At 70.7% G+C, this 55,495-nt stretch carries 52 protein-coding genes, 3 pseudogenes and 1 riboswitch (2 of these 56 only partly in view); of the genes and pseudogenes, 24 read left to right on the top strand and 31 right to left on the bottom strand.

The annotated features are described in order from the left end of the window. The 4 genes from ACFU5O_RS01515 to ACFU5O_RS01500 form a co-directional block, all read right to left on the bottom strand. On the bottom strand, positions 1 to 191 hold the beginning of the coding sequence (locus ACFU5O_RS01515; protein WP_384234967.1) for a DoxX family protein. Its footprint begins 277 nt before the window's first position; 191 of the gene's 468 nt are visible here — the first part of the coding sequence; its start codon is at positions 189 to 191; its stop codon lies off the left edge, out of view. 57 nt (positions 192 to 248) lie between these two features. Then, on the bottom strand, positions 249 to 2,375 hold the full coding sequence (locus ACFU5O_RS01510) for an FAD/NAD(P)-binding protein (protein ID WP_384236355.1): 2,127 nt from the start codon (positions 2,373 to 2,375) through the stop codon (positions 249 to 251). Between the two features lie 105 nt (positions 2,376 to 2,480). Beyond that, positions 2,481 to 4,154 carry an alkaline phosphatase D family protein gene (locus ACFU5O_RS01505; RefSeq protein WP_384234966.1) on the bottom strand — a complete coding sequence of 558 codons (1,674 nt, stop codon included), beginning with the start codon at positions 4,152 to 4,154 and terminating at the stop codon, positions 2,481 to 2,483. Between the two features lie 75 nt (positions 4,155 to 4,229). Then, the gene (locus tag ACFU5O_RS01500) at positions 4,230 to 4,883 is read right to left on the bottom strand and encodes an HNH endonuclease family protein (protein WP_384234964.1); all 654 of its coding nucleotides are present in this window, start codon (positions 4,881 to 4,883) and stop codon (positions 4,230 to 4,232) included. A 179-nt stretch (positions 4,884 to 5,062) separates the two neighbouring features. On the opposite strand from ACFU5O_RS01500, the gene ACFU5O_RS01495 reads away from it, so the two are divergent. Next, a complete protein-coding gene (locus tag ACFU5O_RS01495) occupies positions 5,063 to 5,812 on the top strand; it encodes an ABC transporter permease (protein ID WP_384234961.1) in 750 nt (249 codons plus the stop codon). Between the two features lie 353 nt (positions 5,813 to 6,165). Beyond that, positions 6,166 to 6,750 (top strand): TMEM165/GDT1 family protein, encoded by a 585-nt coding sequence (locus tag ACFU5O_RS01490; RefSeq protein ID WP_384234958.1) that lies wholly within the window; start codon positions 6,166 to 6,168, stop codon positions 6,748 to 6,750. Positions 6,751 to 6,991: 241 nt separating this feature from the next. Here the strand turns inward: ACFU5O_RS01490 and ACFU5O_RS01485 are convergent, their stop codons facing one another. Continuing rightward, on the bottom strand, positions 6,992 to 7,660 hold the full coding sequence (locus ACFU5O_RS01485) for an HAD-IA family hydrolase (protein ID WP_384234956.1): 669 nt from the start codon (positions 7,658 to 7,660) through the stop codon (positions 6,992 to 6,994). Between the two features lie 150 nt (positions 7,661 to 7,810). Next, positions 7,811 to 8,686: a peptidoglycan-binding protein gene (locus ACFU5O_RS01480; RefSeq protein WP_384234954.1), complete on the bottom strand. Its 876-nt coding sequence runs from the start codon at positions 8,684 to 8,686 to the stop codon at positions 7,811 to 7,813. A gap of 283 nt (positions 8,687 to 8,969) precedes the next feature. Here ACFU5O_RS01480 and ACFU5O_RS01475 point away from each other — a divergent pair, with 283 nt between their 5' ends. Beyond that, entirely contained in the window at positions 8,970 to 11,051 is a 2,082-nt protein-coding gene (locus ACFU5O_RS01475; protein WP_384234951.1) for a DHA2 family efflux MFS transporter permease subunit, read from the top strand. 9 nt (positions 11,052 to 11,060) lie between these two features. Here ACFU5O_RS01475 and ACFU5O_RS01470 read toward each other — a convergent pair whose 3' ends face one another. From ACFU5O_RS01470 to ACFU5O_RS01460, 3 genes are all read right to left on the bottom strand, one after another. Continuing rightward, complete coding sequence (locus ACFU5O_RS01470; protein WP_384234949.1) at positions 11,061 to 11,540, bottom strand: GNAT family N-acetyltransferase; 480 nt, start codon at positions 11,538 to 11,540, stop codon at positions 11,061 to 11,063. A 77-nt stretch (positions 11,541 to 11,617) separates the two neighbouring features. Further along, on the bottom strand, positions 11,618 to 12,244 hold the full coding sequence (locus ACFU5O_RS01465; protein ID WP_384234948.1) for a DUF4328 domain-containing protein: 627 nt from the start codon (positions 12,242 to 12,244) through the stop codon (positions 11,618 to 11,620). Between the two features lie 329 nt (positions 12,245 to 12,573). Continuing rightward, entirely contained in the window at positions 12,574 to 12,912 is a 339-nt protein-coding gene (locus ACFU5O_RS01460) for an antibiotic biosynthesis monooxygenase family protein (RefSeq protein ID WP_384234946.1), read from the bottom strand. Positions 12,913 to 12,974: 62 nt separating this feature from the next. Here ACFU5O_RS01460 and ACFU5O_RS01455 point away from each other — a divergent pair, with 62 nt between their 5' ends. Continuing rightward, positions 12,975 to 14,192: a serpin family protein gene (locus ACFU5O_RS01455; RefSeq protein ID WP_384234944.1), complete on the top strand. Its 1,218-nt coding sequence runs from the start codon at positions 12,975 to 12,977 to the stop codon at positions 14,190 to 14,192. On the opposite strand, the gene ACFU5O_RS01450 is transcribed toward ACFU5O_RS01455, so the two are convergent. The 4 genes from ACFU5O_RS01450 to ACFU5O_RS01435 all read right to left on the bottom strand — a co-directional run bounded on the left by ACFU5O_RS01450 (position 14,119) and on the right by ACFU5O_RS01435 (position 18,758). Then, complete coding sequence (locus tag ACFU5O_RS01450) at positions 14,119 to 14,787, bottom strand: O-methyltransferase (protein ID WP_384234942.1); 669 nt, start codon at positions 14,785 to 14,787, stop codon at positions 14,119 to 14,121. The two genes, ACFU5O_RS01455 and ACFU5O_RS01450, sit on opposite strands and share 74 nt — an antisense overlap. Positions 14,788 to 15,285: 498 nt before the next feature. Beyond that, positions 15,286 to 16,158, bottom strand: coding sequence for a GNAT family N-acetyltransferase (locus ACFU5O_RS01445; protein WP_384234940.1), 873 nt, complete (start codon positions 16,156 to 16,158; stop codon positions 15,286 to 15,288). An 84-nt stretch (positions 16,159 to 16,242) separates the two neighbouring features. Further along, positions 16,243 to 17,292: an aldo/keto reductase gene (locus ACFU5O_RS01440; protein WP_384236352.1), complete on the bottom strand. Its 1,050-nt coding sequence runs from the start codon at positions 17,290 to 17,292 to the stop codon at positions 16,243 to 16,245. Positions 17,293 to 17,507: 215 nt separating this feature from the next. Further along, on the bottom strand, positions 17,508 to 18,758 hold the full coding sequence (locus ACFU5O_RS01435) for a cytochrome P450 (protein ID WP_384234938.1): 1,251 nt from the start codon (positions 18,756 to 18,758) through the stop codon (positions 17,508 to 17,510). A 232-nt stretch (positions 18,759 to 18,990) separates the two neighbouring features. On the opposite strand from ACFU5O_RS01435, the gene ACFU5O_RS01430 reads away from it, so the two are divergent. Beyond that, the gene (locus ACFU5O_RS01430; protein ID WP_384234935.1) at positions 18,991 to 20,160 is read left to right on the top strand and encodes a steroid 3-ketoacyl-CoA thiolase; all 1,170 of its coding nucleotides are present in this window, start codon (positions 18,991 to 18,993) and stop codon (positions 20,158 to 20,160) included. Between the two features lie 115 nt (positions 20,161 to 20,275). Here ACFU5O_RS01430 and ACFU5O_RS01425 read toward each other — a convergent pair whose 3' ends face one another. The 8 genes from ACFU5O_RS01425 to ACFU5O_RS01390 form a co-directional block, all read right to left on the bottom strand. Further along, positions 20,276 to 20,683, bottom strand: a complete 408-nt coding sequence (locus tag ACFU5O_RS01425; protein WP_384234933.1) for a transglycosylase SLT domain-containing protein — start codon at positions 20,681 to 20,683, stop codon at positions 20,276 to 20,278. Positions 20,684 to 20,985: 302 nt separating this feature from the next. Further along, positions 20,986 to 21,795 (bottom strand): ECF transporter S component, encoded by an 810-nt coding sequence (locus ACFU5O_RS01420; protein ID WP_384236349.1) that lies wholly within the window; start codon positions 21,793 to 21,795, stop codon positions 20,986 to 20,988. 101 nt (positions 21,796 to 21,896) lie between these two features. Then, positions 21,897 to 24,188 carry an ATP-binding cassette domain-containing protein gene (locus ACFU5O_RS01415; RefSeq protein WP_384234931.1) on the bottom strand — a complete coding sequence of 764 codons (2,292 nt, stop codon included), beginning with the start codon at positions 24,186 to 24,188 and terminating at the stop codon, positions 21,897 to 21,899. Beyond that, positions 24,185 to 25,357: an energy-coupling factor transporter transmembrane component T gene (locus ACFU5O_RS01410; protein WP_384234929.1), complete on the bottom strand. Its 1,173-nt coding sequence runs from the start codon at positions 25,355 to 25,357 to the stop codon at positions 24,185 to 24,187. The genes ACFU5O_RS01415 and ACFU5O_RS01410 overlap by 4 nt, the downstream gene beginning before the upstream one ends. Next, entirely contained in the window at positions 25,354 to 26,031 is a 678-nt protein-coding gene (locus ACFU5O_RS01405) for an SCO2322 family protein (protein WP_384236347.1), read from the bottom strand. The genes ACFU5O_RS01410 and ACFU5O_RS01405 overlap by 4 nt, the downstream gene beginning before the upstream one ends. Positions 26,032 to 26,090: 59 nt before the next feature. Continuing rightward, on the bottom strand, positions 26,091 to 27,344 hold the full coding sequence (locus tag ACFU5O_RS01400; protein ID WP_384234928.1) for a prenyltransferase/squalene oxidase repeat-containing protein: 1,254 nt from the start codon (positions 27,342 to 27,344) through the stop codon (positions 26,091 to 26,093). A gap of 110 nt (positions 27,345 to 27,454) precedes the next feature. Beyond that, a riboswitch (cobalamin riboswitch) is annotated at positions 27,455 to 27,589 on the bottom strand. Positions 27,590 to 27,703: 114 nt separating this feature from the next. After that, positions 27,704 to 28,741 (bottom strand): MBL fold metallo-hydrolase, encoded by a 1,038-nt coding sequence (locus ACFU5O_RS01395; RefSeq protein WP_384234926.1) that lies wholly within the window; start codon positions 28,739 to 28,741, stop codon positions 27,704 to 27,706. 132 nt (positions 28,742 to 28,873) lie between these two features. Then, entirely contained in the window at positions 28,874 to 29,353 is a 480-nt protein-coding gene (locus tag ACFU5O_RS01390) for a hypothetical protein (RefSeq protein WP_384234924.1), read from the bottom strand. A 206-nt stretch (positions 29,354 to 29,559) separates the two neighbouring features. Here ACFU5O_RS01390 and ACFU5O_RS01385 point away from each other — a divergent pair, with 206 nt between their 5' ends. Further along, on the top strand, positions 29,560 to 31,041 hold the full coding sequence (locus ACFU5O_RS01385) for an aldehyde dehydrogenase (RefSeq protein WP_384234922.1): 1,482 nt from the start codon (positions 29,560 to 29,562) through the stop codon (positions 31,039 to 31,041). Further along, complete coding sequence (locus tag ACFU5O_RS01380) at positions 31,041 to 31,274, top strand: ferredoxin (RefSeq protein WP_384234921.1); 234 nt, start codon at positions 31,041 to 31,043, stop codon at positions 31,272 to 31,274. The genes ACFU5O_RS01385 and ACFU5O_RS01380 overlap by 1 nt, the downstream gene beginning before the upstream one ends. An 88-nt stretch (positions 31,275 to 31,362) precedes the next feature. Here the strand turns inward: ACFU5O_RS01380 and ACFU5O_RS01375 are convergent, their stop codons facing one another. Both ACFU5O_RS01375 and ACFU5O_RS01370 read right to left on the bottom strand, forming a co-directional pair. Next, entirely contained in the window at positions 31,363 to 32,055 is a 693-nt protein-coding gene (locus ACFU5O_RS01375; protein ID WP_384234919.1) for a thioredoxin domain-containing protein, read from the bottom strand. Positions 32,056 to 32,199: 144 nt separating this feature from the next. Continuing rightward, entirely contained in the window at positions 32,200 to 32,835 is a 636-nt protein-coding gene (locus ACFU5O_RS01370) for a TetR family transcriptional regulator (protein ID WP_384234917.1), read from the bottom strand. A 208-nt stretch (positions 32,836 to 33,043) separates the two neighbouring features. On the opposite strand from ACFU5O_RS01370, the gene ACFU5O_RS01365 reads away from it, so the two are divergent. The 3 genes from ACFU5O_RS01365 (at position 33,044) to ACFU5O_RS01355 (ending at position 36,373) form a co-directional block, all read left to right on the top strand. After that, on the top strand, positions 33,044 to 34,357 hold the full coding sequence (locus ACFU5O_RS01365; RefSeq protein WP_384234915.1) for a glycosyltransferase family 4 protein: 1,314 nt from the start codon (positions 33,044 to 33,046) through the stop codon (positions 34,355 to 34,357). A gap of 187 nt (positions 34,358 to 34,544) precedes the next feature. Beyond that, entirely contained in the window at positions 34,545 to 35,282 is a 738-nt protein-coding gene (locus ACFU5O_RS01360; protein WP_384234913.1) for a methyltransferase domain-containing protein, read from the top strand. Next, the gene (locus ACFU5O_RS01355) at positions 35,279 to 36,373 is read left to right on the top strand and encodes a prenyltransferase (protein ID WP_384234911.1); all 1,095 of its coding nucleotides are present in this window, start codon (positions 35,279 to 35,281) and stop codon (positions 36,371 to 36,373) included. Before ACFU5O_RS01360 ends, ACFU5O_RS01355 begins: the two co-directional genes overlap by 4 nt. A 13-nt stretch (positions 36,374 to 36,386) precedes the next feature. Here the strand turns inward: ACFU5O_RS01355 and ACFU5O_RS01350 are convergent, their stop codons facing one another. Beyond that, complete coding sequence (locus ACFU5O_RS01350) at positions 36,387 to 36,680, bottom strand: hypothetical protein (protein WP_384234910.1); 294 nt, start codon at positions 36,678 to 36,680, stop codon at positions 36,387 to 36,389. A gap of 125 nt (positions 36,681 to 36,805) precedes the next feature. On the opposite strand from ACFU5O_RS01350, the gene ACFU5O_RS01345 reads away from it, so the two are divergent. Beyond that, positions 36,806 to 37,354, top strand: a complete 549-nt coding sequence (locus ACFU5O_RS01345) for a hypothetical protein (RefSeq protein ID WP_384236344.1) — start codon at positions 36,806 to 36,808, stop codon at positions 37,352 to 37,354. A gap of 79 nt (positions 37,355 to 37,433) precedes the next feature. Here ACFU5O_RS01345 and ACFU5O_RS01340 read toward each other — a convergent pair whose 3' ends face one another. Beyond that, a complete protein-coding gene (locus tag ACFU5O_RS01340; RefSeq protein ID WP_384234908.1) occupies positions 37,434 to 38,366 on the bottom strand; it encodes an FG-GAP repeat domain-containing protein in 933 nt (310 codons plus the stop codon). 296 nt (positions 38,367 to 38,662) lie between these two features. Here ACFU5O_RS01340 and ACFU5O_RS01335 point away from each other — a divergent pair, with 296 nt between their 5' ends. The 5 genes and pseudogenes from ACFU5O_RS01335 to ACFU5O_RS01315 all read left to right on the top strand — a co-directional run. Beyond that, positions 38,663 to 39,112 carry a hypothetical protein gene (locus ACFU5O_RS01335; protein WP_384234906.1) on the top strand — a complete coding sequence of 150 codons (450 nt, stop codon included), beginning with the start codon at positions 38,663 to 38,665 and terminating at the stop codon, positions 39,110 to 39,112. Positions 39,113 to 39,307: 195 nt separating this feature from the next. Beyond that, positions 39,308 to 39,658: pseudogene (locus ACFU5O_RS01330) on the top strand (NUDIX hydrolase); the annotation flags it as partial. A 460-nt stretch (positions 39,659 to 40,118) separates the two neighbouring features. Then, positions 40,119 to 40,499 carry a hypothetical protein gene (locus tag ACFU5O_RS01325; RefSeq protein ID WP_384234904.1) on the top strand — a complete coding sequence of 127 codons (381 nt, stop codon included), beginning with the start codon at positions 40,119 to 40,121 and terminating at the stop codon, positions 40,497 to 40,499. A 140-nt stretch (positions 40,500 to 40,639) separates the two neighbouring features. Continuing rightward, positions 40,640 to 40,786, top strand: coding sequence for a hypothetical protein (locus ACFU5O_RS01320; protein WP_384234902.1), 147 nt, complete (start codon positions 40,640 to 40,642; stop codon positions 40,784 to 40,786). Between the two features lie 45 nt (positions 40,787 to 40,831). Further along, a pseudogene (locus tag ACFU5O_RS01315) lies at positions 40,832 to 40,987 on the top strand (transposase); the annotation flags it as partial. A 271-nt stretch (positions 40,988 to 41,258) separates the two neighbouring features. Here the strand turns inward: ACFU5O_RS01315 and ACFU5O_RS01310 are convergent. The 6 genes and pseudogenes from ACFU5O_RS01310 to ACFU5O_RS01285 form a co-directional block, all read right to left on the bottom strand. Continuing rightward, complete coding sequence (locus tag ACFU5O_RS01310; protein ID WP_384236342.1) at positions 41,259 to 42,269, bottom strand: LLM class F420-dependent oxidoreductase; 1,011 nt, start codon at positions 42,267 to 42,269, stop codon at positions 41,259 to 41,261. Positions 42,270 to 42,365: 96 nt separating this feature from the next. Next, a pseudogene (locus ACFU5O_RS01305) lies at positions 42,366 to 44,055 on the bottom strand (IS1182 family transposase); the annotation flags it as partial. Between the two features lie 135 nt (positions 44,056 to 44,190). After that, positions 44,191 to 45,000, bottom strand: coding sequence for a hypothetical protein (locus ACFU5O_RS01300; protein WP_384234900.1), 810 nt, complete (start codon positions 44,998 to 45,000; stop codon positions 44,191 to 44,193). 117 nt (positions 45,001 to 45,117) lie between these two features. Further along, a complete protein-coding gene (locus tag ACFU5O_RS01295; RefSeq protein WP_384236340.1) occupies positions 45,118 to 45,999 on the bottom strand; it encodes an N-acetylmuramoyl-L-alanine amidase in 882 nt (293 codons plus the stop codon). Between the two features lie 47 nt (positions 46,000 to 46,046). Continuing rightward, the gene (locus ACFU5O_RS01290) at positions 46,047 to 46,700 is read right to left on the bottom strand and encodes a class I SAM-dependent methyltransferase (RefSeq protein WP_384234899.1); all 654 of its coding nucleotides are present in this window, start codon (positions 46,698 to 46,700) and stop codon (positions 46,047 to 46,049) included. An 80-nt stretch (positions 46,701 to 46,780) separates the two neighbouring features. Next, entirely contained in the window at positions 46,781 to 47,200 is a 420-nt protein-coding gene (locus tag ACFU5O_RS01285; RefSeq protein WP_384234897.1) for an ATP-binding protein, read from the bottom strand. A 91-nt stretch (positions 47,201 to 47,291) separates the two neighbouring features. Between ACFU5O_RS01285 and ACFU5O_RS01280 the strand changes: the two genes are divergently transcribed. The 8 genes from ACFU5O_RS01280 to ACFU5O_RS01245 all read left to right on the top strand — a co-directional run. Further along, positions 47,292 to 48,140: a Scr1 family TA system antitoxin-like transcriptional regulator gene (locus ACFU5O_RS01280; protein ID WP_384234896.1), complete on the top strand. Its 849-nt coding sequence runs from the start codon at positions 47,292 to 47,294 to the stop codon at positions 48,138 to 48,140. Next, positions 48,100 to 48,375 (top strand): DUF397 domain-containing protein, encoded by a 276-nt coding sequence (locus ACFU5O_RS01275; RefSeq protein ID WP_384234893.1) that lies wholly within the window; start codon positions 48,100 to 48,102, stop codon positions 48,373 to 48,375. The genes ACFU5O_RS01280 and ACFU5O_RS01275 overlap by 41 nt, the downstream gene beginning before the upstream one ends. A 103-nt stretch (positions 48,376 to 48,478) precedes the next feature. Continuing rightward, entirely contained in the window at positions 48,479 to 49,618 is a 1,140-nt protein-coding gene (locus tag ACFU5O_RS01270; RefSeq protein WP_384236337.1) for a permease, read from the top strand. A gap of 159 nt (positions 49,619 to 49,777) precedes the next feature. Further along, a complete protein-coding gene (locus ACFU5O_RS01265; RefSeq protein ID WP_384234890.1) occupies positions 49,778 to 50,059 on the top strand; it encodes a hypothetical protein in 282 nt (93 codons plus the stop codon). A 414-nt stretch (positions 50,060 to 50,473) separates the two neighbouring features. Continuing rightward, the gene (locus ACFU5O_RS01260; protein ID WP_384234887.1) at positions 50,474 to 51,112 is read left to right on the top strand and encodes a hypothetical protein; all 639 of its coding nucleotides are present in this window, start codon (positions 50,474 to 50,476) and stop codon (positions 51,110 to 51,112) included. A gap of 9 nt (positions 51,113 to 51,121) precedes the next feature. Next, positions 51,122 to 51,763, top strand: a complete 642-nt coding sequence (locus ACFU5O_RS01255; protein ID WP_384234885.1) for a hypothetical protein — start codon at positions 51,122 to 51,124, stop codon at positions 51,761 to 51,763. A gap of 795 nt (positions 51,764 to 52,558) precedes the next feature. Then, positions 52,559 to 53,413 carry an immunity 49 family protein gene (locus tag ACFU5O_RS01250; RefSeq protein WP_384234882.1) on the top strand — a complete coding sequence of 285 codons (855 nt, stop codon included), beginning with the start codon at positions 52,559 to 52,561 and terminating at the stop codon, positions 53,411 to 53,413. 59 nt (positions 53,414 to 53,472) lie between these two features. Continuing rightward, positions 53,473 to 55,495, top strand: the 5' portion of a protein-coding gene (locus tag ACFU5O_RS01245) for an acyl-CoA dehydrogenase (RefSeq protein ID WP_384234879.1). Its footprint extends 155 nt past the window's final position; only the first 2,023 of its 2,178 coding nucleotides appear in the window; it begins with the start codon at positions 53,473 to 53,475; its stop codon lies beyond the right edge, outside the window.

Below are 55,495 nucleotides of genomic sequence, written 5' to 3'. Positions count from 1 at the left end.
AGTTCGATCACGGCCGCGTACCAGCCCGGCCAGGTGCCGGCCGGCACGGTGCCGCCGTGCACTCCGCCGAGGGCGCCGAAGAGCGAGTCGGCGCCATGGCTGGTGAAGAGGACGCCGACGACGATCCGGAAGAGGCCGAGCGCATACGGCTGGGCCTGGTCCAGTCGTGAGGAAAGCGCACGAGTGGCCATGAGAAGGACTCCTTCGGTCTGGGGACGTGGAACCGGCGAGCCTCAAGTTAGGGGCACCTAATCAATACTTGCAAGTTCAACATTCAGCCAGTCGTCGTTCCTCACGCGAAGTCCACGACAGGCTGTCGTGGCCTCGAGCGCCGCCCGGGCCACCGCGTCCGCGTCCGAAAGCGTCACCGAGTCCACACCCGGCCGTGCCCCGGCCGCGGTGACCCAGTGCACCCCCTCGGTGGGCACGCCGATCGCGAACCGCCTTGGATGCGCACGGCCTTGACGGTCGATCAGACGATACGGCCGCTCTGTTACATCCAGGCCGCCCGTCTCGTAACCGCCGACCGCATGCGGCCTGCACTCTCCCTTACGCAGCAACTGCGCAAGCAGTTCATCCCGGCTGCGCCGCAGATCGGGCTCCGGCAGCCGCGCCTCGATCAGGGTCGTCGCAGACACCGCAGAGCCCGGGACGTCGGGGGACTCGGCCGTGAAGCGCCCGTCCTCGGCCCGTACGGTCATCCGCGGGCCGACCACCTCCAGCACCCCGGCCTCCACCAGCGCGGCCATCTCCTCGATGCGGCGGCGCGGCGGGCCGATGGAGAGGAACGCGTTCAACGGCGTGTACCAGCGGTCGAGATGGTCGCGTCGCGAAGCCCCGGACAGTCCGGCGTGGTCCACGATCTGCCGCAGTTCGTTGCGCACGTCGCGCAGGACGTCAAGCGCCGCCTTGACCGGGCCCGCCACATTGCCGAGCGCCGCGTGCCGGGCGTCCCGCCGCAGATGGCGGAGGAGCCAGTCACGGAACGAGTCGGGGCCGTCGAAGGTCTCGCCCTTGTGCGGGTACGAGATGCGCTCCCAGGACCAGCGGTCGGCCTCCGCGCAGCCGTACGCGTCCAGGACCGCCGACTCCTGCGGGCTGCCGTGGGCGGCGTCCAGGAAGCGCGTCCGGAAACCGGGTCCCGGGGACAGCAGCGCCTCGTAGTGGACCGTCTCCACCTCCTTGGCGACCAATGGCCATATCTCGCCCAGGAAGTCCGGCGGATCGCCCGCGTCCGCGCGCTTGCGGAAGACCGCGATCACATCAGGCGTGAGCAACAGCGGGTGGTGGCGGCCAGAGGCACCCTTGGCGTTGTCCCCGCGCGCCTGGTAGGGGACTCCGCGTCGGGAGCCCGCGTACAGCCGCGGCTCGCGCCCCGACGGCCGGTACGCCAAACGCTCTCCCTCGCGCACGAACGCGCCGCCGCGGCCCGTCGTCAGCAGTGCCATGTGGTCGAAGAAGTTGAGCCCGAGGCCGCGCAACAGGACCGGTTCTCCGGAGGAGATCGTGGACAGGTCGAGATCCGCCGGGTTGGCGGGGGCGAAGTGGCGCAGTCCGTGCCGGGCCGCGTACTCGCCCAGTGCGGCGGGCACGGTCGCGGGGGTGACGGGCAGATGTCCCTGCGCGAGGACCACCGCGCTCAGGCCGGCGAGGACCGTCCCGTCGTCCAGCGCCACGGTCTGCAGGCCGTCCTCGGCGTCGTCGAGCCGTATCGCACGCGCCCGGTGCACCTGCACGCGGACCGAGGCCGGGGCCCGCTCGACGATCCGTCGGAAAGCCCACTGCAGATAGCGGCCGTAGCAGGCCCGCGTCGGATAGTCGTCCGGCCCGAGCGTCCCGTCTCGGGGTCCCTCGAGGTCCGGGGGCGGCGCCTTGCCGGGTCCAGGGCCGTTCTCATATGCCCTGGCGCCATGTGTCCCGGGCTCATGTGTCCCGGGCTCATGTGGCCGGTCCCCATGTGCCCCGGCCTCGTACGCCCCGCCCCCATGTGTCCCGGCCTCGTGCACCCCGCCCCCACGCGCCCCGGCTCCACGCGCCCCGTCCCCGTGCACCTCCTCGCCGCGCTGCGCCGCGGCCCACTCGTACAGGCTCGGCCCGGGCCGGACCGGCCCCTCGCAGTCGACGCTCTCGTCGGTGAAGAGGGTCACCTGCGACGCGACCGTGTTCATCAGCAGCGCGGCGGGCTGGTCGGTGCGCCATACCTGGCCGGGGCCGGCGGGCGCCGGGTCGACGACATGCACGGTGAGCGGGATGTCCGGGACCAGTTCGGGCACGGAGGCGCAGAGTCTCTCGAGGACCGAGGTGCCGCGGGGACCCGCGCCGACCAGGGCTATGGCATGCCGGGCTGCGGACAAAACGGTGACTCCCGTGGCGATGTGGTGCGTTGCGGGTGCGCGAGGTGGAGCGTCCGCATCATCATGCCGTCGCGTTGTGGGGAGCCGGAGGGGCGGAGGTGAGGATCATCCACCGCTGTGTGAAGTTCAGGGACCATGGGTGAGGCTTCGCTCGTCCGCGGTGACGAGCCGTGTGTCCCTGTGATCCGGCCGTTCGTCCTCGCCCTGTGCCTGCTCGAGCCGGAGTCTCGCAGAACGGCCGTGCAGCACGAGCGTCATCAGCTGGTTCCCGAACCACGGACCGCCCGTCCGCCGCCATTCGATGACCGGCCGTCCGGTCCGCCCCTGCCGGGCCAGCGCATGCCCGAGCCGCCGCCCCGCACGGCTCCAGCCGAAGCGGAAGCCGCGCCGTATCGACGACTGGATCGCGTTGTGTACGGGGGAGCAGGTCAGCTGGAAGACCCGCGCGTCCGGGGCGCCGTCCGGCCACTCGGGTTCCGCCACGTAGGCGTGATGGACGTCCCCGGACAGCACGCACACCGTCGCCGGCGCCTGCGGCCCGCTCCCCGCCTCCGCGATCAGCCGGGCGAGCTTCTCGAACGATGCCGGAAACGCCGCCCAGTGCTCCAGATCCGCCAATCTGCGCACGCGTTCGCCGATGCGCGCCCAGCGCGGCCCCCGTACGCCCCGGCACAGCGCCGCGTTCCAGCTCTCCAGGTCGTGGACGAGGGGCGGCAGCAGCCAGGGCAGCGAGGTCCCGATGAGGAGGTGGTCGAACGTGCCCGGCGCGTCGAGCGCCTGGTCGCGCAGCCAGCGCGCCTCGTCCTCGTCGAGCATCGCCCGCCTGTCCTCCTGCAGCACCCGGCCGGCCCGGGTGTCCACCATCAGCAGCCGGGTCCTGCCGAAGTCGCGCCGGTAGCTCCAGCGGACGGCCGCCGGGTCGGCGTCGGCGTCCGCCGCGAAGCGCCGCAGCACATCGGTCCCGTCGGGGGCGGCCCGTACGGCCGCGTAGAGCGGGTCGGCCTCCAGCTCGGCAGGGGAGAGATTGCCCAGGTGCTGGTAGACCCAGTACGACATCAGGCCGCTGACCACCCGCTCCTGCCACCAACCGGTGGCCCGCATCTCCGCGCGCCACGACTCGCTGGTGTTCCAGTCGTCGATCACGTCGTGGTCGTCGAAGATCATGCAGCTGGGGACGGTGGAGAGCAGCCAGCGGACGTCGGGGTCCCGCCAGGACTCGTCGTACAGCCGGGTGTACTCCTCGTAGTCCGCGACCTCCGCGCCCGGCGGCTCACTCAGATCACGGCGGGCGGCGAGCCAGCGTCGGGTCTCCTTGGACGTCTCGTCCGCGTACACCTGGTCGCCGAGCAGGAGCAGTACGTCCGGGCGCTCGGCCGCCGGGTCGGCGGACAGCCGGGCGCCGACGGCGTCCAGCGCGTCGGGGCCGACCGGATCGTGCTCGTAGGCCGGCGCCGCGGCCCAGCGGCAGGAGCCGAAGGTGATCCGCACCCCGTCGGCCGGAACCGCCGGGGTGCGGATGGTGCTCTCCGGGAACGGGGAATCCTCGAGCGGCCACACGCGGCGGCCGTCCAGCAGCACCTCGTACGCCGTCGAGGTGCCTGGGGTCAGGCCGGTCACCGGAATCAAGGCGTAGTGATGGCCCTCGATCTGGAACGTACGGGTCGAGCCGCCCGCCCCGGCCGTTCCGCAGCGCACCTCGGCCGTGCAGGGACGGTCGGCCTCGACCCACACGGTCGCGCGGTCGCCGTTCTCCCAGTCGATGTGTCGCAGTAGTGGTCCCAGGCGCAGCCCGGCTGCCATGTGCCCTCCTCCGTCGCCCTCGTACGGTACGGAACGACGGGGGAGGGTAGCGCGGTTCCTCGCCGAAGGAACAGGTCAGCAGCCGTTGAGGATCGACTGCAGAGCGGACTTCTCGGCGGAGTCCACGGAGAGGTTCCAGTAGTACTTCACGTGTACCCACATACGGGCGTAGGTGCAGTTGTACGAGGAGAGCGGCGGCAGCCACGTCGCCGGGTCCTTGTCGCCCTTGGCCTGGTTCACGTTGTCGGTGACGGCTATGAGCTGGGGACGGGTGAGGTCGTTGGCGAAGGCCTGGCGCGAGGAGGTGGTCCAGGAGCTGGCGCCGGAACGCCAGGCCTCTGCGAGCGGGACGACGTGGTCGATGTCCACGTCGGCGGCGGCGCTCCAGGTGGCGCCGTCGTACGTGGAGTACCAACTGCCGCTGACCGCCGCGCAGCTGGAGTCCTGCACGACGCCCGAGCCGTCGCGCTTGAGGACGACCTCGCGCGTGTTGCAGGCGCCCGACTGGGTGATCCAGTGGGGGAACTTGTCGCGGCTGTAACCGGTGGAGGAACCTTCCGCCTTGACCGTGAGCTGGCCGAGATACGAACGGGCGGTGGCGGCGCTGACCGGGGTGGGCGGGGCGGCATTGGCGGCCGGGGCGGTGAGGAGCGTGGTGGCGCAGGCGAGTGCGGCTGACGCGGCGAGCACGGCGGCGCGGGGTGCTCGACGCGCGTAGATACCTGACATGCGAACTCCCGTGAGGGTGGGGGGCGTTGGCCAACGGGCCCTGCGGCAGGGCCCGGGTCATCCTGTCGGCGCCAGGTTTCACTCAGGTGGGCGCCAGGTAACAGAGTGGCGACATGGACACGTCACATCAAGTGTTCCGACGCTCCGACATGTCGAGCCGTCCGGCCTAGGGTTGACCTGTGCTGCTGCCGGTGAATGTCACCTTCGGGGTCGTCCTTGCCGTACTGCTGGCCGTCGCGGCCACCGTCGCGGCCGTCGCCCACCTGGGCGGACACCGCTCCCGTGAGATCGTCGTCGCGGGAGTGCGGGCCGCGGTCCAGCTCGCCGCGGTGTCGTTCGTCATCGGCTGGGTGGTGCGTGCCGTACCGCTGCTGCTCGCCTTCCTGCTGCTGATGTTCGGCGTCGCGGTACGCACCGCGGGGCGCCGCATCACCGCCGACCGCACCTGGTGGCGCACGGCACTTCCGATCGGTGCGGGCGTCGTGCCGGTCGTCGCCGTGCTGCTGCTGACCGGGCTCGTGCCGCTCAAGGGGATCGCTCTCGTCCCGGTCACCGGGATCCTCATCGGCGGGGCGCTCACCGCGACGGTTCTCGGCGGGCGGCGCGCGCTCGACGAGCTGACGACGCGGCACGGCGAGGTGGAGGCGGGGATGGCGATCGGGCTGTCCGTCCGTGACGCCCGGATGGAGGTGGCGCGGGACGCGGCGGCGGAGGCGCTGCTGCCCGGACTCGACCAGACGAGGACCGTGGGCCTCGTCACGCTTCCGGGAGCTTTCGTGGGCATGCTGCTGGGCGGTGCGTCACCGCTGCAGGCGGGGGCGGTGCAGCTGTTCGTGCTGGTGGCGCTCATGGCGGTGCAGGCGGTGGCCGTGGCGCTGGTGCTCGAGCTGGTGGCGCGGGGGCTGCTGCACCGGGACGGGAGCCCCTGACCGGACCCTGGTCCGGGGCGGACGCTGTGCCCGGGCGGTCCTCGTCCCGGGCCGCGTGTCCGGGCGGTCCTGCGTTCCGGACGGCGCTGTGGCCCAAGGTCCCTCCCCGGGCGGCGAAGGTGTCCCGTACCCTGTACGAAGCAGAAGGGGAGTAGCTCTTCGCCGGAACGTCGACATACTGCCGAGCTCGTCTCGGCCGGCGCCCGGAGGCGGTCGCCCAGTGCGGTCCGCCAGCGAGACCTTCGGCCAGCAGTGATCCATGACCGTTCATGGCGCTGCCGTGCCGAAGCGACCCCTGAAACGCTCAAGGTCTCTCGGTGCGGCGGAGCCCGACCGATAGAGGAACCACACCCGTGCTCAGCTTCACGATCCTGGCGATCACCTTCGGCGTCGTGTTTCTCGCCGAACTCCCCGACAAGACGGCCCTGGCCGGGCTGATGCTCGGCACGCGCTACCGGGCCTCGTACGTCTTCGTCGGTGTCGCGGCGGCCTTCACCGTGCATGTCGCGCTCGCGATCGCCGCGGGCAGCGTGCTGACGCTGCTTCCGCAGCGGCTGGTGCAGGCGGTCGTCGGTGTCCTCTTCCTCGCGGGCGCGGTGACGCTGCTGCTGAAGAAGGACGACGGCGACGACGAGAAGATCAAGGACCCGGCCGACCAGTCCTTCTGGAAGGTGTCGGGCGCGGGATTCATGCTGATCCTGGTCGCGGAGTTCGGTGATCTGACGCAGATCATGACCGCGAACCTGGCCGCCCGCTACGACAACCCGCTCTCCGTCGGACTGGGCGCGGTGCTGGCGCTGTGGGCCGTGGCGGGGATGGGCATCGTCGGCGGCAGGACGCTGATGAAGTACGTACCGCTGCGGCTGATCACGAAGGTGGCGGCGGCGCTGATGGCGGCACTGGCGGGCTTCAGCCTGTACGAGGCGATCACGGGCTGAAGCGCCCTGCCGGGTGCAGCGGATTCCCCCGGCCCCGGGCCGGCGGGCTCCTGGGCCTCAGGCTCGGGGCGTGCGATGCGTCGGTGTGTCGTCGCGGGGATGTGAGCATGCCCCGGGCGTGGGCGTGGGCGTGGCCGTGGCCGTGGCCGTGGGCGCGTGGGCCGCTGCGGGTGGTGAGGGTGTGGGTCGCGCCACCAGGGCGCCGGACGTGGCTACCGGACGTCAGGGTGGCGCCGCGCGGCTACCGGAACGTGAGGGTGATCGTGCCGGCCGCGTCGGAGGCCACGCTCAGCCCCGTGAGGTCGCGGACATGGACGTCCGGTCCGAACGCGCCGGCGCGGGGACCGACGCCGACGACGCGCATCCCGGCGTCGCGGGCGGCCGTGATGCCCGCCTCCGAGTCCTCGAACGCCACACAGTCGGCCGGATCGAAGCCCAGCTCCGCGGCGCCCTTGAGGAACCCCTCCGGGTCCGGCTTGCTGGCGCCGACGCTCTCGGCGGTGACCCGAACCGCGGGCATCGGGAGTCCGGCGGCGTCCATCCGGGCCCGGGCCAGGGCGGCGTCCGCCGAGGTGACGAGCGCGTGCGGCAGGTCCGCGATGGCCTGCATGAAGGCGGGGGCGCCCGCGACCGGGACGACGCCGTCGACATCGGCGGTCTCCTGGGCGAGCAGCACGCGGTTCTCCGCGTGGTTCTCCTCCATGGGCCGGTCCGGCAGCAGGACGGCCATGGTGGCGTAGCCCTGCCGGCCGTGGACGACCTTGAGCGTCTCGTCGGGGTCCAGCCCGTGGTCGAGGGCCCAGCCGCGCCAGACGCGCTCCACGACGGCGTCCGAGTTGACGATCGTGCCGTCCATGTCGAGCAGGAGGGCGTTGGCGGTCAGTACGGACGGGGCGGCGGTGGCCGGCATCGGTGTGCTCCAGCTCCAGGGAAGGACGGACCAGAGCGGTTCCCGCTCGCCGGTCAGGGAGTACGAGCGGGAACCACTTTGTTTTCTTACGATACAAAACAAAGGCGGTGCGGCGCCAGTCGACGTCGACGGGGGCTGTCACCGCCCGGGTCAGCCGCGGCCGCCGTGGCCCCCGCCGCCGTCCCAGTCCTCGTCCCCGTCCCAGCCGTCGTACGGGTACTCCGTCTCGGCCTCAAGGGCGCGGCGGGTCTCCGGGCCGTAGACGCCCACCGGATCGCCCGTGATGCCGCGGTCCTGCTGGTAGGCGGCCACCGCGTTCTCGACGCGGCCGTCGTAGCGGCCGTGGGACGGGCCCCGGGACATCCAGAGCTGGTCGAGGCGCTCCTGGAGCTCGACCACCTCGGCGCCGCTGTCGCCCGGGCCGAGCGTGATCCCCTCGGGCGTGGCCGGGCCTCGCGACACCTGTCCCGTCGCGCGGACCGTGGCGGACGGCGAAGCGGGAGCGTCGGCGACGCCGATCGGCGGCGACGAGTTCGCCCGCGCGGACGCCGATGCCGTGCCCGAGGGCGAGAGCGCCGCGGAGGGCGAGGCGCCGGACTTCTTCGACGCCGACGCCGACACCGAGGGGTCGGGGCCGGCGCTCAGGAACGGCGCCAGTGTCTCGATGTCGGGTACCGCCCTGTCCTGATCGCCGTCGTCCCCGGTGAGCAGTCCGCCTGCGTACGCCGCGGTGGCGAGCACGCCCACGACGGCCGCTGCCGCGATGAAGACACCCGGGCCGCGCCGCCGCACCGGCTGGTTGCGTCGGGGGGCCGCCGTCGGGGCCGTGAGCTCGTACGAGTAGCCGATCTTCTGGGTGTCGTCGGCCTCGGGCGGAGGGGCGAACGGCTGCGGCTGCGCACCCTGCGCCCCCACCGACAGCGCCTCGGGCGGCGGGCCGGCCGGATCAGGCTCCGCCATGGACGGGAGCGCTACGTACGGACGGATGCGCAGCGGGTCGTAGACCACCGCCTCCCCGCCCGTCATGGAGCGCTCCGTGGGCCGTGCGCAGCCGCATGTCTCCGGCGGCGGCGCACCGCATTCAGGACAGATGCGTCCCGTCATCGTGGGTTCCCTCCCCTTGAGCTGCCAGCGATTATGCAGCCCCTGTCCACAGCTCAGGACCCGAGCCTCCTTTCGGCGGGCCATAACGGGACAGACCGGACAGGATAGGAACACGCGCAGGACGAGCACGACGTGAAGGACGTGCAGGACGTGCAGGACGTGCAGGACGGGGATGCGGGGGATCCGGCGGACCCGAGGAGTACACATGGCGCAGGATGTGGGCAGCCCCGCGGTGAGCTCCGGCCCGGTGTCCGGACCCGGCGGCGGCCGGAGCCGTCGGGCCGTTCTCGTCGCGATCGGCGCGCTGCTGCTCGGCCTGCTGCTCGCCTCCCTCGACCAGACCATCGTCGCGACGGCCCTGCCGACCATCGTCAGCGAGTTCGGCGGCATGGAGCATCTGTCGTGGGTCATCACCGCCTACCTGCTGGCCTCCACCGCCGCCACACCCCTGTGGGGCAAGCTCGGTGACCAGTACGGCCGCAAGAAGCTCTTCCAGGCCGCGATAATCCTCTTCCTCATCGGCTCGGCCCTGTGCGGTGTCGCCCAGGACATGAGCCAGCTCATCGCCTTCCGCGCCCTCCAGGGTCTCGGGGGCGGCGGGCTCATAGTCCTGTCCATGGCGATCGTCGGCGACCTCGTCACGCCGCGCGAACGCGGTCGGTACCAGGGCCTCTTCGGTGCGGTGTTCGGTGCCACGAGCGTGCTGGGACCGCTGCTCGGCGGGCTGTTCACCGAGCACCTCAGCTGGCGCTGGGTCTTCTACATCAACCTTCCCGTGGGCATCGTCGCCCTCTTCGTGACCGCCACCGTGCTGCGTATCCCGGCGCGCGGGACCCGCCACACCATCGACTACCTCGGTACGTTCCTGATCGCCTCTGTGGCCACGTGCCTGGTGCTCGTCGCCTCCCTCGGCGGGACCACCTGGGCCTGGGGCTCGGCCCAGATCATCGGCCTCGCGGTCCTCGGACTCGTTCTCCTCGTCGTGTTCGTGCATGTCGAGCGGCGCGCGGCCGAGCCCGTGCTGCCGCTGAGGCTGTTCCGGATCCATACCTTCACGCTCGTCTCGGTCATCAGCTTCGTCGTCGGCTTCGCGATGTTCGGCGCGATGATCTATCTGCCGTCGTTCCTGCAGGTCGTCCAGGGTGTGACGCCCACCATGTCCGGCGTGCACATGCTGCCGATGGTCGTCGGGCTGCTGGTCACGTCCACGGCCTCCGGCCAGATCGTCAGCCGTACGGGACGCTGGAAGGTGTTCCCGATCGTGGGGACGGCCGTCACCGCCCTCGGACTGCTCCTGCTCCATCAGCTCCAGGAGGACACGCCCGCCTGGGAGATGGGCCTGTACTTCTTCGTCTTCGGGGCCGGGATCGGCCTGGTGATCCAGGTGCTGGTGCTGGCGGCGCAGAACTCCGTGAGTTATGCGGACCTCGGCGTCGCGACATCCGGCTCGACCTTCTTCCGCTCCATCGGTGCGTCGTTCGGGGTCGCGGTCTTCGGCACGATCTTCGCCAACCTGCTCAACGCGAAGCTCGCCGACGCGCTCGCCGGACACCGGCTGCCTCCCGGCGTGGGCCCCGAACAGGTCGCCGCCGACCCTCGTGCCGTCGCCCAGCTCCCGCCCGGACTGCGGCAGATGGTGCTGCACGCGTACTCCACGTCCATCACGGACGTCTTCCTGTACGCGGCCCCGATCGTCCTGGTCGCGTTCGTCGTCGCCTGGTTCCTGAGGGAGGACAAGCTGCGTGGCTCGGTCACCGCACCCGAGGTCAGCGAGACCCTGGCCTCCAACCCCGTCGAGCGCTCCTCCTACGACGAGTGCGTCCGGGCGCTGTCGGTCCTCGGATCGCGCGAGGGCCGCAAGGCGATCTATGTGAAGATCACCCGCGATGCGGGGCTCGACCTGATCCCGGCGGCGAGCTGGTTGCTGCTTCGCATCAAGCGGCACGGGACGGTCGAGCCGTCACGGCTCGCGGACGTCACTCCCGTACCGCTGAAGGCGATCACCGAGGCGTCCCGGCAGGTGGAGGAGCGAGGGCTGGCCCGGCGCGAGGGACTCTCGCTGATGCTCACCGACAAGGGCGTCGACACCGCGGCGAAGCTGGCGGCGGCCCGGGAGGACTCCCTGGCCGAACTGCTCGGCGACTGGTGGGGGCCGGAACGGCCGACGGATCTGACGCAGCTGGTACGGGAACTCACCGCGGAACTGTGCGGCTCGGACGGCGAGCGCCCGTACAGCGGCGTCCCGCACCGCGACCACGAGGCATGGCGCCGGCCGCGGGCGCGCTGACGCCCGCGGCTACAGGTCCTTGCCGTACCAGATCTCCATGTAAGGCCCCTCGCAGTAGGCCGGAATCTCCGCGTAGCCGTTCCGCGTGTACAGGGTGCGGGCCTCGACGAGATCGAGCCGCGTGTTGAGCACCATGCGCTTCGCCCCGAGCAGCCCGGCCGCCCCCTCCAGCGCGCCGAGCAGGGCAACCCCTCCGCCACAGCCGCGGAACCCGGGCCGTACGTACACCCGGGTCAGCTCGGCGGTCCCCGCATCCAGCATGAGCACCCCGCCGCACGCGCCGGCCGCTCCGCCGTAGCGCCCCACGACGAACTCGCCGGTGGGAGCCGACAGTTGCTCCACTCCGTCCCCGGTGAGTCCCTCGTCGACCTCGGCCTCGGTCGCGGGCCGCCCCCAGTAGCGGCTCGCGACCTCGTCGTAGTAGTCGCGCCGGAGGGCGGTGGCGTCGGGGCTGCCGAAGTGCTCGCGGCGTACGGACCAGATTGTCATGCGGCTGTCTTTACCAATCCGTGCGCGCGGGGGCGAGTGAATATCGATGCCTGCCGACCCGTCGGAACCGCCCGGTCTCAACCGCGCAGACGCACCCTCTGCATCGAGGCGAGCCGCCGCACCACCCCGATGCACAGCACTCCTGCGATGACATACAGCGCGGCCCCGGCCATCTCCGTCGACAGCGGGCCCCGGGAGGTGGCGGGATAAGCGAGAAGCTGCGCCGCCACGAAGAGCAGCCACCACGAAGTCAGCAGCACACCGGTGCGCCGCGGGTTGTCGGGCGGAGAGCTGGCGGCCCAGATGTCATTGATGATCCGCTTGGGCACGAAGAAGCAGACGACCGGAATCAGCCACCCGCCTGTGGTCCAGCCGCGTTTCATCCGGTGTCCGCCGGGCGCCAGCGCCTCGGCGTTCACCCGCATCTGCCACAGCCAGCGCAGGAAGACGAATCCGGTCAGCAGGAAGGCGAGCAGCCTGATGCCGGTGAGGTTGCCGACCCACATCTCCCTCTCGAAGGCGGCATACGAACCGTCGGCCGCGAGGTGGAGGCGCAGTTGCGCGACGAGCAACGCGGCGTTCACCAGCGTGCAGACCCCGAGCGCGGCCACGACCACGGTCGTCATCGCCTTCGGTACGAAGAGCGGCTCGCGCGCGGCCGACGGCACGGGCGGGGATATGGCGATGGCGTTGTCGTGGCTCACAGAGCCGCAAACTAATGCCGAGCTTGGCATTCGGTCCAGCTCGGACGCCACCCCTGGTCGTAGGCCCGGGCCCGGCCGGACAGCCGTCCCGCAATTGCCTGGCCGGAGCCCGGAGCCCGGAGCCCGGCCCGGCACGCACGAGGGCGCCCCGCAACGGGGGCGGGGCGCCCGCTCGCGTGGCGCCGGCCGTCGGCCGGCCGCGGCACTCGTACGAACGTGCCGCGACGATCATGCGCCCGGCCAACCGCCGTTCCGGCTGGGCGGGCTCGCCGAATTCCGGTCGGCGTAGTGGTGCGGGAGACCGGTCGGACGTCCGACGTCGCCGACGCTCAGGCCTGGTCACTCTTCGGCGCGGCCTGCTGCACGACCTCGAAGGACCACACCTGCGAGCCGCTCGCGGCCGGCCTGGCGCGCTCGCCGCCGCCTTCACCGCCGCCGCCCTGGTGGGCGGCCTTCATCGGGCCCTCCATCCACGCCTGGAAGGACTCCTCGTCGCGCCAGCGCGTGTAGACGAGGTACTGGTCGGTGCCCTCGACCGGGCGGAGCAGTTCGAACCATTCGAAGCCGTCGGAGGACTCCACCAGGCCCGCGCGGGCGCCGAAGCGCTTCTCCAGAGTTTCGCGCTGCTCCGGGGGAACGGTCAGTACATTGATCTTCACGATGCTCATGCAGGCAGGATATGGGGGCGGCCGCATTGGACGGGACGGGACTTGTCGGACACGCGTCGGCGGTGCGCGAGCTGGGGGAACGCTGGTTCCGGCTGCTGGGCGACGGTGAGGACGAGGACTTCGTCTGTTCGCCCGCCGGGCTGTGGCTGGCGCTCGGGGCCGTCGCGGCCGGGGCGCGGGGCGGGACGGCGGCCGAGCTGCGGGCGCTGCTCGGGGTCTCGGGAGAGGAAGCCGCCGGGGCGGTGACCGGCGCCGCGCGGGCGATCGCCGGGACGGACGCGGTGGCGGTGGCGACTCGGGTCTGGAGCAGGGTGCCGGTGTACCGGGCCTACCGGGAAGCGCTGCCGGACGTCGGCTTCGGGCAGCTGGACCCGGACGAGATCGACGCCTGGGTGAAGGAGGCGACGGGCGGGCAGATCGAGAAGCTGCCCGTGACTATCCAGGACGACACCCTGCTCGCGCTCGTCAACGCCCTTGCGTTGAAGGCGCGTTGGGGAACGCCTTTCGCCTCGCACCTCACCCGCCTCGCGCCCTTCACCGATGCCGCGGGCACCGTCCACCAGGTGCCGACCATGCACCGGCAACTCAGCAGGAGTGAGGCCTGGACCGTGGGTACGGCCACCGTGGTCGAGCTGTGCTGCGCCGCCGAGCCCGGCTCGGGCGCACCGGCGAGGGTGCGCTTCGTGCTCGGCGCGCCCGGCGCCGGCCCCGCGGAAGTGCTGCCCGCCGCCTGGGCGCCCCTTCATGCGTGCGGACCTCTTGACGCGGACGTCGTCAGCCTTGCCCTGCCCCGGCTGGAGCTCCGCACCACCGTGGATGTCACGCCACAGCTACCGGCGTTCGGCGTGCTCCGGGCGACTTCGCCGGATGCCGACTTCTCCGGTCTTTCCCCGGAACCTCTCGCGATCTCCAAAGTCGTCCAGGAGACGGTGATCAAGGTCGCCGAACTCGGCGTGGAGGCGGCGGCCGTGACGGTGGTGCTGGCCCGTCCGGGCGGTGCGCCCCGCCCGCAGAGGACCGTACGCCTCGCCTTCGACCGGCCGTTCGGCGTCGTCGTCCTCGACGGGTCCGGCGAGGTACCGCTGTTCGCCGCGTGGCAGGCGAACGCCCCCGCAGGTGAACCGATTCCCGGCACGGCCGGGCAGCAGGGCCTGCTTCCGCCGCCCTGGCCGCCCGTACCGCCTCCGCCGGGTCCCGCGCGAGGTTTCAGTCCTGCACCCGCGCCAGGAGGAACCCGTCGTAGCCCCTCGCACCCACCGTCTGCACCGCCGTCGCACTGAGCCTCCGGTGCTGCCCGACGAGCTCGATCAGGCGACGGGTGGCGCGGACCGCCGCGTCCTCGCTCTCCGCGTCGGCCACCGCGCCTTCGCGGACGACGTTGTCGACGATGACGAGGCTGCCGGGCCGGGACAGTTTCACCGCCCACTCGACGTAGTCGGGGTTGTTCACCTTGTCCGCGTCGATGAAGAACAGGTCGAACGGGCCCGCCCCCTCCGCCTCCAACCGGGCCAGGGATTCGAGCGCCGCCCCCGTACGCACCTCGACGGTCTTGTCGAGACCGGCCCGCGCCAGGTTGGCGCGCGCCACATCCGCGTGGGCCGGGCTGAACTCGAGCGAGATCAACCGTCCGTCGGCGGGCAGCGCACGCCCCAGCCAGATGGTGCTGTACGCGCCCAGCGTGCCGATCTCCAGGATCTTCCGGGCGCCCTGGGCGAGGGCGAGCAGATGCAGCAGCTTGCCCTGGTTCGGTGCGACGGCGATCTGCGGCAGTCCGGCCGCGTCACTGGCGGCGAGCGCCGCGGTCAGAGCGTCGTCGGCCGGGGCGAGATGATCGGTGAAGTAGGCGTCAACGGCGTTCCATTGGTCTTCGGTCATACCGGAGACGTTACGTGAGCACGGCCGCACCTTCGGCGGGATCGCCAAGGCCGACCGCGCGGTGTTCGCCCCGCTCACCGGGTTCCGCCGTCCCCCGCCTACGGGCCCGTTGCCTCACCGCCGACCATGGCGCGGAAGCGCTTGAGGGCGTGCATTCCCGGTCGATGGTTTCCATGGCTGTCGAAGCACGCGGTATCCGATGCAGCCGGCCCGGACGACGACGTAGCGCCCCGGACGACGACGTAGTGAGGACGACGTAGTGAGAGAGAGCGCGAGAGCGGTGCCGCGGCCCGAGGGGACGCCGGTGGGGCGCCCCCTCGGGTGGATCGCCGCGTTCAGTCAGGATCCGCCCCCGGTGGCGGCTCCGCCACTTGATCATCCGACCGCGGGGCCGCCGAGGAGGTGCGGCGGGCGTCACCGCGAGCACGTACGGGGTGTCGGATCAGGTCGGAAACGTACTGTTCCCGCCACGCGGAGTGCGTGACGGGACGCGCGGGACTACGCAGCAGGCTCGGCGATCAGGGCGGTGGCCACGCGGCGGAAGCCGAGTCCCGCATAGAGCCGGGCCACGTCCTCGTCCCCCGCGGACAGGAACACCGTCGAGATGCCCCGCGCCCGGGCGTCGGCCAGCAGCGCCGCCGTGACCACCCTGCCGAGACCGCGCCGCCGGGCGCTGGGCAGCGTCCCCACGCCGACGATCTCGCTGACCGGACCCACGGGCTGGTGCTGGCCCGCGCACAGCGCCGTCGCGTTCTCCTCCGCCACCGCGACCGCGGTCAGGCCTGCCCGGATCCGGGCGGCCATGCGGTCCACCGAACCGTCGTCCGCCCCGGCCCGCACGGCCCGGGCCAGGTCCTCTGCGCCCGCGGTGCCGATCCCGGTGCCGGGTTCCGCGAAAGCGAGGTGGGGGACGGCCAGCGCGTGAGCGAGCGCCGGATCCTCCGGACCGAGGATCCGCACCGAGATGCCTCCGGGCGGGCCGGGCGGACCGGACGGACCGGCCGCGTCGGGCAGCTGGGCGTCCGGAGCGAGGACCATCAGGGGGTGCTCGTGGACCACGAGTCCGGACTCCTCCACCGCCGCCCGCAGTGCCGGCGCGGTCTCTGCGACCCACTCGAAGCTCTCCGGGATCCCCAGTTCCCGCTGCCGGGCCCGGACCCGGTCCACGTCGGCCGCGGACGGCGCGCCGTGCCCGGGCCCCCGGGTCGGCCTGGCGTAGAACGGCCAGCCCTGTCCTTCCCTGACGAACAGGGTCAGTGGCCCGAAGTCCTCCGCACGGGCGCCTGAACGCGGCACCGCGTCGTAGTAGCCCTCGATCCGGTCGAGGAGTCCGGGACGATCATCAAGATCCGCAGAAGTCACGCCGCGCATCGAATCACCGGCTCGCCCGGCTCCGCCACCGGATTTTCGGGTCGGAACCGTCGGGACCGTCGGCACTGTCCGGCCCTGTTCGCACTATGCGGCGGCGCGGTCCGGCAGGGGACGGCGCCGCAGTGCGGTGTCGGTCAGTGCCGGGTGGCGCCAGACGCCGTCCGGCGGATACAGGTCGGTCCCCGGCGGCACGATCTCGTCGATCCGGTCGAGTACGGCGTCGTCGAGGCCGAGCGACGCGCCCTTCAGCAGGCTCTCCAGCTGCGGCAGGGTACGCGGGCCGATGATCACCGAGGTGACGGCCGGGTGCGCGGCGGGGAACGCGATCGCGAGCTCGGGCAGCGAGCAGCCGATGCCGTCCGCCAGCTCGACGAGCCGCTCGACCGCGTCGAGCTTCGCGGCGGTCACGGGGAGGGAAGGATCGAAGCGGCCCGGGGTGAGCGCGGCGCGGCCGGTGGTGAGATCGATGGGGCCGCCCTTGCGGTACTTGCCGGAGAGGAAGCCGGAGGCGAGCGGGCTCCAGGTCAGCACGCCCATGCCGTAGCGCCGGCACACGGGGAGCACGGAGGACTCGATCCCCCGGGCGAGTATCGAGTAGGGCGGCTGCTCGGTCCTGAAGCGGTGCAGGCCCCGTCGTTCGGCGACATGATGGGCCTCGGTGATCTCCTCGGCCGGGAAGGTGGAGCAGCCGAAGGCCCGGATCTTGCCCGCGCGTACGAGGTCGCTCAGGACCGAGAGGGTCTCCTCGACGTCCGTCGAGTGGTCGGGGCGGTGAACCTGGTACAGATCGATCCAGTCGGTACCCAGGCGCTTCAGGCTGTCCTCGACCGCCTTGAGGATCCAACGCCGCGAGTTCCCGCTCCTGTTGCGGCCCTCACCCATCTGGAAGTGCACCTTGGTGGCGAGCACGACCTCGTCACGACGGCCACGGAGCGCCTTGCCCACGATCTCCTCGGACTCTCCCGCGGAGTACATGTCCGCCGTGTCGACGAAGTTGATCCCCTGGTCGAGTGCGGTGTTGATGACGCGGGCGCAGTCGCCATGGTCGGGATTCCCCACGGAGCCGAACATCATGGTGCCGAGGCAGTACGTGCTCACTTCGATCCCGGTGCCGCCGAGGACGCGGTAACGCATGGTCATGCTCCTTGCCGATGGGTCCGGTTGCGGCCATGTGAAACACCGCATCCTGACCCTAGGACCTGGAGTGCGCTCCAGATCAAGGGGCTTTCGAGGCATTCGAACCGGACAGGGCGACGCCGGTGCTCGCCGGCACCGGCCGGCGGGAGACGGGGGCGGGGCGTAGGAGGGACGGCCCCCGTCTCCCATGTCCGGGTCATGTGCCGGCGGGCTCAGGCGCCGCCCACGCTGACCTGGAGTTCCTTGATGCCGTTCAGCCAGGCTGCGCGCAGCCGGCGCGGGTCGCCGGAGAGGCGGATGTCCGGCAGGGCGTCGGCGACCGCGTTGAAGATGAGGTCGATCTCGTGGATGGCGAGTGACTTGCCGAGGCAGAAGTGCGGGCCTCCGCCGCCGAAGCCCAGATGCGGGTTCGGGTCCCGGGTGATGTCGAAGGACTCGGGGTTGTCGAAGACTTCGGGGTCGTTGTTGGCGGACGAGTAGAACAGGCCCACCCGGTCGCCCTTCCTGATCTTCTGGCCGCCGATCTCGGTGTCCTGGGTCGCGGTGCGCTGGAAGGAGATGACCGGCGTGGCCCAGCGGACGATCTCCTCGGCCGCGGTCACGGGGCGTTCGCGCTTGTAGAGCTCCCACTGGTCGGGGTGGGTGAGGAAGGCGTGCATGCCGTGGCTGATGGCGTTGCGGGTGGTCTCGTTGCCGGCGACCGCCAGGAGCAGGACGAAGAAGCCGAATTCGTCCGACGACAGATTGCCTTCGCCCTCCGCGGCGACGAGCCGGCTGACGATGTCGCCGGCGGGGCACTCCTTGCGGGCGGCGGCCATGTTCATCGAGTAGCCGATGAGTTCCATGGCCGCCTCGGCGCCGATCTCTTCTGTGATGGCGTACTCGGGGTCGTCGTACGCGACCATCTTGTTCGACCAGTCGAAGATGCGGGCCCGGTCCTCCTGGGGTACGCCGATGAGTTCGGCGATCGCCTGGAGCGGCAGCTCTACGGCGATGCTGGTGACGAAGTCGAAGCTGCCTGCCGCGCCCGCGTGTTGCTTCGCCTCGGCGACGATCTTCCTGGCGCGGTCGCGCAGCGCCGTCTCCAGGCTCCGTATCGCGCGCGGTGTGAAGCCGCGCTGGACGATCTGACGGACCCGGGTGTGTTCGGGCGGGTCCATGTTCAGCATGATGAGCTTCTGGACCTCGATCTGGTCGCGCGTGATGTGCTCGTTGAAACGGATGACGGCGGTGTTCTCGGTGGAGGAGAACAACTCCGGGTGCGTGGACACGTACTTGACGTCCGTGTGCCGGGTCACGGCCCAGTAGCCGTCGTCGTCGAAGCCGGTGATGCCGCGGGGCTGCGGGCACCACCAGACCGGTGCGGTCCGGCGCAGCTCGGCGAACTCCGGGAAGGGTATGCGGGTGTGGAGGAGGTCGGGGTCGGTGGCGTCGAACCCTTCGGGGAGCGCTGGACAGGGCATCGGCAACTCCATGTCTGACGGCCCATCAGAATTGCCCGCAAGGTAGTAACGGGTTCTACAACTGGCAAGGGTCGTGGCGGGAACTGTTGCGCGCCAGAACGGTGCAAGGCCCTTGCGTACCGGGGGTAATGCTCATAACACTGCTAGAAGAACTAGAACGCGTACTAGTTCTTCGCTGGGCACGTACGGGGCGCCGGGACGCCCCGTCGATGTGCGAGGAGAGGACGAGCTCATGGCCGCGGAACCCGTCATCGTCGAAGCCGTACGCACACCCATTGGCAAGCGCGGCGGCGCGCTCGCCAATCTGCACCCGGCCTATCTGCTGGGGGAGACCTACCGTGAACTCCTCGGTCGCACCGGCATCCAGGCCGACTGCGTCGAACAGATCGTCGGCGGGACCGTGACCCACGCCGGCGAGCAGTCCATGAACCCCGCGCGCAACGCCTGGCTGGCGATGGGGCTTCCGTACGAAACCGCCGCGACGACCGTCGACTGCCAGTGCGGTTCTTCGCAGCAGGCCTCGCACATGACCGCGAACATGATCGCGGCCGGGGTCATCGACGTCGGCATCAGCTGCGGGGTCGAGGCCATGTCGCGGGTGCCCCTCGGCAGTGGCTCCAAGCACGGGCCGGGCAAGCCCTGGCCGGACGAGTGGAACGTCGATCTGCCCAATCAGTTCGAGGCGGCGGAACGCATCGGGCGCAACCGGGGGCTGACGCGCGAACGCGTCGACTCGCTGGGGCTGCTGTCGCAGGAGCGCGCGGGGATCGCCTGGTCCGAGGAGCGCTTCAAACGGGAGACGTTCGCGGTCCAGGTGCCCACGACGGAGGACGAGCAGGCCGCGGGGCAGGGCATGTGGCGGCTCGTCGACCGTGACGAGGGCCTCCGGGACACCTCGATGGAGGCGCTGGCAGGGCTGAAGCCGATCATGCCCACGGCGATCCACACGGCGGGCAACTCGTCACAGATCTCGGACGGTGCGGCGGCGATCATGTGGGCGTCCAAGCGGATGGCGCGGGCGCTGAAGCTGAAGCCACGTGCCCGGATCGTCGCGCAGGCGCTGGTCGGGGCGGACCCGCACTACCACCTGGACGGGCCGGTCGACGCGACGCGCGCGGTGCTGGGGAAGGCGGGGATGTCGCTGAACGACATCGACCTGGTCGAGATCAACGAGGCGTTCGCTTCGGTGGTGCTGAGCTGGGCGCAGGTCTTCGAGCAGGATCTGGAGAAGGTCAACGTCAATGGCGGGGCCATCGCCCTCGGGCACCCGGTGGGGGCGACCGGGGCGCGGCTCATCGCCACGGCGCTGCATGAGCTGGAGCGCAGGGACAAGGAGTTCGCGCTGGTGACGATGTGTGCGGGTGGGGCGCTGGCGACGGCGACGATCATTCAGCGGCTCTGACCGTGCCGTAGGGCCCTCGGGGAAGTCCGCCCGGACAGGGGGCAGGGCTCCCGGAAATGGGAGCAGGGCTCGGGAGCGACGATGTCGCTCCCGAGCCCTGACGGTCCGGTCCGGCTCAGTACCAGTGGTTGGCCTGCCAGAAGTTCCAGGCGCCGCAAGGGCTGCCGTAACGCTCGTTCATGTACTCAAGACCCCACGTGATCTGGGTCTTGGGGTTGGTCTTCCAGTCGGCGCCGGCGGAGGCCATCTTGCCGCCGGGCAGGGCCTGGACCAGGCCGTAGGCACCGGAGGAGGCGTTGGTGGCCTCGTGGTTCCAGTTGGACTCGTGCGACACGATCTTGTCGAAGCACTGGAACTGGCCGGCGGGCATCATCGTCTTCGCGATTTCCTGCGGCGTGGCGGCGGCGGCAGAGGCCGTCGTCGTCGTCCCCATCACCGCACCGGCCGCACCGAGAAGCACGGCGGCACCGGCGACAACGGACTTGTTGCGGGCAGTGAAGCGGGTAATCAGCGAGCGGGACAAGGTGCTACCTAACGTCGGGGGCGTGGGAGTCGCGAGGGCGGGGCCGAGCAACGCTTGTGTGTACCGGGCTCGAGGCCCTGCGGCGCCTTGCGACGAGAACAGTTGTAGCGGCGGTCCCAGAGGCTGCGCCGTGACCGGGCTCACCCCCTATATACGAAAAAGGGAGGGCAGGTCCGGACTAAAGTCCCGAACCGGACATAAGGGGTTTATGTGCAGGTCGGGGGCGGTGCGTCGGTGACCGTCGTTCTCGGACGGTGACTACGAAGCCCGATAGTTTCGGGACTTTGGTCCTGTGGGCCGCCTCACGGACCGGGGAGGTTTCCCGGGGCCTCGAATGTGACCTGGGCCTCGAAGGCGGCACGCCGTGTGGCCCGGCGCAGCGCCTTGAGGAGCGTGGCACCGACGGTGAGCGTCAGTACGGCGGTGAGCACCGCACGCCCCAGGTCCCATCCGAGCGAGGTCGCGAGGCAGTACGCGAGGAAGCGCACCAGGTTCTCGTGGACCGGGTCGCCCGCCTGGAAGGCGATCCCGGAGGCGAGGCCCGGGACGATCGTCCAGCCGTACAGATTCATGACCGTGCCGTAGGCGAAGGCCGCGGCGAAACCGTACACGGCGAGCATCCCGAGCTCGGCACGGCCCCGGAGACGGTCCTGCCCCGGGAGGAGCCCCGCGCCCATCGCGAACCAGCCCATGGCCAGCATCTGGAACGGCATCCAGGGGCCGACACCGCCTGTGAGCAGGGCGGACGCGAACATCGTGACCGAGCCCAGGACGAAACCGAAGCCGGGGCCGAGCACCCGGCCGCTGAGGACCATGAGGAAGAACATGGGTTCCAGGCCCGCGGTGCCCGCGCCGAGCGGGCGGAGCGCGGCCCCGAGCGCGGCGAGTACGCCGAGCATCGCGACGGCCTTCGCGTCGATGCCGCCGTCGGAGATCGTCGCGACGACCACGGCGACGAGCAGGGGGAGCAGCGCGGCGAAGAGCCAGGGGGCGTCCTGGGCGTGCCCGACGACACCGGCGCCCGCGTCGGCGAGCAGGGGCCAGCCGAAGGCGACGACGCCGATGGCGCTGATCAGCGCGAGCGCGGCGACGGAGCGGGGGCCGAGACGCACGGGGCGGGCGGCGCGGTCGGGGCGGTCGGGGCTGGCCTTGTGGTCCGGGTGGTCCCCACGCTCGGGCCGGACGCCGTGGCCGGGGCGTGTGCGGGGGGCGCTCACAGGGCCGCCTCCACCTGGGCGACGGTCAGCCACGGCCCTGGGGCGAGAACCTTGGCGACCTGGGGAGCGAACGCGGGAGAGGAGACGACCACGTCGGCGGTCGGACCGTCCGCGACGACCTCCCCGCCCGCGAGGATCACCACCCGGTGCGCCAGCTCGGCCGCGAGCTCCACGTCATGGGTGGCGAGGACGATGGCGTGCCCCTCGGCCGCGAGGTCCCGCAGGACGGCGACGAGGCGGGCCTTCGCGGCGTAGTCCAGACCACGGGTCGGCTCGTCGAGAAGGAGCACCGGGGGGCGCGCAGTGAGCACGAGCGCGAGGGCGAGCGCGAGCCGCTGGCCCTCGGAGAGATCACGGGGGTGCGTCGGGTCCGGTACGCCCGGCAGCAGCGCGCTGACAAGCGCCCGGCAGGTCCCGGGCGCGGCGCCCGCATCCGCGTCGGCGGCGGCGCACTCGGCCGCCACCGTGTCCGCGTACAGCAGATCCCGAGGCTCCTGGGGGACCAGGCCCACCTCGCGGATCAGCTCACGGGCCGAGGTCCGGTGCGGTACGCGGCCTCCGACCGTGAGGCCGCCCGAGGTGGGCTCGATCATCCCGACGAGCGTGCTCAGCAGTGTCGACTTCCCGGCGCCGTTGCGCCCCATGAGCGCCACGGCCTCCCCGGCCCGCACCTCGAGCCGGACGGCCCTCAGGGCCTCGGTCCGACCCCGGCGCACGGACAGCCTGTCGACGGCGACGAGAGTTCCGGGCGCGGAGGCGGATCCACGGGTGGTGGGGGCCACGGGCCCGGCGGGCCGCCGCCACAGGCGCGCGAACGCGGCCCGTGGGCCACGGGCCTGCGGCGCCTGGGCGCCCGGCCCGGGGGTGAGGTCGGTCGCTGCCGTGACCCGCCCGACGGCGGAGTCGTCCGGCGCCTCCGCGGGCGTGGCCGATATGCCCGGGGCGGCTGTGGGCCGCCCGCCCGCCGAGGCCGGTGGGGTGTCCGTTCCGGGCCTGGTGGGGGTTGGGGCGGCGCTCTGCGCAGCGGTGTCCCCGGACCGGGCAGCGCCGACGGCCCGCGCCTGTTCGCCGGGGGCGGCCGGCCGTGGCGCTCCCGCGGGTGCCCCCGGTCCCGCGCCCGCGGGGCGCCCTTCGGCGACGGCGCCTGTGCCCGGTGCTCCGTGCCGTACGGCCGATACGTCCGGCACGCCCGCGGCCCGTGGCCAGGCCGCGGCCGCGGCTGCGCCCGCTCCGGGCCCGGTGGGGGCGGTGGCTTCCTCCGCCGTGGCACAGGACCGTGCTTCTGCGGACCGGGCAGCGGGGACCGCTCGCGCGGGGGCCTGCGGGCCGGCGGCTCCGGAGCCCGCCCCGGGCACGTCCGGTGCCTCCACGGCGGCGGCCGGTCGTGGCGCTCCCACGAGGGGCCGCGGCCCGGTGGTGAGGCCGGGGCCCGTAAGGCGCCCTTCGGCTGCGGCCGGGGGAGGCGGGGTCTTTCCCGACAGGCGGTCGCGGAGGCCGACCGCACGGCGGCGGGCGTCGCGGACCGTCAAGGGGAGGGGGGTCCAGCCCGCGTAGCGGCCCAGGGCGACCACAGGGGGGTGGACCGGGGAGGCCGCCATGATCTCGGCCGGGGGGCCCATGACCGGCTCCGCGCCGGGGGACGGGAGGAGGATGACCTGATCCGCGTACTGGACCACGCGCTCCAGGCGGTGCTCGGCCATGAGGACCGTCGTGCCGAGGTCGTGGACCAGACGCTGGAGGACGGCCAGGACCTCTTCCGCGGCGGCGGGGTCGAGGGCCGAGGTCGGTTCGTCGAGGACCAGGACCCTGGGGTGCGGGGTGAGGACGGAGCCGATCGCGACGCGCTGCTGCTGGCCGCCGGAGAGCGTGGCGATCGGGCGGTCGCGGAGGTCGGCGAGGCCCAGGAGGTCCAGGGTCTCCTCGACGCGGCGGCGCATCACGTCAGGGGCGAGGCCCAGGGACTCCATGCCGTACGCCAGCTCGTCCTCGACCGTGTCGGTGACGAAGTGGGCGAGCGGGTCCTGGCCCACCGTGCCGACGACGTCGGCGAGTTCGCGCGGCTTGTGGGTACGGGTGTCCCTGCCGCAGACGGTGACCCGGCCGCGGAGCGTGCCGCCCGTGAAGTGGGGGACCAGCCCGGATACCGCCCCGAGCAGGGTCGACTTGCCGGCGCCCGACGGGCCGACCAGCAGCACCAGTTCGCCCTCTGGGACGGTCAGGTCGACTCCCCGGACGGTGGGCGCCTCGGAGTCGGCGTACGTCACCGAGACGTTCTCGAAGCGGATCACGACGACTCCCTGGGCGGTACGGGGGCAACGAACGCGGGCAGCAAACCCACCAGGACCGACGCCGCAGGCAACAGCGGCAGCACCGGCGCCGTCAGCGGTACGACGCCGGGATGCAGGGCCTGCGGTGCGTGGACGCCCGCCCGGATCATCAGTGCGGCGACCGCGACGCCCGATCCGGCCACCAGCCAGGCGCGGACGCCCCAGCGGTCGGGGCGGTAGCGGGTACGGACCTGGCGCCTGCCGCCGAGCCACAGCCCGGCGGCCGCCGCGGCGAACCCGCTCAGCAGCACGGGCGGTCCGTACCCCGCTCCTTCCGCCGAGAGCAGTCCGTACGAGCCGGCGCAGACGCCGAGCAGGCCGCCCAGCGTGAGGGCGGTCGTGGTGTGCCGGACGGCGCGCGGCACCTCGGCCGTACGGCCGTAGCCACGTGCGTCCATCGACGCGGCCACCGCGACCGACCGCTCCAGCGCCCCTTCCAGGACCGGCAGGCCGATCTGGACGATCGCCTTGATGCCGCCGGAAGGGCGGCCTCGCAGCCTGCGCGCCGTGCGCAACCGCATCACGTCCGCGACCATGTTCGGCGCGAACGTCATGGCGACGACGACGGCGACCCCGGCCTCGTACAGCGCGGCGGGCAGCGACTTCAGCAGCCGTGCCGGGTTGGCGAGCGCGTTCGCCGCGCCCACGCAGATCAGCAGCGTGGCCAGCTTCAGTCCTTCGTAGAGCGAGAACACCAGCTGTTCGGCCGTCACCCGGCCGCCGATCCTGATGCCCTGCGCCCAGTCGGGCAGAGGCACTTCGGGAAGTGTCAGCAGCACCTGCGTGCCTGGGATCGAGGAGCCGAGGACGACGGAGAAGACCAGCCGGATCGCGAGGACGGAGAGGCCCAGCTTGACGAAGGCGCCGTAAGAGCGGGCCCACGGCGCGTCGGTGCGGCGGGCCGCCACGACGTACCCGGCGACGCCGACCAACAGGGCGAGGAGCAGCGGGTTGGTGGTCCGGGAGGCGGCGGTCGCGAGCCCGAGGGCCCACACCCACCACGCCCCGGCATGCAGCGCGTTGCTCCGGTTCGCCTCGGGCGCGCGGAGGGCCGCCGGTGCTCGGCGTACTGCCCGTACTCCCCGTACTCCCCGTAGGACAGGGGCCGTCCGCGACATGGCCGCGGTCATCCGCGGCGGCGGCGTGCCTGCCAGAACGCCGCGGCGCCCAGTGCGGCGACGGCCGCGACACCGGCGATGACGCCCACAGAAGGGCCGCTGTCGTCCTTCGGACCGTCGTCCTGCGCGCCGGAGGCGTCGGGCTCCGAGGCCGGGGCCGGCTCGGCCGCCGCGGGGCCGTCGCCCTGGATCTGCTCGCCGCAGCCCGACTCCGGGTAGCCGGAGATCGCGCAGAGCAGCGCGTCGCTGTTGTACCGCAGGGGCTTGGCGACCGCGGCGAGGGCGTCCGCGCTCGAGGCGGACGGGTCGACCCGGGCGCAGGCCGTGCGGCGGCCGGGGGCCGGCGGGCTCTCGCCCTGGGGCGCGTCCGCCGGGGTGCCGAAGTCGATGACGACGCCGACGCGCTTGGTGCCGGATTTCGCGGGCGTGCCCGCGCACAGCGCCTTGAAGTCGGGGGCGGTGCGCGGTTTCGCCGAGTCCGCGGAGTCGGCACTGACGGAGAAGCGGAAGCCGTTCACCTCGCCGTCGGCAGGGCGGGCGGTGGCCGGGCCCTGGGTGGCGTACGTCCAGGAGCCGCCGGAGGTCCCCGTACCACCGGAGCCGCCCGTGCTGCCGTCGGACTGCCAGAACGACCAGTACCGGTATCCCGCGGCGTGCGCGGGCGCGCCGGCCATCAGCGTGAACATCACGCCGAAGGCCAGCGCCAGAGCGGCAGCCGGGGCCGGCCCTGCGAACCGCCTGCGGATCACTTCTTGTTCTTCCGGCGGCCGCTGAACAGGAAGCCGACGCCGACGCCCGCCGCCAGACCCGCGCCGACGATCCACCAGATGCCGGCACTGTCGCCCCCGGTCGTCTCGGCCTCCTCGGCCGCCGCGGGCGGGGTCGGTGCGACCGTGGACTCGGGTGCGGGTCCGGTCGCGTTCAGCTGCCGGACCAGGTCGGCACCGCCGAAGTTCCGGGGGTCGGCGCCGTAGGCGTGTGCGGCCAGGACGAGCTGCGCGTACGCCGCGGGCCCGCCCTGCTTCGCCCAGGCTGCGGAGTTCTTCTCGAGCCAGGCGACCGATGCGGCCGCCTTGTCCTTGTGTCCGGCGGCGGAGAGCGCGACGACCGCGTCGGCGGTGTTGCCGAAGTCGGGCTGCGGGGCCGGGTCGGCGGCGCCGGGCAGCGGCGGGGAGTCGAGGTGGCCGGTCTTGGCCAGGGTCTTGGCGAGGTAGGCCGCGCCGTTGCGGGCGGACTGCTCGGGCGTCGCCTTGGCGGGGGTGTCGCACTTCGGGGCGCCGCCGGGCTTCGGGCCCTTGACGACCATGCCGCGGCCGAGGCCGCCGAGCACGGCCGCCGCGGTGGCGTCACCGTTGGCGATCAGCTTGCCCGCCTTGTCCGGCTGGTACGCGAACGCCCCCCCGGCGGCCTTGTCCGTGCACGGGACGGCGAACGACACGAGCGCGTCGTACGGCGTCTTCCCGCTGTCGGACGTCATCGTCGCCGGCCGGGCGTCCGCCGCGGCGAAGGCGCCGATGACGATCGCGGTGGAGTTGGCGTCGGACGGCATCCCGGGGTTGTAGCTCCAGCCGCCGTCCGCGTTCTGCACGGACTTGAGCCAGGCGAGGCCCTTCTTGATCTCGTCCTTGTGTCCGCCGAGTGCGGTGAGGGCCTGCAGCGCCGCCGCGGTGGCGTTGGTGTCCAGCACCGTCTTCACGTCGCACGGCTCGGTGGCGTCCGCGCGGTACGAGGCGAAGCCGCCGTTCGCGCACTGCTGTCCGGTCAGCCAGTCCACGGCCTTCGCCGAGGGGACCTCCTTGAGGGCGTCCTGGGCGCTCAGCGCCAGCGACTGCCGCCAGACGCCGTCGTAGGTCGGGTCCGTCGTGCCGAACAGCCCTGCGGGGATCACGGGCTCGGGCGTGGGAGAGGGCGCGGCGATCGCGGCCGGGGCGCCGGCCACGGCCCCCCAGAGCACGGCGGAAGCGGCGGTGAGCGCGGCTGCGCTACGGCGAACGGTCATGGCGGGCGGTGCCTCTCCTGCGGGGAGGCCGGGCACAGGCACGCTAGGCACCAGACTCCGGCCCCGTATACCTCGACGGTGCCTCAGCCACCGGGTTCCCGATGGCACGAGCCGGTCATGTCCTGGTACGAGGCATTCCGACTGACCGCCTGCGACGGCGGTTCACGGCTGCGGGTCAGTGCCGGATTTGCACCGGCTTCCCCTCGTACGGGAATGATGACGACCCGCTCACTGTACCGGCCCGTAGCCGCCCGGCCCGGGCCGGATACCGGGGCGTAGGTCACACCCGCGGCCGGTGGCGCGCCGCGGCGTCGCCCACAGCGTCCCCCGTCACAGCCGTGGCCGGTCCCTCCTCCCGGTCACACCGCCACGTAGGTCACCGGGGCGCTGCCCGGCACGGCCTCTGCGCGCCCCAGTTTCACCAGACGGCGCAGATGGGCCTCGGCCTCCGAGGCGGCGATGTTCCGTGAGCCGTACGGGATCTGCTCCCAGGGGCGGTTCCACTCCATCCGCTCGGCGAGCTGCCAGGGGGTGAGCGGGGTCGCGAGCAGTGCCAGCAGTCCGGTGAGCCGGGCCTCGTGGTGGACGAGCAGTTCACGGACGCGGGCCGCGGCGCCGGTGAAGGCGTGCTGGTGGGCAGGGAGGACTTCGGCGACGCCGAGACGGCCGATGCGCTCCAGGGAGTCGAGGTAGTCACCGAGCGGGTCCGTGACGGTGGAGTCGTCGGGGTCCTCGTACAGGCCGATGTGGGGTGAGATCCCGGGGAGCAGATGGTCGCCGGAGAAGAGGCGGCCGTGGCCCGGGAGGTTCGCGGGGTGATCCTCCTCCAGATGGAGGCAGACATGGCCGGGGGTGTGGCCGGGTGTCCATATCGCGCGCAGCCGTCGGTCCGCCAGGTCGAGGAGTTCGCCGGGGACGATCTCGCGGTCCGGCAGAGCGGCTCCCAGGCCGGGGAGCGTCCGCATCCGGCCGCCTGCACGGGCCGCTCGGAGAGGGGCCAGATGCTCTTCCGGGGCGCCGACGGCGGCGAGCTTGTCGGCGAGATAACCGAGCCAGACGCCCGGGCGGGCCTCGCGGGTGCGGCGTACGACGGCCGTGTCGGCGGCGTGCATCGCGATCCAGGCGCCGGACGCCTCGCGCACCTGGCCGGACAGGCCGTGGTGGTCGGGGTGGTGGTGGGTGATGACGACGCCGTGGATGTCGGCGACCGGGATGCCGAGCGCGTCCAGGCCCCCGGCGAGTGCCGTCCAGGAGGCCGGGTCGTCCCAGCCGGTGTCGATCAGGACGGGCCCGCGGGCGGTGTCGAGGACATGGACCAGGGTGTGGCCGAGCGGGTTGTCCGGGATGGGGACCCGGAGCGACCAGACCCCTCCGCCGTGCTCCGTCACCTGTGACATACGACCTCGTCTCCCCTGTGCGGCACGGGCATTGCTCACTGTACCGAGAACTGACGAATAGTCAGACGGGTCGTCGGGAAGTCCCTCCCGCGCTCCCGTCGTCGGCCCGGGGCCGGTCGCACCGGGGCCTGTTCACCGGCCCGCGGCCGGATCTCCCTCTCCGAGGGCGATCCACCAGTCGCCGTCGTCGTGGACGAGGAGCAGGTCCTGACGTCGCCCGGTCCTCTCGTACGCGAGCGTCACCTGGTTGAAGTACGGCACCGGACCTTCCGCGACGGTGACGTCGACATGGCCCTGCGCGCCCGCGGCGTAGGCGTCGACGAACCGCTTCGCGTCGCCTCGGGGCTGCGGGTAGGCCGGACCCGCGAGCCGCGCCAGGCCCTCGGCGTCCCTGGCCCTGAGGCGCTGGACGTACACGCGCACGAGCGTGTCGACGTCCTCCGCGGTCTCTGCGACATCCTGGTACCGGGATCTCCCGGCGCTCACCGTGACATCGACCGGCGGGGTGTCCGCCAGTACGTAGGGCGGACGGAACCAGATCGGCCAGGCGCCGACGGTCAGGGCGGCCGCCGCGAGCACACCGCCCGCAGCCGCCGCGAGACGCTTCTTCATCGGTTTCCGTCCGTTCCGGGGGGAGGGGCCTGCGCATGACCGGCACGGCCGGCGGTCGCTGGGCAGGCGGGCGTGCACCTTCGACACGCAGACCGTCGGGGGACTTCTTTCGGTTCCGAGGGTGGCTTAGTCCGACCGGAGCTGGTATCAGTTCTGACACTGCGTCAGAAACCTGAGACGGATCCCCGGTGCGCGGAGGCGGCGTCATGGCCGAGCTGGTCGAGCACGGAAAGCTGTTCATCGGCGGGGAGTTGGCCGATCCGCTGGGAACGGACACCATCGAGGTGATCTCCCCGCACACCGAGCAGGTCATCGGCCGCGTCCCGCACGCCTGCGAGGCCGATGTCGACCGCGCGGTAGCGGCGGCGAGGGCCGCGTTCGACGAGGGGCCCTGGCCGCGGGCGACGCTCCAGGAGCGGATCGAGGTCGTCGGCAGGATCAAGGACGCGATCGCCGTGCGCCACGAGGAGATCGCGCGCTCGATCAGCGCCCAGAACGGCTCCCCGTACTCCTGGAGCGTCCTCGCCCAGGCTCTCGGCGCGATGATGGTGTGGGACGCGGCCGTCACCGTCGCCCGGGGCTTCGGTCACGAGGAGCGGCGCGACGGTGTGCTCGGGCCGATCCTCGTGCGGCGGGAACCGGTCGGGGTCGTCGCGGCCGTCGTGCCGTGGAACGTCCCGCAGTTCGTCGCGGCGGCGAAGCTCGCGCCGGCGCTGCTCGCGGGCTGCACGGTCGTCCTGAAACCGTCGCCGGAGTCACCGCTCGACGCGTACATCCTGGGCGACATCGCGCGTGAGGCCGGGCTGCCGGAGGGTGTGCTGTCGATCCTGCCCGCGGACCGCGAGGTCAGCGAATACCTCGTCGGGCACCCGGGAGTCGACAAGGTGTCGTTCACGGGGTCGGTCGCCGCGGGCAGGCGCGTGATGGAGGTCGCCTCCCGCAATCTCACCCGCGTCACGCTGGAACTGGGCGGAAAGTCCGCCGCGGTGATCCTGCCGGACGCCGATCTCGAGTCGGCCGTCCAGGGCATCGCCCCGGCCGCCTGGATGAACAACGGCCAGGCGTGCGTCGCCCAGACCCGGATCCTGGCCCCGCGCTCCCGGTACGACGAGATCGCCGAGGCCTTCGCCGCCGCGGCGGGCGCGCTGGTGGTCGGCGATCCCCTGGACCCGGCGACCCAGGTCGGCCCGCTGGTCGCGCAGCGCCAGCAGCGCAGGTCCCTCGACTACATCAGGATCGGCCAGGAGGAAGGCGCCAAGATCCTGGCCGGCGGCGGGCGCCCGGCCGGGCTCGACCGCGGCTGGTACGTCGAGCCGACCCTCTTCGGAGGTGTCGACAACTCCATGCGGATCGCCCGCGAGGAGATCTTCGGACCGGTCGTCTGTCTGCTGCCGTACGGCGATGAGAGCGAGGCCGCCAGGATCGCCGACGACTCCGACTACGGGCTCAGCGGAAGCGTGTGGACCGCCGACGTCGAGCACGGCATCGACTTCGCGCGGCGGATCAGGACGGGGACGTACAACGTCAACACCTTCAGCCTGGACATGCTCGGGCCGTTCGGCGGCTACAAGAACTCCGGCATAGGGCGGGAGTTCGGGCCCGAGGGGTACGGCTCGTACCTGGAGCACAAGATGATCCATCTGCCGGCCGGATACAGCAGCGAGGGTGAAGGTGAGGGCGAGGGCTGATGGGCGATCGCTGGCACGTCGAGGTCGACCGGGGCGTCTGCATCGGTTCCGGTATGTGCGTGAACCACGCCCCGGACGGCTTCACGCTGGACACCGCCCGGCAGTCGCATCCGCAGGCCCCCGACACGGACGCCGACGAGCGGATCCTCGCCGCGGCGGAGGGCTGCCCGGTCGAGGCGATCCTGATCACCTTGCCGGACACCGGTGAGGCGGTGTTCCCGCCCGAGGAGTAACGGGCGTGGCCTCCCGGGGCTTGTTCGGGGATCCCGGCCCGGCCGGGGGATGATCCCGCAGCTCTGCGCCACGCCCGGGCGCACGGGGCTACGAGTGCTCCGCCAGGCTCCCGGGATCGAGCTGTATGCCGCGAATCAGCCGCGCGAAGGACTCCCCGTCGAGGAGCACCCCCGAATCCGGAGGCACGAGCATGCCGTTGACCGTGGCGGAGGGTGTGCCGGGTCCTCGTCCGTCCGCTCCGGCCTGGTCGTAGGCCAATTGGGAAAGGGTCACGAAGTCGCGGTACTTCATCGACTCGACCGCCGCGTCGAAGGCGGGGCTTCGCAGACCGTCGACCCTGTCGGCGAGTTCCAGGAGGAACTCCGTGGTGAAACCGTCAACGCCCTCCGCGGGCTGGTTCTCGTAGAGCACGGCGTGGTACTCGACGAACTTGTTCACCTCCAGTGCGGCTCTGAGCGCGTTGACCGCTCTCTTCGAGCCATCGCCGCCGAGCCGGTCGTCCAGGAAGGAGGCCAGAACGTATTCGGTCTGCACCTGGCGCTTCCGAGTCAGGCCGCGCAGCACCGGAGCGGCCCCCGTCAGCTCGTACTCCTTGCAGTAAGGGCAGCGCGGATCCTCGTAGATGCGCACGGTCAGGGGGGCGTCCGGGTCCCCGACGACCACGGTGTGGCCCTCCAGCCGTTCGGGCAGCTCCTCCGCCCCGCCGTAGGGCGCCCTCTCCTGCGGAGGGACGGTTCCCCCGCACCCGGCCCCCGACAACGCCAGCAAGGCCGTCAGCAAGGCCCCTGCCAGCCATCTCCCGCCACGCTTCACCAGCACCTACCCCCCAAAGGCAACGGGACAGTAGAGCACGTGTACGAAAAACAGACCAGGCGGGTGCGACAAAGGGCGAAGCGGGAGCCGGCAGCCCCTGGGGGAGAGGTGCTAGCCGGTCTGCCGACGGGCCCCGCGCTCCGGGTCCGTGAGGTCGATCAGCCGGCACACCGTCTCGATGTCGATCTTCACCTGGGCTATCGACGCCCGCCCCGAGAGCCAGGTGATCAGCGCGGAGTGCCAGGTGTGCTCGATGACCCGGACCGCGGAGAGCTGCTCGGGGGTGGGGTGCTCCAGGCCCATCGCGTCCAGGATGATCGCCGTCGTCTGCCGCGAGACCGTGTCCACCTCGGGGCTGACGCTGCGGTCGGCGAAGGTCAGCGCCCGCACCATCGCGTCCGCGAGATGCGGCTCGCGCTGCAGTGCCCGGAACGCCCGCATCAGCGTCTCGGAGACCCGCTCCGCCGCGCTGTCCGCAGCCGGTGGCCGCTTGCGCAGGGTCGTGTGCAGGTGCTGGAGCTGGTCCTGCATCGTGGCGACCAGCAGATGGACCTTCGAGGGGAAGTACCGGTAGAGCGTGCCCAGCGCGACCTCGGCCGCCTCTGCGACCTCGCGCATCTGCACGGCGTCGAAACCGCCCCGGCTGGCCAGCTGGGCGCTGGCGTGCAGGATGCGGCGACGGCGGGCCTCCTGGCGCTCCGTCAAGGGAGGAGAGGCCGCAATGGCTGCCCTGACTTCCGCTGTCATGTCTCGCGTTCCCCTGGGTTCCGGAGGGCACAGCATGGCAGGGGCGTCCGCCGTGGCGCGAATCACCTGATCCAGGCCTTACAGCAGGACTACCTGCCGGTAGATTCGATGCTCCTTGAACGCTCGAGAACGATCAAGTCTGTAACTTGTTCTAGATTAGCGCGAGCGGTTACGCTCCGGCAGAAGTGCAGTGAGGAAGGGGCCGTGAGTGACCGCTGAGGCCATAGCCGCCGGGCCCCGTCCGGGTGGCACCGGCGCCGGTGACCGACCGCTGCGCATCGCTCTCCTCACCTACAAGGGGAACCCGTTCTGCGGGGGCCAGGGCGTGTACGTAAGGCACCTGTCCCGCGAGCTGGCCCGGCTCGGGCACAGCGTGGAAGTGATCGGCGCGCAGCCGTACCCCGTGCTCGACGAAGGCGTTCCGCTCACCGAGCTGCCCAGCCTCGATCTGTACCGGCACCCCGATCCCTTCCGCACGCCCGGACGCGACGAGTACCGGAACTGGGTCGACCTGCTCGAGGTCGCCACGATGTGGACCGGCGGCTTTCCCGAGCCGCTGACCTTCTCGCTGCGGGCACGGCGGCACCTGGCCGCGCGGCGCGGGGAGTTCGACGTCGTCCACGACAACCAGACCCTGGGCTACGGGCTGCTCGGCGACCTCGGCGCCCCGCTCGTCACCACCATCCACCACCCGATCACCGTCGACCGGCAGTTGGAGCTCGACGCGGCGGCCGACTGGCGCAAGCGCGCGTCGGTACGGCGCTGGTACGGCTTCACCCGCATGCAGAAGCGGGTCGCACGGCGGCTGCCGTCCGTGCTGACCGTCTCCGGCTCCTCGCAGCAGGAGATCGTCGAGCACCTCGACGTGCCGGCGGAGCGGGTCCGGGTCGTGCACATCGGCGCGGACACCGAGCTGTTCTCGCCCGACCCGGCCGTTGCCGAGGTCCCGGGACGGATCGTGACCACGTCCAGCGCGGACGTCCCGCTCAAGGGGCTCGTCTTCCTCGTCGAGGCCCTCGCCAAGCTCCGCACCGAGCACCCGGACGCCCACCTCGTCGTCGTCGGCAAGCGTGCCGAGGACGGGCCGGTGGCGCGGATGATCGAACGCTACGGGCTCCAGGACGCCGTCCGGTTCGTGAAGGGCATCTCCGACGCGGAACTCGTGGACCTCGTCCGCAGTGCGCAGGTGGCGTGCGTACCGTCGCTGTACGAGGGCTTCTCGCTGCCGGCCGCGGAGGCCATGGCCACGGGTACGCCGCTCGTCGCCACCACCGGCGGGGCGATCCCGGAGGTCGCCGGACCCGACGGGGAGACCTGCCTCGCGGTGCCGCCGGGCGACGCGGGTGCACTCGCCGCCGCGACCGGCCGCCTGCTGGGCGACCCCGGACTCCGCCGGCGCATCGGCGCGGCGGGCCGGGACCGCGTCCTGACCCGCTTCACCTGGACCCGCGCGGCCCAGGGCACCGCCGACCTCTACCGCGAGGCGATCGCCGCGCGTGCGGCCACCGGGGGTCCTCGGTGACACCCCGCCGCCCCGCACGGCCCCTCGCGGCCGGCTCCGCGACCCCGGACGCCGACGGCTTCGGTGCCTCCGGCCGCGGGCGTTCGGTGCTCGCCGCCGTCCCCGGGCGCTCGGCGCTCTCGTTCCCCGGCCGCTCCGCGGCCGTATGTGTCACCCGCCACCCCGACCTCGAAGGCAGGCCGACCCCGTGCTGACCGTCGACTTCTCCCGCTTCCCGCTCGCCCCGGGCGACCGTGTGCTCGACCTGGGCTGTGGGGCCGGGCGGCACGCGTTCGAGTGCTACCGGCGCGGGGCCCAGGTCGTGGCCCTCGACCAGAACGGCGAGGAGATCCGCGAGGTCGCCAAGTGGTTCGCGGCGATGAAGGAGGCCGGGGAGGCACCGGAGGGCGCGAGCGCCACCGCGATGGAAGGCGACGCGCTCAACCTGCCCTTCCCCGACGAGTCGTTCGACGTCGTGATCATCTCCGAGGTGATGGAGCACATCCCGGACGACAAGGGCGTCCTCGCCGAGATGGTCCGGGTGCTCAAGCCGGGCGGCCGTATCGCCGTCACCGTGCCCCGCTACGGCCCCGAGAAGATCTGCTGGGCGCTCTCGGACGCGTACCACGAGGTCGAAGGCGGACACATCCGCATCTACAGAGCCGATGAACTGCTCGCCAAGATGCGCGAGGCGGGCCTCAAGCCCTACGGCACCCACCACGCGCACGCGCTGCACTCACCGTACTGGTGGCTCAAGTGCGCCTTCGGCGTGGACAACGACAAGGCCCTGCCGGTGCGTGCGTACCACAAGCTGCTGGTCTGGGACATCATGAAGAAGCCCCTGGCCACCCGGGTCGCCGAGAACGCCCTCAACCCACTGATCGGCAAGAGCTTCGTGGCCTATGCGACCAAGCCCCACCTGCCGCTCGCGGCGGCCGCCAAGTGACTTCGCCCGGACGAACCGAACATCTCGTCCTGCCCGGCGTCCTGACCGCCGAGCAGGCAGCCGAGACCGTCGCAGGAATCCTCGCCGTGCAGCGCGAGGACGGGGCGATCCCCTGGTTCCGGGGGCACCACCTCGACCCCTGGGACCACACAGAGGCGGCGATGGCGCTGGACGCGGCCGGTGAACACGACGCCGCCGCCCGCGCGTACGCCTGGCTCGCACGGCATCAGCTCGCGGACGGCTCCTGGTACGCCGCGTACCAGGACCGCGAGAACGGCGTGGACACCGCGGAGCCGACGGACCGGGGCCGGGAGAGCAACTTCTGCGCGTACATAGCCGTAGGCGTGTGGCACCACTACCTCGCCACCGGCGACGACGCGTTCCTCGACCGCATGTGGCCCGCGGTCATGGCCGCCGTCGAGTTCGTGCTGCGGCTGCAGCAGCCCGGCGGCCAGATCGGCTGGAAGCGCGAGTCCCCCGAGAACGGGGACACACCGGTCGACGACGCCCTGCTGACGGGCAATTCCTCGATCCACCACGCCCTGCGCTGCGCCCTCGCGATCGCCGAGGAGCGCGAGGAGCCGCAGCCGGACTGGGAGCTGGCGACCGGTGCGCTCGGGCACGCGATACGCCGCCACCCGGAGCGGTTCCTCGACAAGTCCCGCTACTCCATGGACTGGTACTACCCGGTCCTCGGCGGCGCACTGACCGGCGCAGAGGCGAAGGCGCGGATCGAGGAGCACTGGGACGCGTTCGTCGTCCCCGGGCTCGGCGTCCGGTGCGTGCTGCCGAACCCCTGGGTCACCGGCGGCGAGAGCTGTGAACTGGCCCTCGCGCTCTGGGCGATGGGCGAGTCCGACCGGGCGCTGGAGATCCTCCAGTCGATCCAGCATCTGCGCGCCGAGGGCGGCATGTACTGGACGGGGTACGTCTTCGAAGGCGAGCGGGCCGTATGGCCCGAGGAGCTCACCACCTGGACGGCCGGCTCGCTGCTGCTCGCGGTGGCCGCCCTGGGAGGGGACGAGGCGACCACCGCGGTGTTCGGCGGGGAGAGGCTGCCGAGGGGACTCGACCCCGAGTGCTGCCAGTAGCGGGCAGCAAGGATCAGTTGCGGCGGAGCCGGCCGGCCACGGCGTGTCCGACGAAGAGGTACACGACCGCGGCGAGACCGTAGCCCGCCACCACGCGCGCCCAGGCCTCGTCGAACGTGAAGAGGTCGTACGACCAGCCGGCCAGCCAGCGGGCCACGTCCTGGACGAAGTTCACCAGGTCGTTGGCTCGGTTGGCGTCCAGCAGGTACATGAGAATCCACAGGCCGATGATGAAGGCCATGACGTCGGCGACGACCGATATGACGGTCGCCGCCTGGTGCGTTCCACTGCGCTGTCTGATGGACATGAAGACCGCGTTGCCGTTTCGCCTTAAACGAAACCCGTTCGGGTTCGCCCGAGTGGCGCAACCGGACGCCCCGGGTGACCCTGGCCCATGAAGCCTCGGGGAGGTCAGGGAGGTCTGCCATGCCCATTCCGGGTCCGGTTCCCGCGGCGGTGCGCCGTACGGCGGTGGCTCTGCTGCTCTGCTGCGCGCTGCTGGTCACCACCACCGCATGCGGCGGCGACAGCCAAGCGGGTGGTTCCGCGACGCCGACCAGCTCGGCGTCGGCGCAGAAGTTCGCCAAGACACGGTTCGTGGCCAACGCGGGCCTCGCGGCGGGGGCGACCTACCAGTGGATCGTCAAGCCGTACCGCGCGGGCAAGTTCAAGAAGGGCGCGGACGGCCAGAAGGCCGCCCTGGCGAAGGCGGGCCTCGCCGCCGCCTTCGCGTACAACAGGCTCAAGGCCGCGGCGAACAACGCCAAGGGCGATCCACTGCTGTCGAAGGCGGTGGCACCGGTCACCGCCGGAATCGAGTCGCTGAAGTCCCTGAGCACCAAGCTGCGCAAGGGCCAGGCGGGCGAGGCCGACATCACCTCGCTCGAGAACGTCGTCAAGAACGTCAAGGACGCGGGGACGAGCGCGGGCGTCGAGGTGAAGGACAAGGTCCCGTCACTCGCCCAGCTCAGCGGCGGCTGAGACGTCTGCTGCATCCCGCCGCGAAAGGGTGACCCCGGCCGCAGCGGGGCGGCCGGGGTCGAGCTGGTGTGCTTGACGGTCAGCTGCTGTAGCCGGCAATCAGGCGGGTGCGGCCGAAGGACCAGTCGTTGGCCGTGGCCGACCAGCTTGAGACGGCAGGACTGAAGGTGCCCTCCGACTTGGTCGTCCAGGTCCACATCTTGACGCTGTTGTCGGCGGGGTAGTTGTACATGGCCGCAAGGTCGTCGAGGCCGTCACCGTTGTAGTCGCCCACGACGAGACGGCTCCTCTCGAGTTCCCAGCCGCCGCTCACAGTCAGGGCTTCATGAGTCGAGCCGAAGGCGTCGCTGGACGTGGACACCGCCGTGGTGATGTGCACCTTGTCGGTGGTGTCGGGGTAGACGTACCACAGGGCGATGTCGTCACGGCCGTCGCCGTTGAAGTCGCCGGAGTGGGCCTGAGAACGAATCCAGTCGAACGATTCGCTGTGCCACCAGGCCTCCGGAGCGGTGAAACCGCCTGAAGGATTGGTGGCGAATACCCAGATCGTCGCCTCGTTGTTGTCGTAGCCGTACAGGGCAGCTAGATCTTCACGGCCGTCGCCGTTGTAGTCCCCGGTGACGAGCCTGCTCATGCTGCGTTCCCAGCTTCCACCGCCGGACTCCCAAGAGGCGAAGGGCTCGTTGAAGCCGCCGGAGACAGTGGATGTGAAGGTCCAGAGCTTGTCGCCGCCGTCGGCGTATCGGTACCAGAGCGCGATGTCGTCCCGGCCGTCACCATTGAAATCACCGGCTTCAAGCGTGGACGAGGCGAGGCCGAAACTGCCCGCCGACCTGTGCCACACCCTGTTGGGGGCATTGAAGCCGCCGCCGCTCTTGCCGAGCGCGGTCCACAGAGCGGCACCGTTGTTGTCGTAGCTGTACAAGGCGCCCATGTCACCGAAGCCGTCGCCGTTGAAGTCACCGGTGGTGAACTTCGAGCGGGAAACGTCCCAGTTTCCATCGGTGCCCATGGGCGACTTGACCGGAGCATTGAAGGTGCCGTTCGAGTTGGTCAGGAACGACCACGTCGCGTCACTTCCATCAGTGTGGTCGTACCAGGCGCCGATATCGCTACGGCCGTCTCGGTTGTAGTCGTGCCGGATCGTGGTTCCGCTTGACCAGACCGACTGGGATTTGGCGTTGTAGACGACGAGGTTGCCGCGGTCATGCAGGTGGACGTAGCCGTCGGCCGTGAGGCCGGGTGTGCCCGCGGTGATGCCGGTGGCGGACTTGATGAAGACGTCAAGAGAGGCTAGATATGAGGTTCTTGACCGACGACGGTCGATTCGGATTTCTTGTCGCCCCGTTGAAGGGCCGCGGCATGTTCCGGTTCCAGCTCATCATCGACAGTCAATTGATCGGTGATACCGAACCGTGCATTCTGGGCACAGCCATGGCCAGGCTGAAGGACCTGACGCATCTGGACGACGATCGGCTTAATCTCTTGTTCTCGGACAGGGATGTTGTACTCTCAGCGTTGCTGACTGAGGAGGAGCTCCACGACCGCACAATCCTGTCTATCGCCGAGTCTTTGGATGACTGGTTGATCCATGGATATGTATACAAGGGGAATGTAGTTGTGGTGGCGCGAGGCGACGAGGATGGTTCGTTGATGGGCCCTACGCTGGTCGCCGTCGTAGCATCTGCCGAGTACGATCCGATCGTCGAGGCAGCTCGCAATTATTGGTCGAGCGTCAATAGTTCCTCTATTGCGTGATTTTGCTGATTTCGACGGAAGGGATTCACGGCCAGATTGTTGTGGACGGCTAGATGCTCCTGCCGAGCGATCCGGCAGTCTGGTCCTATCGAAATGGGATCTCCACCAGGGCCGCGTGAATTTCCAAGCGCTAATCTGAAGCCCCATCAGTTGTGACTGATGGGACTTCGGAGGTGCTGACGGCAGTAGTTGACGGACGACCTCTGGGCCCTGCCCGGAGGCGGTATGGACCTCACCGACTCCCTGCCAGGCACGGCCGTCCGCGAGGTCAAGGAAGAGACCGGCCTCGACGTAGAGATCACCGGCCTGGTCGGCACCTACACCGACCCGAAACACATCATCGCCTACACCGACGGCGAGGTCCGCCGCCAGTTCAACGTCTGCTTCACCGCCCGCATCACCGGCGGCCAACCGGCAATCTCCGACGAGTCCACCGAACTCCGGTTCGTGCCGCCGGAAGAGATCGAGCAGTTGCCGATGCACCACACCCAACGACTCAGGCTCCAGCACTTCCTGGAACAGCGAGAGAAGCCGTACCTGGGCTGAGCCACGTGACGGCAGTAGCGACGGCAACTACCCCGCACAACCACGGACACCCACGCACTTCACCGGACCAGCAAACCGCACTTGACCTGCATAAAAGCAGGTAGATGGAGCCACGCAGCACACGTACTATGTGCTGGCGGGCGAGACTCCGGTCCTCGTTCACAGTAGCAATGGAGCTTGTGGTGTCACCGGTATCTCCAACCTTCACGGGAAGACTCTGGATGACGCCGAGCAGGGCATGTTTGGTCAAGGCTTCTCATTCACGTCGGAGGCTAAGGGTGGATTCCGCCGCTACGACCACCCTGACGGTAGTCAGATCTGGATCAGGCCGAACGGCGAAGTGCAGAGCGCGGCTCGGCCCCTCGATTGATCCCGGCCCGAACCAGAAGAACTACCGTCAGAGGTGCGGCCCGGATGGTCAGGTTGCGCAGGAACATTCGACTGGGGAGATGGTGATCCGGTGAGCTCACTTCAGACGTTTCTCGATGTCGCCCCAGGTTGTCAGGGATATTTCCTGGATCGCCTCTCGCTAGAGCGCATCGATGACGTCGATGCGCTGGATATGGGTCTCCGCTGGGGGCCCGAGAAGCCGGATATGACGCTCGCATTTCGGGACGTCTATTTTTGCTCGATTGAGCGGCCTTCGGGTCCTGGTGACGCACCGTTGGATCAGGTGGCGGTAACACTTCTGGAGCCGAGCGACTCGCCTTGGCCTGAAGAGCTGGCTCTCGAACTGATCCGCTCATCGTCGCTCCCGGCGTTGATCTGGTTCCGAGCGGAAGGGCCAGTTCAAGTCAGTGTGCTTGCTGCGATCGCAAGCGTGTCGCTTGAGGTCATGTAAGCGACCGCAAATCTGAAGCCCTGCCAGGCAGCGCCTGGCGGGGCTTCAGCGTGGGGTGACGGCAGTAGTTGACGGCAACGTCAGTGGACGAGGGCCGTCGCGGGTAGCGGCTCGTTGCCGTCGACGATGCCGGTGTCGGCTTGTGCAGGGCCATCGAGTGCTACGCCAAGGGTTTCTATGGCGTAGTGCTGGAGGCGGAGTCGGACGTGGGCGTAGCCGGTGGCGGTGACGCCGATGTGAGCGTGGCCGAGGAGTTGACGGCAAAGGTGACGGCAACGTGGGGCTAGGCCGTGTATCGAAAGTGAATCTTGAGCGATAAATGATCTCGGTTCATGGGGCGGCGAGATCTCACGGACGAGCAGTGGGCGGTGCTGGAGCCGGTGTTGCCGAAGGGGACGAAGGTGGGACGGCCGCCTGTCTGGCCACGGCGGCAACTGATCGACGGCATACGGTTCCGGGTCCGGACCGGTGTTCCGTGGCGGGACGTGCTAACTCCGCCCCCGCGCACTCACGTCAGCCAACCTAGAGCGCTTCCGGCACACGCCCCTAGGGGCACTGCGACAACAGGGCCGGTCAGGTGACCAGGGTGCGCAGAAAACAGCACGGCGGACGACCGGAAGCGCGGAGAGTGCCGGGCGCGCCCGCACGGCGAGCGCCGGGGCGATGGTGAGGCGACGGCGAGGAGTGCGGCGATGCCAGGCAGCGCTCCATTGGTCCCGTCGTCGCTCCGAGCCGTCCGCGCGATGATCTGGAAGAAACTTAACCGTTCAGTTCGGCCAGTACGCGAAGGGTGCGCTGGTCCGGTGCCGTCACCAGGAGGTCGGTGACCGGGCCCTTGCGCCACAACTCCAGCCGTTCGGCGATGCGTTCGCGCGGGCCGATGAGCGAGATCTCGTCGGCGAAGGCATCGGGGACGGCGAGCACCGCCTCCTCGCGCCGGCCCTCGGCGAACAGCCGCTGGATGCGCCGGGCCTCGTCCTCGTACCCCATGCGGGCCATCAGGTCGGCGTGGAAGTTGCGGGCCGCGTGGCCCATGCCGCCGATGTAGAAGCCGAGCATCGCCTTGACGGGCAGCAGCCCCTCGGTGATGTCGTCGCAGACGGCGGCCCGCGCCATCGGCGCGATCATGAAGTTCTCCGGGACCTGGTCCAGCGATGCCCGGTAGACGTCCGTCCGGAGCGGGGACCAGTACAGCGGCAGCCAGCCGTCGGCGATCCGCGTGGTCTGGGCGATGTTCTTCGGCCCCTCCGCGCCGAGCAGGACGGGCAGGCCGGACCGGAGGGGGTGGGTGATCGGCTTGAGCGGCTTGCCGAGGCCCGTGCCGTCCTGGCCCGTGTACGGGTGGGTGTGGAAGCGGCCGGCGAGCTCGACGGGGCCCTCACGCCGCAGGACCTGGCGGATGACGTCCACGTACTCGCGGGTCGCGGTCAGCGGGCTCTTCGGGAACGGGCGGCCGTACCAGCCCTCCACGACCTGCGGTCCCGACAGCCCGAGCCCGAGCAGCATCCGGCCGCCGGAGAGATGGTCGAGGGTGAGCGCGTGCATCGCGGTGGCGGTGGGGGTGCGGGCAGACATCTGGGCCACGGCGGTGCCCAGTCCGATCCGGGAGGTGTGCGCCGCGATCCAGGTCAGCGGGGTGAAGGCGTCGGAGCCCCAGGCCTCTGCGGTCCAGACGGAGTCGTAGCCGAGGCGTTCGGCCTCACGGGCGAGTTCGAGGTGGGCGGGGTTCGGGCCGCGCCCCCAGTAGCCGAGTGCGAGTCCGAGCCGCATGGGCCCCGCCCCTCTCTGACGGACAGTCAGTCTGCCGGTGCGGGGCGACTGTACGGCAACGGCCCCCCGCCCGGAAGGGGATGCTGTTGGCGAATAGGTGCCTTGCTTCGCCCCATCGATGTCATTCGGTGGGGCGAAGTGCTGCCAGGTGGCTGGTGCGGGTGCGGGCGTGTGGTGTCCCGGTGAGATGGGCGTCGATACGGACGAGGTTGATCGCTGCGCCGGTGAGCTGGTGTTGAAGGCCGGCCTTGCTCAGGCCCCGGTAGCGGGATCTACGCAGGCCGTGGGCGAGGACGCCTTGGGAGATGGTGCCCTCGACCCCGGCGCGGATCCTGTAACGGGCCTTCCAGCCATCGGTCTGCTGGAGAGCCCGGGCCTGGTGGATGGTGTCGTACTCGTTGCGGGGCCGCAGGGTGAGGTCGCGCCGGATGAGCTTGCGGCTGCCGGGTTTCGATTTGATGCAGTCGGGCCGGTGCGGGCAGGGGGTGCAGTCGCGTGGGGAGAACTGGACGCGGATGACCGGTGTCCCTCGCTGTGACATGGCCTGACGCCACACGGTGCTGGTGTGTGTGCCCGGACACGTCACTTGCTGCTGGTCCCAGTCGATGTTGAACGCGTCCTGTCCGAAGGCCGCTTCACCTCTGGACTGGGCGGAAGTGACGGCCTTGAGAGGGCCGTGCACGGCCACGCCGTGGTCCTGGCGGGCTGCGCTCATCGCGGGACCGTTGGCGTAGCCGGTGTCCACCCAGTGCTCGCCGGGCAGCAGGTCCCGTCCGGCGAGGGCAGCATGGACGACAGCGGCCATGCGGTCATCGCTGACCTCGCCGGTCGTGGTGGCGACGTTGGTGATCAAGTGGACGGTATCCGGCTCGCAGGTCTCGGTCAGGTGGACCTTGTAGCCGTCCCAGAACACGTCCTTCTTCCCACCGTTGCGGGCCTCGGGGTCATACGGGGTGGCCAGGCGCGTGGCGCCCGGCGGACGGTCTTTTGGGCCCCGGCGAGCCACCTCGCCGTCGACCAGGTGGAAGTGCTGGACCCACACCTGCCGCAGGATCTCCGCCTCGGGCAGTGTCCGTAGCCCGGACGGGGCATCGTTCGCCCAGATCATCCGCAACAGGTGCATGCCGTCGGCGCCGATCCGCTCGTAGGCCCGCGTACGCTTCGTCCGGTCCTTGGGAAAGCGGGATTCCTCGGCGCGGGTGGCATAGTGCCTGAACCAGTCCGGCCGGGCACGCTCGCGCAGCCAGTCCGGCTCAGCGCGAGCCACCGCGTTCAGGGCTGCCCGCAGGCTCTCCGCAACCAGCTCCAGCTGGTTCAGCTCACGCACCGCGGACAGCACGTGCGTGGAGTCCGTCCGAGCTCGGCCGGCGGTGGTGATCAGTCCCCGATGCCGGGCCGCAGCCAGAATGCCGTCCAGGATCTCCCGTCCGCCGTCCGCACCGATCAGCCGGTCCCTGAACTCTGAGAGGACCGAGTAATCGAATCCCGCGTCGGTGAGTTCCAGTCCGAGCGCGTACTGCCAGTCGATCCGGGCCCGCACCGCCTCGGCGGCCTGCCGGTCCGTCAGGTTCTCCACGAACTGCAACACGAGCACCACAGCCAGTCGGCCCGGTGACCAGGCATGCTTGCCCCGCACCGGGAACAGACCGGCGAAGTCCCCGTCCTGGAACAGCGCCCCCAGCTCGTCCCGGACCCTGATCGCCAGGCTGCCTTTCGGAAACGCAGCCCGTGCCACCCGCACGGTCTCCACCGGAACGTCTCCCGACACCTGCGGCCTCATCGACACGCGAACCCACCCCAAACAGCAACGTCGGCCTTCGAGACCACAACTGGGTCTCGAAGGCCGACGTCACGCCACAGGCCCTATTCGCCAACAGCGTCCCCGGAAGGGCGAGGGGCCGCTGTGCGCTGTCGGCCTGCGTCAGCCGCGCTGGATGCCGGACGTGTCCTGCAGGACGCCCCGGCGGCCGTCCTGCGTCTGGGCCACCAGGCCCGGACCGCGCTGCTCGACCGCGAGGTACCAGGTGCCGGGCGCGAGCTCCGCGATCGGGTTCGGGGAGCCGTCCTCGGCGAACAGCGGACGGGCCACCGGCACCGCGAACCAGAACGGCGTGAAGTCGCCGGCCGGGGCGCCGGCCCCGCCCTGCTGCGGCGGCTGGCCGCCGAACGGCTGCTGCTGGGCCGGCTGGCCGCCGTAGGGCTGCTGCTGACCTGGCTGGGCGCCGTAGGGCTGCTGCTGGCCCGGCTGGGCGCCCGGGTAGCCGTAACCACCCTGCGGCTGGCCGCCGTAGGGCTGCGGGGCCGCCGGACGCGGGGCGGGCAGGAGGGGAGCCTTGAGGGCGGGTACGAGCGGGGTGGCGATCGCGGCGGCGGCGAGGACCAGTGCGGCGATCAGGCCGAGGATGAGGGCGGAGCCCGCTCCCTCCGCCTCGAAGATCCACATCAGGAGCGTCCACGCCGTGATGATCGTGAAGGCGGTCCCGACCTGGCCCAGCTCGAGACCGGCGACCTTCCGGGGCTGCGGCAGTGCGCGCGCGACGACGATCAGGGCGGCGCCGACGATGCCGGGGAAGTACGTGCCCCACCCCAGGTAGGACCACTCCCACGTGTTGGGAACGGCGTCGCACAGGGCGCCGGAGCAGTCGCTGATGTTGAGGAACGAGGCGATGAACAGCACCACCGCTGCTCCGATCACCACGCCATCGCCTCGAGTGAGGGAGCGGATGTTCACGTGTGGGTCCTTAGTCGGTTGTGTATCGGGCGGTCGTCGGTGCCGCCGGTCGGCGGTGCTTGGCGCGAAGGTCGGGGGTAGCCCTCATCGTACGGACGAATCTATCGCCTGCTCCGCCTACCCCAGCAGGTAGGTGCTGATGCCTTCCGCGAGTCCCTGCGCCGCCTTCTGCCGCCACTGAGGGTTCTTCAGCTGTGTCGCGTCCTTCGCGTCACGCATGTTGCCGCACTCGATGAACACCTTCGGAACCGTCGACAGGTTGAGGCCACCGAGATCCTCGCGCACGTCCAACCCGGTGTCTTTGCCCACGTAGTTGGAGGGGGCGCTGCCCGTGACGCGGGTGAAGGCCGCGGCGACGTGCTTGCCGAGGTCGCGCGAGGGGCCGACGATCTTCGTCGTGTCCGCGGTGCCGCCCTTCACCAGGGCGGGGAGGATCACATGGAACCCGCGGTTGCCGGTGGCGGAGCCGTCCGCGTGGACGGAGACCACGGCGTCCGCCCCCGCCTTGTTGCCGAAGCGGGCGCGTTCGTCCACACAGGGACCGTAGGGGCGGTCGTCGTCCTGGGTGAATCGGACGGTTGCACCCTGTTTCTCCAGCAGGGTGCGGAGGCGGTGTGAAACATCGAGGGTGAATTCGGCCTCGGTGTAACCGTCGTTGGTGGACGTGCCCGTGGTGTCGCATTCCTTACGGTTGGTTCCGATGTCCACGAGCTTGTTGATCTCACGGGTGTGCCGGAAGTTGCCGGGGTTGTGGCCAGGGTCGACCACCACGGTTTTCCCGGCGAGCGGGCGCCCGCTCGCGGACGGAGCGCCCGACGGGCTGCCCGACCCCGTCCCTGCGGGGGCGCCGGACGGCCCGGACGGCGGCTCCGGGGTCCCGTCCGGTCCAGAGGTTCCGGTGCAGCCTGCCAGGCAGGCCGCGAGGGCGGCGCCCGCGAGAAGGACGCCGGCGCGGGCCCGGTGGCCGCGGGTCGGGTGCTGGTTCTCGTCGTACGGCATGGTTGTCGATACGTTCGTCGGCACGTCGCGATGCTAGTCCGGCGCGCTCAGATCCCCTGACCGGTGCGGCGCAGCACCCGCAGCGAGTCCTTGGCGGACAGCTCGGTGAAGGCGCCGGACGACAGGGCCCGCAGGTAGATGCGGTACGGGGCCTGACCGGTCCACTCGTCGACCGGGTCGGGGAAGACGTCGTGGATCACCAGCAGGCCGCCCTCGGCGAGGTGCGGCGCCCAGCCCTCGTAGTCGTTCGTGGCGTGCTCGTCGGTGTGGCCGCCGTCGATGAAGACCAGCCCCACCTTGCCGCCCCACACCTTCGCGACCTGCGGCGACCGCCCGACGACCGCGATCACATGGTCCTCGAGGCCCGCCTTGTGGAGCGTGCGGCGGAAGGTGGGCAGCGTGTCCATGAGGCCGACCTCGGGATCCACGACCGTCGGGTCGTGGTAGTCCCAGCCCGGCTGCTGCTCCTCGCTGCCGCGGTGGTGATCGACGGTGACGGCGACGGTCCCGGCCTGGCGGGCGGCGTCCGCGAGCAGGATCGTGGACCGCCCGCAGTAGGTCCCGACCTCCAGCAGCGGCAGCCCGAGAGCCCCGGCCTCCACGGCCGCCGCGTACAGCGCCAGGCCCTCCTGGGCGGGCATGAAGCCCTTGGCGGCCTCGAAGGCGGCGAGGATCTCCGGTTTGGGGGCGGCGGGGGCCATAGGGGTTCCTCCGGGGCTCCGGCGGGTGTGCTGGACGTCGTACGGGCGTACGAGGCGGTCACATCGTAGGCGCAGGCGGATCAGGGCTTCGCGTCGCACTCGAACCAGACCGTCTTGCCGGTCGGCAGCTCCACCGTCCCCCACCGGTCCGTCACGGTCTCGACGAGCAGCAGCCCCCGCCCGCCCTCTGCGAGCGCGTCCTCCCCGCCCCGCACGGGCCGTACCGGGCGCGCGCAGCCGTCCGCGACCTCGACCCGCAGCCCCTCCGGCCGCCGCAGGATCAGCGTGGTGCACCGCCTGCCGGGCACGTGCCGGACGACGTTCGCGACCAGCTCGGTCAGCGCCAGCTCGGCCGGATCGGTCAGCTCGGCCAGGTCCCAGCGGACCAGGAACATCCGCAGGATGCGCCGAAGATGCCGGGCCGAATGCTCACCGACGGTGAGGCCCATGCGGTAGCAGCCCGCAACGTCCGCTGGTGAGGAGTCAGTTGCGTGATTCATGTCACCAGCGTGCAGCCGCATGATTACGCTCGGCTACGTACCGAAACGAACGCCGCACGGCGTGTGCTTGCGTGAACTGGGGGACCGCCTCATGGCCAACATCCGCGACCTGGATCCGAGCGCCTCGCCGCTGGACTACTACGGCTCCGAGCTGCGCAGGTTCCGCGAGGAGGCCGGGCTGAAGCAGGGCGAGCTGGGCGGCTGCGTCTTCTGCACGGCATCGCTGATCGGCCAGATCGAGACGGCGCGGAAGGTGCCGACGCGGGACTTCAGTGAGCGGGTGGACGCGGCGCTGGGGACGGGCGGGGTGTTCTCACGGCTGGTGGGGCTGGTGCTGAGGAGCCAGCTGCCGAGCTGGTTCCAGGCGTACGCGGAGATGGAGGCGAAGGCGGCGTACATCTCGTCCTTCCAGGCCCAGTTGGTGGACGGGCTCTTACAGACGGAGGGCTATGCGCGGGCGGTGCTGGGTGTACGGAACGGGAACAACCTCGACGCCAAGGTCGCAGCGCGGATGGAGCGGCAGCGCATCCTGGAGCGCGAGCATCCGCCCCTGTGCTGGGTGGTGCTGAGCGAGGCCGTGCTGCACCAGGAGATCGGTGGCCGGATGGTCATGCGGAACCAACTCGCCCATCTGTTGGGTCTGCGCAGACGGGAGTGGGTGAAGGTCCAGGTGCTGCCCTTCGGGGCGGGAGCGCATGCGGGGCTGCCGGGTTCGTACTACCTGCTGCGGTTCGACGACGATCCGGATCTGGTCTACACGGAGGACTTCGTCCAGGGCCATATGACGGCCAATCCACAGGCTCTCAGGGAGGGTTCGCTCCGTTACGATCACTTGCAGGCCGCCGCGCTCTCTGTGGAGGATTCGGCGGCACTCATCGCCCGCGTATTGGAGGAACGGTATGGACACCATCCAGAATCTGACGGGCATGCGGTGGCGTAAGTCGTCCTACAGCTCCGACACCGGAGGCGCGTGCATCGAGTGCGCCCCCCTCGGCGCCGCCGCCTGGCGCAAGTCGACGTACAGCGGTGACACCGGCGGCGACTGCATCGAGGTCGCCCCCCAGCCCTGCCGTATCGCCGTCCGCGACTCCAAGAACCCGGAGGGGCCTGTATTCGCCGTCGCGCCCACCGCCTTCGCGGCGTTCATCGCCGCCGCCGCCGAGGGCACCGTCTGACGAACGTCATGGCCGCCATACGGGGTGGACGAGGCTACGGTCACCGTGTCAGCTGGCCTGGCGCCCACCCCGTACCGAAAAGCTCGGCGCCATGGAAGCCGCGCTGGATGCCGTACTGCACGCCCTCGCCCTCGCCGGGTCCATGGCGTGGGAGATCACCTGGGCCCTGATCCTCGGCTTCACGCTGTCCGCCGTCGTGCAGGCCGTGGTCCGCAAGTCCACCGTGGTGTCCCTGCTCGGTGACGACAGCCCCCGCAGCCTCGCTGTCGCGGCGGGCCTCGGAGTGGCCTCCTCGTCGTGCTCGTACGCGGCCGTCGCCCTCGCCCGCTCCCTGTTCCGCAAGGGGGCGAACTTCACCGCCGCGATGGCCTTCCAGATCGCCTCGACCAATCTCGTCGTGGAGCTGGGAGTCATCCTGGCGCTGCTGATGGGGTGGCAGTTCACCGCGGCCGAGTTCGTCGGCGGACCGGTCATGATCGTGGTGCTGGCGGTGCTGTTCCGGCGGTTCCTGAGCGAGCGGCTGGTGCGGGAGGCGCGTGATCAGGCCGGGCGCGGGCTGGCCGGCGCCATGGAGGGCCATGCGGCCATGGACATGTCGATCCAGGGGGAGGGGCCGTTCCTGCGCCGGCTGCTGTCCGGCGAGGGCTTCACCGCCACCTCGCACGTCTTCGTCATGGAGTGGGCGGCGATCCTGCGCGACCTCGTGCTGGGCCTGCTCATCGCCGGTGCCGTCGCCGCCTGGGTGCCGGACTCCTTCTGGAGCGCGTTCTTCTTCGAAGGGCATCCGACGGCCGCAAAACTCTGGGGGCCGATCGTCGGTCCGCTCGTCGCCATCGCGTCGTTCGTCTGCTCGGTGGGCAATGTGCCGCTCGCCGTCGTGCTCTGGAAGGGCGGGATCAGCTTCGGCGGGGTGATCGCCTTCATCTTCGCGGACCTGCTGATCGTGCCGATCCTCAACATCTACAAGAAGTACTACGGAGCGCGTATGGCCGCGTTCATCCTCGCGACGTTCTACGCCGCCATCGTCGTCGCCGCGTACGTCGTGGAGTTCGTCTTCGGCGCCCTCGGGCTCGTCCCCGACCAGTCCACCGCGAAGATCCCGGACGAAGGGGTGTCGTGGGACTACACCACCTGGCTCAACATCGTGTTCCTGCTGCTCGCGGCCGCGTTCGTCGTGCGCTTCCTGCGGACCGGGGGAGCCCGGATGCTCCGCGCGATGGGAGGCGCCCCGGGAACCGGCTGAGGCATGCCTCCAGGGCCGGAGCGGGGGCGTACCGGGTTCCGGTCGCAGCGCCAGCAGGGCATGGTGACCGGAGCGCGCCTACGGGTGCCCCGGCAAGAATTCGGACAAGATGGGTATATCTGCTCAAACGCTCGACACTGGGACCGTAGCGGAGGCGCCATGGACACCTGGGCGACGTGGACCACTCAGGGGATCATCGCCGGCTCCGGTGGCGTCATGACCACCGAGGGCGGCCCGATCACGGGAGACCTGACCGTGCACACCACCTGGATCGACGGCCAGGCCCAGGTGACCGTGCAGCACACCGGCGCGTCTGAGTGGTACGTCATGGAGGGCAGCCCCCTGTCCGCGTCCGACGAGGACGCCGGCCGTTCGGTGCACCAGGCGGCCGTCGAGGCGGTCAAGGCCGGGGGCGGCGCTCCCCTCGCGTTCCCTGCCTGAGCCGGGGCGCATGACCCGTCCGGCGGCGCGGCAGCACCCGTTCGCGTGAGACCCGTCGCGGTGTGCGCCCGCGTCGCGATGCCGCCCGTCGCGGTGCAGCCGGGTCGGGCATCGCGACGTGCGGTTGATCTCACGCGCGCAAACGGGTGCCGCGCACATCCGGGCTCGGACCTCGCCCTGGCCGGCGACAACGCCCCCACAGGCGGCGCCAGCCACACCGACACCCCGTCCGCCGGTGGCGGCCGTTCGGAGACCCCATCCAAGGGCTCCGGAGACGGGCAGAACGTCCCGGGCAGTCACCGGGGAGAGCCATCTGGCGGAGATGACGGCCCGGACTCGTCCGACATCGGCTCCGGAAGTGGCAGTGGCTCTGACAGTGGCCGAATTGGAGCGGAGACCCCTGATCAGCCTCCTGTGCACCTGGAAGGCGATCGCATTGCGCAACAGCCAACTGGCAAGATGGCCTCTGAGTACGAGGAAGCGGTCACCGCAGCTCTGGTGGAGTCGAAGGTAGCTCCGGTGGATCAGGGGCGTATGTTGACACAACTCCGAAAGTCGGACTACGGGGCAGCCGTCGCCGAATACATTGCCAGTCGAAGGTTTGCAGACGCCCCAGGGTACAAGGAGTTGATTTTCCAGGTAAAGCAGCCCGACATGATGCCAGCTGTTCATCAGGCAATGGAGCATGCGGCAGAACTGCAGGCCAAGAACGTGAACAACATTGAATTAGAGCTGAAGCTCCCCGAGAAGAAACTTGACTTGGACGTCCTGGTCAGGTCCGAGGGCGGCATCGAGTATGGCGCTCAACTCAAGGACGTGCAGAGCGCCAACGGGATCAAGTCGGCAGTGGCGAAGATCGCAGAGAAGCAGTTGGCGGGCCCTGGCGTGAAGGTGAAAGTGGCGATTCTCGACATCAATGATGTCAAAGGTGCACTGACGGATAGGATCCTGAAGAATGTGCAGAGGGCCGCGGATCGGACCAATGCCTCCTTCGGCCTTCGCTTCAAAGATGGTTCTCTCACAGTGTTTCCAACCAAAGCGACCAATCCGTAAGGAAGTTCCATGTCGATTCTGATGCGCGCACCGCGGGAGTGCGCCTCCTGGTTCTGGGACCTTGAAGACGTGACAGCGCCGGGGCTGGAATCGGCGCTCGAAACGGTCGCGCGCATGTCCGCCGTCCTACGGGAGAATGAGTTGCTGGATCCTGCTGCACTGGAGTGGAGTTGGTTCCAGGTGGGGATCGGTGGGCTCGGTGTTCACAGCCGCCTCGACATCGTGGGGCGTTTGGGAGATGCGGAGATCGCCGATCAAGTGCGGGCCTGTCAACCGACCGGCTACCCCCACGCAGAGATGTCGGCGATCCTTGTGGTCGGTTCGGGTACGTGGCTCGATGCGGAAGGTAGCCGTCATAGCGAACCCCGACTGGTCGAACTCACGGTGTCTCCCGATCCGGTCGGTTCCTCGGCGGAGCTATCGGTCCACCACGATGTATGGGGCCCATGTGACTTCCGAGGGAAGCCGCATCCTGCCGTGTATGCGCACAATGCCCCGCGCCTGGAGACAGCACTGCGGGGGCTGGATGGCCTGCTGGGAGTTGTGGCCGAACCAGGTGAGCCGACCTATTTCGGAGTCGCTGAGGGTCACGGGATCAAAACTCCCGACATTATCGACGGGCTCGGTCCCGATCTCACCGACCTGCTGTGATGAAGTAGGTACGGCTACGGCTGCGACCCCTGCAACGTTTCTCCGGGAGCACGCAGGTGACTCCCTCTTCGGCTTCTTCGTCGACCGTGTCTGAGGCACTATCAAGAGCCTGGGCACGCTGGTCGGTTTCGACGGCTGGGACGCCGCGGGGCAGGCGGTGGGGCGGGCTACCTGCCCGGCGGGGGCATCGGCGACAAGGTGCCGATCGGCCGCGCGGGCGACAACTTCCCGACGAACAACTGGAGAACACCGCAGGCGGCGCTGGACGGTCTGGCGACGATGCGCCCACGGGCGGCGCCAGTCACACCGACACCCCCCGTCCACGGGCGGCGGCCGCGATGTGCCGGGCGGCTCGACGGCGGACAACGGCGTTCCGGGTGGCTTCTCCGCCGACAGTGACGTCCCGGGTGGCTCCGGCCACCCGGATACGCCGGGCACGGGCGGCCTGGATGATGCGGCTCGCACGGGCGACGACGTGGAGACGCCAGGGGATGGCGCATCCACGCCGCCCAGAGTGATCGAGCGCCCCAGCTTCATGCGCGACGGCGACAACCCGTACGGTCCACGTGGTTCCCTCACGGACGAGCAGATCGCGGAGATCCAGGTCTAGCGCACCAATCATGAAGGCGGGTATTTCGAGAAGTACTACGCGATCGATGGTCGCCGCCTGAACACGAAGGCCTTCGACGAGAGCCTGCGGGTGCCACCGCAGTTGATCAAAGAAGCTCCGGGCAGCCGCCCTGGACTGATATAGAAGCTGCAGTCGACAATTGACGCGTCGTAGGGAGAAATGCGTTGGTCGCGATCATCCCCCGCCACCCCTTTCCGACGGGTAACGCGGAAGCGGGCCTCGCCGTACTCCAGGAGAGTGCGGAAGGGTGGATTGACGGTCTGGAGCGCGACTCCACCGGTCTGGGCGAAGCCCTGGACACCGCGCTCATGCTGGCCAAGGCGCACTGCCTGCTGGACCCGAGGGGATCGATCTTCCCCACGTGGGATGCCTGGGTGAACGCGATGCAGGTCGGCTCCGCCGTGTTCGCCGCCGCGACCGCGACCGAGGAACACGTGCAGTGCCGCATCGCGCACAAGGACCGCACGCTCGAAGCCACCGGCACGCAGCCGTACGTGACCCCGGGTACCTGGCTCACCGCCTTCTACCTGGCCGTGGTGTGCCGGGAACGGGACCGGATCACGGCCCTGTGCCGGGTGCCGCTGTCCCTGCTGAGGGAGAACGGTGCGCACTTCGACGAGTTCGAGTACGCCTGGATCGACACCCTCCAGACCCACTGGCTCGGTGGCCCCGACCTCGGCCGGAAACTGGTGGCCGCGGTCGACGGCACCGACCCGGCAGCCGTCAGCACGGACCAGGAGGCGATTGCCAAGCTGCTGTACCCGCCGATGGAGATGTTCCACCGGATCATCCGCGACGATCACGCGGGCTTCAATCGTGCCCTCGCCGCTGCCCTCCAGTGGCACAAGGAGTACTGGAGTGAGGAGGGCCGTGGCAGCCGTGTCTCAGGCCTCGTCGCGCTCGCGCCGCTCGCCATCGCCTGCTTCGCCCACGACGCAGGCATCGCCATCGAGGTCGAATCGGAGTACCTTCCCGCTACCCTCCTCAGCCGCAACTGGTGCGGCGAGTTCCCCACCTGAGCAGACTCCGGACGCATCTGACCTTCCGTCAGATTGGAACGTGTTCTACTCTGCGGCGCATGGGCATGGGAAGCGCCGGAGGCATCGGAATCACCCAGGAGCAGGGCGAGTTGGCGGCCTCCGTACGCCACTGGCTCGCACGCGCCGTGCCGCCGGAAGCTGTCCGGAAGCTCCTCGACGCACCCGGAGTCGGTACCGGTGGGCGGCCCGGGTACTGGGGCGGGGCCGTCGAGCAAGGCCTGCTCGGCGTGCATCTGCCCGAGGAGTACGGCGGCGGGGGTGGCACGCTCCTGGACCTCGCCGTGGTGCTGGAGGAGACCGGGCGGGCCGCCCTGCCCGGGCCGTACCTGCCCAGTGTGCTGGCCTCCGCCGTGCTGGCCCGGGCGGGGCGGGGCGGGCTGACACGGAGCCTCGCGGGCGGCCGGCGCATCGGGGCCGTCGCTCTCGGGCCCGGCTCTCTCACCGCCACCCGGATCCCGGACGGCCACCGCCTCGACGGCACCGCCCCTCCCGTGCTCGGCGCCGGGCAGGCGGATCTGATCCTGCTGCCGACCCCGGCCGGATGGCTCGCCGTGGACGCCGCTGAGCTCTCGATACGGGGACACGAGTGCGCCGACCCGACCCGCCCCACCGCCGAGGTCACCGCGCACGGTGTGACCGTGCCCGAGGACCGCGTCCTGGACGTCGACCCCGCTCTCGTCCACGACCTCGCCGCCGCCCTGTTCGCCGCGGAGGCCTGCGGGACCGCCGCCTGGGCACTGCGGACGGCCGCGGAGTACGCGAAGGTACGCGAGCAGTTCGGGCGGCCCATCGGGCAGTTCCAGGCGGTGAAGCACCTGTGCGCGGACATGCTCGTACGCGTCGAGCAGGCGCGGGCCCTGACCTGGGACGCGGCCCTGGCGGCCGACGACGCCGACACCGCCGTCAGAGGCCTCACCGCCGCCCTCGCCGCGGCCACCGCGCTCGACGCCGCCTACTCCTGCGCCAAGGACTGCATCCAGATCCTCGGCGGCATCGGCTTCACCTGGGAGCACGACGCTCATCTGCATCTGCGCCGGGCCGTCGTCGCGCGTCAGCTCCTCGGCCCCGGTGACGCCCACCGCCTGCGCGCGGCACGCCTCGCGGCGCAGGGGGCGCGGCGCGAGTTGCGCCTGGAGCTGCCCCCGGAGGCCGAGCCGTACCGCCGGGCCGCCCGCGAGACCATCGCCCGGGCCCACGGCCTCGACCCGCGCGCCACTCGCCGCGCCCTCGCGCCCACCGGCTACGTCGCCCCGCACCTTCCTCCCCCCTACGGCCTCGGCGCCGGCCCCCTGCAGCAGCTCGCCGTCCAGCAGGAGCTGCGCGCGGCCGGGGTGAAGGTGAGCGAGCTCGGTATCGCGACCTGGGTGGTGCCGTCCCTCCTCGCGTACGGCACCGACGAGCAGAAGGCCCGCTACCTTCCCCCGACCCTGCGCGGCGAACTCCTCTGGTGCCAGCTCTTCAGCGAGCCCGGCGCGGGATCCGACCTCGCCGGCCTGCGCACCCGCGCCGAGCGCATGCCCGACGGCCGCTGGCGGATCACCGGCCAGAAGGTGTGGACGAGTGCCGCGCAGTGGGCCGACCACGGGATCCTCCTGGCCCGCACCGACCCCGAAGCGCCCAGACACAAGGGCCTCACCTACTTCCTCGTCGACATGCGGACCACCGAGGGCATCGACATCCGTCCGCTGAAGGAGATCACCGGCGAGTCCCTCTTCAACGAGGTGTGGTTCGACGGTGCGCTGCTGCCCGCCGATGCCGTCGTCGGCGAGGTGGACGACGGCTGGCGGGTGGCCCGCGACACGCTCGGCAACGAACGTGTCCACATGGCCGACCAGCTGACCTTCGACACGGGCCTGGAGGAACTGATCGCGCGGGCGCCGGGCCTCGACGACAGCTGCCGGACGCGTATCGGCGCGCTCGCCGCCGAGGCCCACGCCCTCGCCTGCATCGGGCTGCGGACCACCCTGCGGCAGGTCGACGGCCTGGAGCCGGGCGCGGGCGCGTCCGTACGCAAACTCATCCAGACCACGCACCAGCAGAAGGTCGCCGAGCTGACCCTCG

This window comes from Streptomyces sp. NPDC057445 (genome assembly GCF_042802855.1).
Classification (GTDB): domain Bacteria; phylum Actinomycetota; class Actinomycetes; order Streptomycetales; family Streptomycetaceae; genus Streptomyces.
This window is presented reverse-complemented; position numbering and strand designations above follow the sequence as displayed.

Excerpts from the sequence above, each read along its gene's own strand:
- ACFU5O_RS01400 (WP_384234928.1), bottom strand. The coding sequence starts at position 27,344 with ATGACCGTTCGCCGTAGCGCAGCCGCGCTCACCGCCGCTTCCGCCGTG.
- ACFU5O_RS01340 (WP_384234908.1), bottom strand. The coding sequence starts at position 38,366 with ATGGGCACCGATGGAAACTGGGACGTTTCCCGCTCGAAGTTCACCACC.
- ACFU5O_RS01470 (WP_384234949.1), bottom strand. The coding sequence starts at position 11,540 with ATGACAATCTGGTCCGTACGCCGCGAGCACTTCGGCAGCCCCGACGCC.
- ACFU5O_RS01440 (WP_384236352.1), bottom strand. The coding sequence starts at position 17,292 with ATGCGTTACCGCGTCCTCGGCGGCACCGGGATCGAAGTGAGCACGTAC.
- ACFU5O_RS01385 (WP_384234922.1), top strand. The coding sequence starts at position 29,560 with ATGGCCGAGCTGGTCGAGCACGGAAAGCTGTTCATCGGCGGGGAGTTG.
- ACFU5O_RS01460 (WP_384234946.1), bottom strand. The coding sequence starts at position 12,912 with ATGAGCATCGTGAAGATCAATGTACTGACCGTTCCCCCGGAGCAGCGC.
- ACFU5O_RS01480 (WP_384234954.1), bottom strand. The coding sequence starts at position 8,686 with ATGACGGGCGGGGAGGCGGTGGTCTACGACCCGCTGCGCATCCGTCCG.
- ACFU5O_RS01275 (WP_384234893.1), top strand. The coding sequence starts at position 48,100 with ATGGACACCATCCAGAATCTGACGGGCATGCGGTGGCGTAAGTCGTCC.
- ACFU5O_RS01395 (WP_384234926.1), bottom strand. The coding sequence starts at position 28,741 with ATGTCACAGGTGACGGAGCACGGCGGAGGGGTCTGGTCGCTCCGGGTC.
- ACFU5O_RS01450 (WP_384234942.1), bottom strand. The coding sequence starts at position 14,787 with ATGACCGAAGACCAATGGAACGCCGTTGACGCCTACTTCACCGATCAT.
- ACFU5O_RS01255 (WP_384234885.1), top strand. The coding sequence starts at position 51,122 with ATGTCGATTCTGATGCGCGCACCGCGGGAGTGCGCCTCCTGGTTCTGG.
- ACFU5O_RS01410 (WP_384234929.1), bottom strand. The coding sequence starts at position 25,357 with ATGACCGCGGCCATGTCGCGGACGGCCCCTGTCCTACGGGGAGTACGG.
- ACFU5O_RS01310 (WP_384236342.1), bottom strand. The coding sequence starts at position 42,269 with ATGCGGCTCGGACTCGCACTCGGCTACTGGGGGCGCGGCCCGAACCCC.
- ACFU5O_RS01435 (WP_384234938.1), bottom strand. The coding sequence starts at position 18,758 with ATGCCCTGTCCAGCGCTCCCCGAAGGGTTCGACGCCACCGACCCCGAC.
- ACFU5O_RS01285 (WP_384234897.1), bottom strand. The coding sequence starts at position 47,200 with ATGAATCACGCAACTGACTCCTCACCAGCGGACGTTGCGGGCTGCTAC.
- ACFU5O_RS01290 (WP_384234899.1), bottom strand. The coding sequence starts at position 46,700 with ATGGCCCCCGCCGCCCCCAAACCGGAGATCCTCGCCGCCTTCGAGGCC.
- ACFU5O_RS01350 (WP_384234910.1), bottom strand. The coding sequence starts at position 36,680 with ATGTCCATCAGACAGCGCAGTGGAACGCACCAGGCGGCGACCGTCATA.
- ACFU5O_RS01265 (WP_384234890.1), top strand. The coding sequence starts at position 49,778 with ATGGACACCTGGGCGACGTGGACCACTCAGGGGATCATCGCCGGCTCC.
- ACFU5O_RS01280 (WP_384234896.1), top strand. The coding sequence starts at position 47,292 with ATGGCCAACATCCGCGACCTGGATCCGAGCGCCTCGCCGCTGGACTAC.
- ACFU5O_RS01390 (WP_384234924.1), bottom strand. The coding sequence starts at position 29,353 with ATGAAGAAGCGTCTCGCGGCGGCTGCGGGCGGTGTGCTCGCGGCGGCC.
- ACFU5O_RS01430 (WP_384234935.1), top strand. The coding sequence starts at position 18,991 with ATGGCCGCGGAACCCGTCATCGTCGAAGCCGTACGCACACCCATTGGC.
- ACFU5O_RS01445 (WP_384234940.1), bottom strand. The coding sequence starts at position 16,158 with ATGCGCGGCGTGACTTCTGCGGATCTTGATGATCGTCCCGGACTCCTC.
- ACFU5O_RS01475 (WP_384234951.1), top strand. The coding sequence starts at position 8,970 with ATGGCGCAGGATGTGGGCAGCCCCGCGGTGAGCTCCGGCCCGGTGTCC.
- ACFU5O_RS01295 (WP_384236340.1), bottom strand. The coding sequence starts at position 45,999 with ATGCCGTACGACGAGAACCAGCACCCGACCCGCGGCCACCGGGCCCGC.
- ACFU5O_RS01380 (WP_384234921.1), top strand. The coding sequence starts at position 31,041 with ATGGGCGATCGCTGGCACGTCGAGGTCGACCGGGGCGTCTGCATCGGT.
- ACFU5O_RS01405 (WP_384236347.1), bottom strand. The coding sequence starts at position 26,031 with ATGTTCACGCTGATGGCCGGCGCGCCCGCGCACGCCGCGGGATACCGG.
- ACFU5O_RS01505 (WP_384234966.1), bottom strand. The coding sequence starts at position 4,154 with ATGGCAGCCGGGCTGCGCCTGGGACCACTACTGCGACACATCGACTGG.
- ACFU5O_RS01500 (WP_384234964.1), bottom strand. The coding sequence starts at position 4,883 with ATGTCAGGTATCTACGCGCGTCGAGCACCCCGCGCCGCCGTGCTCGCC.
- ACFU5O_RS01370 (WP_384234917.1), bottom strand. The coding sequence starts at position 32,835 with ATGACAGCGGAAGTCAGGGCAGCCATTGCGGCCTCTCCTCCCTTGACG.
- ACFU5O_RS01485 (WP_384234956.1), bottom strand. The coding sequence starts at position 7,660 with ATGCCGGCCACCGCCGCCCCGTCCGTACTGACCGCCAACGCCCTCCTG.